At 48.0% G+C, this 57,671-nt stretch carries 54 protein-coding genes and 1 riboswitch (2 of these 55 only partly in view); of the genes, 29 read left to right on the forward strand and 25 right to left on the reverse strand.

All coding sequences use genetic code 11. The features are described 5' to 3' along the window. On the forward strand, positions 1–276 hold the 3' portion of the coding sequence (locus QL223_RS17820; RefSeq protein ID WP_002538855.1) for a GFA family protein. It extends 75 nt beyond the left edge of the window; the window shows 276 of its 351 coding nt (coding positions 76–351); its start codon lies beyond the left edge, outside the window; its stop codon occupies positions 274–276. Between the two features lie 64 nt (positions 277–340). Here QL223_RS17820 and ompV read toward each other — a convergent pair whose 3' ends face one another. The 9 genes from ompV to QL223_RS17865 all read right to left on the reverse strand — a co-directional run bounded on the left by ompV (position 341) and on the right by QL223_RS17865 (position 9,070). Then, a complete protein-coding gene (gene ompV / locus QL223_RS17825) occupies positions 341–1,117 on the reverse strand; it encodes an outer membrane protein OmpV (RefSeq protein WP_281545497.1) in 777 nt (258 codons plus the stop codon). A gap of 92 nt (positions 1,118–1,209) precedes the next feature. Beyond that, positions 1,210–2,505, reverse strand: coding sequence for an ATP-binding protein (locus QL223_RS17830; protein WP_002538857.1), 1,296 nt, complete (start codon positions 2,503–2,505; stop codon positions 1,210–1,212). Between the two features lie 16 nt (positions 2,506–2,521). Next, entirely contained in the window at positions 2,522–3,247 is a 726-nt protein-coding gene (locus QL223_RS17835) for a response regulator (RefSeq protein ID WP_002538858.1), read from the reverse strand. 109 nt (positions 3,248–3,356) lie between these two features. Next, positions 3,357–4,151, reverse strand: coding sequence for a phosphodiesterase (locus QL223_RS17840; RefSeq protein WP_039850016.1), 795 nt, complete (start codon positions 4,149–4,151; stop codon positions 3,357–3,359). 10 nt (positions 4,152–4,161) lie between these two features. Continuing rightward, positions 4,162–4,971 carry a carbohydrate ABC transporter permease gene (locus QL223_RS17845; RefSeq protein WP_002538860.1) on the reverse strand — a complete coding sequence of 270 codons (810 nt, stop codon included), beginning with the start codon at positions 4,969–4,971 and terminating at the stop codon, positions 4,162–4,164. After that, positions 4,968–5,861: a sugar ABC transporter permease gene (locus QL223_RS17850; protein WP_002538861.1), complete on the reverse strand. Its 894-nt coding sequence runs from the start codon at positions 5,859–5,861 to the stop codon at positions 4,968–4,970. The genes QL223_RS17845 and QL223_RS17850 overlap by 4 nt, the downstream gene beginning before the upstream one ends. Before the next feature lie 55 nt (positions 5,862–5,916). Then, positions 5,917–7,182 carry an ABC transporter substrate-binding protein gene (locus tag QL223_RS17855; protein WP_002538862.1) on the reverse strand — a complete coding sequence of 422 codons (1,266 nt, stop codon included), beginning with the start codon at positions 7,180–7,182 and terminating at the stop codon, positions 5,917–5,919. Positions 7,183–7,259: 77 nt separating this feature from the next. Then, complete coding sequence (locus QL223_RS17860; protein WP_002538863.1) at positions 7,260–8,276, reverse strand: ABC transporter ATP-binding protein; 1,017 nt, start codon at positions 8,274–8,276, stop codon at positions 7,260–7,262. Continuing rightward, the gene (locus QL223_RS17865) at positions 8,273–9,070 is read right to left on the reverse strand and encodes a DeoR/GlpR family DNA-binding transcription regulator (protein ID WP_002538865.1); all 798 of its coding nucleotides are present in this window, start codon (positions 9,068–9,070) and stop codon (positions 8,273–8,275) included. Before QL223_RS17865 ends, QL223_RS17860 begins: the two co-directional genes overlap by 4 nt. 210 nt (positions 9,071–9,280) lie before the next feature. On the opposite strand from QL223_RS17865, the gene QL223_RS17870 reads away from it, so the two are divergent. Both QL223_RS17870 and QL223_RS17875 read left to right on the forward strand, forming a co-directional pair. Next, on the forward strand, positions 9,281–10,984 hold the full coding sequence (locus QL223_RS17870) for a Na/Pi cotransporter family protein (RefSeq protein ID WP_281545498.1): 1,704 nt from the start codon (positions 9,281–9,283) through the stop codon (positions 10,982–10,984). Positions 10,985–11,015: 31 nt separating this feature from the next. Continuing rightward, positions 11,016–11,609 (forward strand): histidine phosphatase family protein, encoded by a 594-nt coding sequence (locus QL223_RS17875; protein WP_281545499.1) that lies wholly within the window; start codon positions 11,016–11,018, stop codon positions 11,607–11,609. Here the strand turns inward: QL223_RS17875 and QL223_RS17880 are convergent. From QL223_RS17880 to nrfB, 6 genes are all read right to left on the reverse strand, one after another. After that, positions 11,606–12,055: a cytochrome c-type biogenesis protein CcmH gene (locus QL223_RS17880; protein WP_281545500.1), complete on the reverse strand. Its 450-nt coding sequence runs from the start codon at positions 12,053–12,055 to the stop codon at positions 11,606–11,608. The two genes, QL223_RS17875 and QL223_RS17880, sit on opposite strands and share 4 nt — an antisense overlap. Continuing rightward, positions 12,056–12,601, reverse strand: coding sequence for a DsbE family thiol:disulfide interchange protein (locus QL223_RS17885; protein ID WP_281545501.1), 546 nt, complete (start codon positions 12,599–12,601; stop codon positions 12,056–12,058). It abuts the gene before it with no gap. Beyond that, positions 12,591–14,531 (reverse strand): heme lyase CcmF/NrfE family subunit, encoded by a 1,941-nt coding sequence (locus QL223_RS17890; RefSeq protein ID WP_281545502.1) that lies wholly within the window; start codon positions 14,529–14,531, stop codon positions 12,591–12,593. The genes QL223_RS17885 and QL223_RS17890 overlap by 11 nt, the downstream gene beginning before the upstream one ends. A gap of 72 nt (positions 14,532–14,603) precedes the next feature. Then, positions 14,604–15,569, reverse strand: coding sequence for a cytochrome c nitrite reductase subunit NrfD (gene nrfD, locus QL223_RS17895; RefSeq protein WP_281545503.1), 966 nt, complete (start codon positions 15,567–15,569; stop codon positions 14,604–14,606). Further along, the gene (gene nrfC, locus QL223_RS17900; RefSeq protein WP_046307114.1) at positions 15,566–16,255 is read right to left on the reverse strand and encodes a cytochrome c nitrite reductase Fe-S protein; all 690 of its coding nucleotides are present in this window, start codon (positions 16,253–16,255) and stop codon (positions 15,566–15,568) included. The genes nrfD and nrfC overlap by 4 nt, the downstream gene beginning before the upstream one ends. After that, entirely contained in the window at positions 16,252–16,854 is a 603-nt protein-coding gene (gene nrfB / locus QL223_RS17905) for a cytochrome c nitrite reductase pentaheme subunit (RefSeq protein ID WP_281545504.1), read from the reverse strand. The genes nrfC and nrfB overlap by 4 nt, the downstream gene beginning before the upstream one ends. 491 nt (positions 16,855–17,345) lie before the next feature. Between nrfB and nrfA the strand changes: the two genes are divergently transcribed. Further along, positions 17,346–18,749, forward strand: coding sequence for an ammonia-forming nitrite reductase cytochrome c552 subunit (nrfA, locus tag QL223_RS17910; RefSeq protein ID WP_348651397.1), 1,404 nt, complete (start codon positions 17,346–17,348; stop codon positions 18,747–18,749). A gap of 334 nt (positions 18,750–19,083) precedes the next feature. Next, on the forward strand, positions 19,084–20,013 hold the full coding sequence (gene rocF, locus QL223_RS17915) for an arginase (protein WP_281545506.1): 930 nt from the start codon (positions 19,084–19,086) through the stop codon (positions 20,011–20,013). On the opposite strand, the gene QL223_RS17920 is transcribed toward rocF, so the two are convergent. Both QL223_RS17920 and QL223_RS17925 read right to left on the reverse strand, forming a co-directional pair. Next, positions 20,006–20,557 (reverse strand): nitrite reductase, encoded by a 552-nt coding sequence (locus QL223_RS17920; RefSeq protein ID WP_281545507.1) that lies wholly within the window; start codon positions 20,555–20,557, stop codon positions 20,006–20,008. The two genes, rocF and QL223_RS17920, sit on opposite strands and share 8 nt — an antisense overlap. Before the next feature lie 111 nt (positions 20,558–20,668). Beyond that, on the reverse strand, positions 20,669–20,911 hold the full coding sequence (locus QL223_RS17925; RefSeq protein WP_160167790.1) for a hypothetical protein: 243 nt from the start codon (positions 20,909–20,911) through the stop codon (positions 20,669–20,671). 203 nt (positions 20,912–21,114) lie between these two features. On the opposite strand from QL223_RS17925, the gene QL223_RS17930 reads away from it, so the two are divergent. Further along, positions 21,115–21,732 carry an HAD family phosphatase gene (locus QL223_RS17930; protein ID WP_002538885.1) on the forward strand — a complete coding sequence of 206 codons (618 nt, stop codon included), beginning with the start codon at positions 21,115–21,117 and terminating at the stop codon, positions 21,730–21,732. Between the two features lie 67 nt (positions 21,733–21,799). On the opposite strand, the gene QL223_RS17935 is transcribed toward QL223_RS17930, so the two are convergent. Then, positions 21,800–22,321 carry a heme-binding protein gene (locus QL223_RS17935; RefSeq protein WP_281545508.1) on the reverse strand — a complete coding sequence of 174 codons (522 nt, stop codon included), beginning with the start codon at positions 22,319–22,321 and terminating at the stop codon, positions 21,800–21,802. 178 nt (positions 22,322–22,499) lie between these two features. On the opposite strand from QL223_RS17935, the gene QL223_RS17940 reads away from it, so the two are divergent. Together QL223_RS17940 and QL223_RS17945 are read left to right on the forward strand one after the other, a co-directional pair. Beyond that, on the forward strand, positions 22,500–23,039 hold the full coding sequence (locus tag QL223_RS17940) for an AAA family ATPase (RefSeq protein ID WP_281545509.1): 540 nt from the start codon (positions 22,500–22,502) through the stop codon (positions 23,037–23,039). Positions 23,040–23,820: 781 nt separating this feature from the next. Beyond that, a complete protein-coding gene (locus tag QL223_RS17945) occupies positions 23,821–24,630 on the forward strand; it encodes a DUF1796 family putative cysteine peptidase (protein ID WP_281545510.1) in 810 nt (269 codons plus the stop codon). 63 nt (positions 24,631–24,693) lie between these two features. Here the strand turns inward: QL223_RS17945 and QL223_RS17950 are convergent, their stop codons facing one another. Further along, entirely contained in the window at positions 24,694–25,827 is a 1,134-nt protein-coding gene (locus tag QL223_RS17950) for a DUF5666 domain-containing protein (RefSeq protein WP_281545511.1), read from the reverse strand. Positions 25,828–26,157: 330 nt separating this feature from the next. Between QL223_RS17950 and QL223_RS17955 the strand changes: the two genes are divergently transcribed. Further along, a complete protein-coding gene (locus QL223_RS17955; RefSeq protein ID WP_281545512.1) occupies positions 26,158–26,352 on the forward strand; it encodes a hypothetical protein in 195 nt (64 codons plus the stop codon). Between the two features lie 65 nt (positions 26,353–26,417). On the opposite strand, the gene QL223_RS17960 is transcribed toward QL223_RS17955, so the two are convergent. Continuing rightward, positions 26,418–27,467 (reverse strand): M20/M25/M40 family metallo-hydrolase, encoded by a 1,050-nt coding sequence (locus QL223_RS17960; protein WP_281545513.1) that lies wholly within the window; start codon positions 27,465–27,467, stop codon positions 26,418–26,420. 452 nt (positions 27,468–27,919) lie between these two features. Between QL223_RS17960 and yiaY the strand changes: the two genes are divergently transcribed. The 15 genes from yiaY (at position 27,920) to ykgO (ending at position 43,225) form a co-directional block, all read left to right on the forward strand. Next, complete coding sequence (gene yiaY / locus QL223_RS17965; RefSeq protein WP_002542476.1) at positions 27,920–29,068, forward strand: L-threonine dehydrogenase; 1,149 nt, start codon at positions 27,920–27,922, stop codon at positions 29,066–29,068. Between the two features lie 97 nt (positions 29,069–29,165). Next, a complete protein-coding gene (locus QL223_RS17970) occupies positions 29,166–29,471 on the forward strand; it encodes a DUF6482 family protein (protein WP_281545514.1) in 306 nt (101 codons plus the stop codon). A gap of 78 nt (positions 29,472–29,549) precedes the next feature. Further along, positions 29,550–30,854 (forward strand): mechanosensitive ion channel domain-containing protein, encoded by a 1,305-nt coding sequence (locus QL223_RS17975; RefSeq protein WP_281545515.1) that lies wholly within the window; start codon positions 29,550–29,552, stop codon positions 30,852–30,854. A gap of 66 nt (positions 30,855–30,920) precedes the next feature. After that, positions 30,921–31,337 (forward strand): GNAT family N-acetyltransferase, encoded by a 417-nt coding sequence (locus tag QL223_RS17980; protein WP_281545516.1) that lies wholly within the window; start codon positions 30,921–30,923, stop codon positions 31,335–31,337. A gap of 125 nt (positions 31,338–31,462) precedes the next feature. Further along, on the forward strand, positions 31,463–31,741 hold the full coding sequence (locus tag QL223_RS17985; protein WP_002542472.1) for a hypothetical protein: 279 nt from the start codon (positions 31,463–31,465) through the stop codon (positions 31,739–31,741). Positions 31,742–32,286: 545 nt separating this feature from the next. Continuing rightward, positions 32,287–32,412, forward strand: a riboswitch (guanidine-I (ykkC/yxkD leader). A gap of 56 nt (positions 32,413–32,468) precedes the next feature. Beyond that, positions 32,469–33,554 carry a putative urea ABC transporter substrate-binding protein gene (locus tag QL223_RS17990; protein WP_281545517.1) on the forward strand — a complete coding sequence of 362 codons (1,086 nt, stop codon included), beginning with the start codon at positions 32,469–32,471 and terminating at the stop codon, positions 33,552–33,554. Positions 33,555–33,563: 9 nt separating this feature from the next. Beyond that, on the forward strand, positions 33,564–34,388 hold the full coding sequence (locus tag QL223_RS17995; protein WP_002542470.1) for an ABC transporter permease subunit: 825 nt from the start codon (positions 33,564–33,566) through the stop codon (positions 34,386–34,388). 2 nt (positions 34,389–34,390) lie between these two features. Next, entirely contained in the window at positions 34,391–35,182 is a 792-nt protein-coding gene (locus QL223_RS18000) for an ABC transporter ATP-binding protein (protein WP_281545518.1), read from the forward strand. A gap of 38 nt (positions 35,183–35,220) precedes the next feature. Further along, on the forward strand, positions 35,221–35,946 hold the full coding sequence (locus tag QL223_RS18005) for an urea amidolyase associated protein UAAP1 (RefSeq protein WP_281545519.1): 726 nt from the start codon (positions 35,221–35,223) through the stop codon (positions 35,944–35,946). A 10-nt stretch (positions 35,947–35,956) separates the two neighbouring features. Then, positions 35,957–36,601, forward strand: a complete 645-nt coding sequence (locus tag QL223_RS18010; protein WP_281545520.1) for an urea amidolyase associated protein UAAP2 — start codon at positions 35,957–35,959, stop codon at positions 36,599–36,601. A gap of 124 nt (positions 36,602–36,725) precedes the next feature. Then, positions 36,726–40,358 (forward strand): urea carboxylase, encoded by a 3,633-nt coding sequence (gene uca, locus QL223_RS18015; RefSeq protein WP_281545521.1) that lies wholly within the window; start codon positions 36,726–36,728, stop codon positions 40,356–40,358. Beyond that, positions 40,359–42,113 carry an allophanate hydrolase gene (gene atzF / locus QL223_RS18020; protein WP_281545522.1) on the forward strand — a complete coding sequence of 585 codons (1,755 nt, stop codon included), beginning with the start codon at positions 40,359–40,361 and terminating at the stop codon, positions 42,111–42,113. Positions 42,114–42,209: 96 nt separating this feature from the next. Continuing rightward, positions 42,210–42,626: a DUF4156 domain-containing protein gene (locus QL223_RS18025; RefSeq protein WP_281545523.1), complete on the forward strand. Its 417-nt coding sequence runs from the start codon at positions 42,210–42,212 to the stop codon at positions 42,624–42,626. Between the two features lie 191 nt (positions 42,627–42,817). After that, the gene (locus QL223_RS18030; RefSeq protein WP_002542462.1) at positions 42,818–43,078 is read left to right on the forward strand and encodes a type B 50S ribosomal protein L31; all 261 of its coding nucleotides are present in this window, start codon (positions 42,818–42,820) and stop codon (positions 43,076–43,078) included. A 3-nt stretch (positions 43,079–43,081) separates the two neighbouring features. Then, positions 43,082–43,225, forward strand: a complete 144-nt coding sequence (gene ykgO / locus QL223_RS18035; RefSeq protein ID WP_002542461.1) for a type B 50S ribosomal protein L36 — start codon at positions 43,082–43,084, stop codon at positions 43,223–43,225. Positions 43,226–43,316: 91 nt separating this feature from the next. Here the strand turns inward: ykgO and QL223_RS18040 are convergent, their stop codons facing one another. Next, positions 43,317–44,468: a PLP-dependent aminotransferase family protein gene (locus QL223_RS18040; protein ID WP_281545524.1), complete on the reverse strand. Its 1,152-nt coding sequence runs from the start codon at positions 44,466–44,468 to the stop codon at positions 43,317–43,319. 125 nt (positions 44,469–44,593) lie between these two features. Here QL223_RS18040 and QL223_RS18045 point away from each other — a divergent pair, with 125 nt between their 5' ends. Continuing rightward, entirely contained in the window at positions 44,594–45,463 is an 870-nt protein-coding gene (locus tag QL223_RS18045) for a GyrI-like domain-containing protein (protein WP_002535718.1), read from the forward strand. 64 nt (positions 45,464–45,527) lie between these two features. Here the strand turns inward: QL223_RS18045 and QL223_RS18050 are convergent, their stop codons facing one another. Beyond that, positions 45,528–46,136 (reverse strand): YitT family protein, encoded by a 609-nt coding sequence (locus QL223_RS18050; protein ID WP_002535720.1) that lies wholly within the window; start codon positions 46,134–46,136, stop codon positions 45,528–45,530. A 407-nt stretch (positions 46,137–46,543) separates the two neighbouring features. Here QL223_RS18050 and QL223_RS18055 point away from each other — a divergent pair, with 407 nt between their 5' ends. After that, positions 46,544–48,631: an EAL domain-containing protein gene (locus tag QL223_RS18055; RefSeq protein WP_281545525.1), complete on the forward strand. Its 2,088-nt coding sequence runs from the start codon at positions 46,544–46,546 to the stop codon at positions 48,629–48,631. Between the two features lie 283 nt (positions 48,632–48,914). Here QL223_RS18055 and QL223_RS18060 read toward each other — a convergent pair whose 3' ends face one another. From QL223_RS18060 to QL223_RS18070, 3 genes are all read right to left on the reverse strand, one after another. After that, positions 48,915–52,568 (reverse strand): DUF4114 domain-containing protein, encoded by a 3,654-nt coding sequence (locus QL223_RS18060; protein WP_281545526.1) that lies wholly within the window; start codon positions 52,566–52,568, stop codon positions 48,915–48,917. Next, the gene (locus QL223_RS18065) at positions 52,511–53,350 is read right to left on the reverse strand and encodes a hypothetical protein (RefSeq protein WP_281545527.1); all 840 of its coding nucleotides are present in this window, start codon (positions 53,348–53,350) and stop codon (positions 52,511–52,513) included. The genes QL223_RS18060 and QL223_RS18065 overlap by 58 nt, the downstream gene beginning before the upstream one ends. A gap of 311 nt (positions 53,351–53,661) precedes the next feature. Continuing rightward, positions 53,662–54,372 (reverse strand): TetR/AcrR family transcriptional regulator, encoded by a 711-nt coding sequence (locus QL223_RS18070; RefSeq protein WP_281545528.1) that lies wholly within the window; start codon positions 54,370–54,372, stop codon positions 53,662–53,664. 171 nt (positions 54,373–54,543) lie between these two features. Here QL223_RS18070 and QL223_RS18075 point away from each other — a divergent pair, with 171 nt between their 5' ends. The 3 genes in view from QL223_RS18075 to QL223_RS18085 are tightly spaced (each overlapping or abutting the next) and all read left to right on the forward strand, a layout consistent with a single transcriptional unit that may run on beyond the window. Then, complete coding sequence (locus QL223_RS18075) at positions 54,544–55,605, forward strand: efflux RND transporter periplasmic adaptor subunit (protein ID WP_281545532.1); 1,062 nt, start codon at positions 54,544–54,546, stop codon at positions 55,603–55,605. Continuing rightward, positions 55,605–56,669 carry an efflux RND transporter periplasmic adaptor subunit gene (locus QL223_RS18080; protein ID WP_281545529.1) on the forward strand — a complete coding sequence of 355 codons (1,065 nt, stop codon included), beginning with the start codon at positions 55,605–55,607 and terminating at the stop codon, positions 56,667–56,669. The genes QL223_RS18075 and QL223_RS18080 overlap by 1 nt, the downstream gene beginning before the upstream one ends. Beyond that, positions 56,666–57,671, forward strand: the 5' portion of a protein-coding gene (locus QL223_RS18085) for an efflux RND transporter permease subunit (protein WP_281545530.1). The gene runs 2,078 nt beyond the window's last position; 1,006 of the gene's 3,084 nt are visible here — the first part of the coding sequence; its start codon is at positions 56,666–56,668; its stop codon lies off the right edge, out of view. Before QL223_RS18080 ends, QL223_RS18085 begins: the two co-directional genes overlap by 4 nt.

The raw sequence follows: 57,671 nt of genomic DNA on the forward strand, positions 1-57,671 counted from the left end.
CGCTGTAATTGTTCAATCTGCCAGAAGAAAGGGGCATTGATGAGCGCGTTTACCGTGCCACCGGAAGCCATGAATATCACAGCAGCAGAAGGTGTGCTGGCGACGTATTCGTTCGGTAGTGGTACGGCGAAACATCACTTCTGTAACCGTTGTGGGATTTATCCTTTCCATCAAACACTTAGAAAACCAGGACACTATCGGGTTAATCTCGGTTGCCTTGATGGTATCGATACAACCAAGTTGCCATTTGATGTGTTTGATGGTGCTTCGGTTTAGAGCCTAACCTTAAACAAAACAATGAAGAAAAGCCTGACGATGTTATGTCGTCAGGCTTTTTTGATCAGAAGTGATAAGCGACTGTCGCGCCAACCAGCCATTGGTGTTTGCTGTCAACAATAGGGGAGTCAGCAACTTCACTACCCAAACCTGTGTATTGGGTGGATTGAGTCAGGTTCCAGTTCTCGCTGATAGGATAAATCAGCTTATAACCTACTTCATAAGCGATTGAACTGCTGCCCGTGTACTCAGGTCGGTTGGCGCGTGCTTCTTTTGGCTGCACGCCAAAGTAGTAGTCCACAAAGTCTTTACTCTGGAACATCACCCCTGCGAAGGAAACCAAATTCGCATCGCCAATGGAAAAGATGTCGAAGTACCTCACACCCGCCAGATAGCCTTTGTAAGCGCCAGATATATCATGCTGGAAGTAGGTAGAAATCACGCCGGTACCAACTTGGAAGTCAGCATTTAATCCAAGATCGACACTGACGTCCCTGTCATCCATACCTTTCAGGAAGTCCGAGGTATCGTCATCGTAACCGATCCCCGCGCTGGTGAGATGAACACCTAGATTGACCAGATCACCGTCGGTTCCATAAAAGCGGTAGTTTGCACCACTGAAGTCGATGTTGAAGTCTTCGCCGTGGTAGCCAAAGTTAAGGAGTGGAACAACTGAGTGATCTTGCTCTTTGTAGAGGTCGCTGGTTGCAGCTACGCCCGCTTCAGCAATCCAGGTGCTTTGCTTGCTATAGATATTGCCGTTAAGAATATAAGTTTGATTCGCTGCCTGTACCGCAGGTGCAGCGGCGAGAATGGAAAAGAGTAATGCAGATTTATTCATGATTCTGTCCTTGTTTGTGCACTTAATGAACACCGTACAAAACTCGGCTAACTGACAATAGAATCAATTTGTCACGGGTTTGTCAGCGATTGTCAGGGTCTTTGGTTTGGAATGGTCACAATGAGTTTGGCTCCTCCCTTTGCGCTTTCTTCAAAAACGGCATGCCCGTCGTGTTTTTCAACGATAAGTTTAACGATAGCAAGACCCAATCCATGGCCCATATTGGCTTTGTTCCGGGAAGGGTCGACACTGAAAAACGGCTCAAAAACGGATTCGCGATATTCTTCGGGGATCCCGGGGCCATCGTCTTCAACAATTATCTGGGTAGTGTTTCCGTTTTGCTGGCAAATGACTGTGACGGTTGATTCCGCATACCGCACCGCATTCGTTAATATGTTTTCTATAGCGCGTTTCAACAAGGGTTTATCAGCCAGAAGTGAGATATCAGGCTCAATAATCACTTCTATTTCACGGTTTTGACGATTGGGCAGTCGTTCAACCAAATGCTGGATAAAGGGCGCAGCAGGAAGGGTTTCTTTCGTCAGTGACCTATCCTGACGCCCAATTTTGGCGAAGTAGAGCAACTCATCGACCAACTGCTCCATCTCTTCTGTGTCTTCTATAATGCTGGTGACTTTTTTTCGCAACTCCTCTGACTGAGCTTCCTCCTTGATGAGTTCTGCCTGCCATTGAATCCGGAAAATGGGCGTGCGGAGGTCATGAGCAACGGCCTGTGTCAATGAGCGGTTACTGGTTATCAATAGCGAAATCTTGTCAGCCATTTCGTTAAAGCTATCGTTTAGCTTTCCGACTTTACTCCCACTGTTTGTTGGTGCTCGGGCGTTTAAATTCCCCTTAGCAAAGTCGGCCGTTACCCTTTGTAACACCCTAACTCTGCGGCTGAGAAACCAAATGAGCCAAGTTGAATAAACAAGGAAACCACCCAAGATAAACACAAAGAAGAGGGAGTCGCTAAATTCTATTTTCTGTCTAACTAGGGTCTCTATGTCGGGGGCGAGGTGGTAGAAATTGGGCGAGTCAGAAAGTGTGAACCAAAGCCCTCTATTTTCATCAAGAAATGAGAAAGGGTGAGGGATGTTATTGCCAGAAAAATAGTCTTTCACTTCTGCCGGAATGTTATCAGCATGGACGAGATTTAGCGTATTTGCGGTCGATTGAGCATATTCTGCTAACAGTTGTTTTATCGCTTTATCATCGTGTTGCTCATGTAAAGTGTTAACTAAGTTTTGGAAAGCGGCTGCTTCCATGTCCTCAAGCACATAATCGTAATCAGTCGTGAGCTCATAAACGAATAAGTTAAAGGCAAAGCTACTCACAATGAAAAGGACAAAAAGCCCGATAAAGGATTCAATATAGATACGCCACATAGTTAACCTGGTCTTGTTATTCCTTCCATGCGTCCGGCACAAAGAGATAGCCTTTCCCTCTCACTGTCAGTATCCGATGGGGTGATGAGGGGTTATCTCCCAGTTTTTTTCGAAGGCTGACGACCTTGTTATCGACAGTACGATCCAGACCATCATATTCAATGCCACGAACAGCGAGAGTCAGTGTTTCTCTCGACAAAACTTCGTCTGCAGAGGCTGCAAGCAGCCACAAAAGGTCGAACTCACTGTCTGAAAGAGCAATGTGTTCACCAGACCATTCACACCATTTTCTTGCGTTGTTGAGAGACAAATTCCCAAACGTTAATACGCTGACAGATTCAGACTTTTCCGTTTCCGGCATTTCACTACTTGAGCTGTCCCTGCGCAGTAACGCACGCAATCTCGCGAGCAGTACGCGGGGTTTAATCGGTTTGGTGACAAAGTCATCAGCCCCAATTTCCAGTGCTGCGACGTGGTCGAAGTCGTCATCACTTGCCGTCAGCATTAACACCTTACCGGAGAACTGTGGGCGAATCTGTCGGCAAATTGTCAGGCCATCGATATCCGGCAGCATCAGGTCGAGCATAACGATGTTGGGCTGTTCTGAAAGGATCGCACCAATGGCACTTTCTCCGTGATCAAACTCCCTTACATCAAAATCCTGCTCACGGAAGTAGGAAGAAAGAAGTTGTCGAAGCTTGGTGTCATCTTCAACGATATAAAGCAGAGATTTGGGTGACATTGAAAATCCTCATACCCGAATGCAAGTTCTATCAACGAGATAGCACGCTAAAACTGATTTGTCACCGCTTTTTAGTGCGAGAACTGAGGACTTTCTGCTAATACATGGCTCAAAATGGATAAAGTGTGCCGGATGGGGGCAGCGGGAGGTAAGTGCTTCGGAAGCCTTTATTCCACTCATGCAGCATGTAGCCGCCGGGGTCTTGTGTAAAACCGACAGGCGCATCACTTCGGTGATCCGTTAAAAAGGAACTGGCTGTTGCGGGAGAGGACAAGACCGTTGCTCCACCTATTGTGCTAACAATGCTGTTATGGAGGTGACCGCAGATAATCCGCACTTCACGGGGCGATTTCTCCAGAATCTCTGCCATTTCATCTACGCCTTCCAGACCAATGGCATCCATAAACTGAATACCCGAAGCAAAGGGAGGATGATGCATGGCAATCAAGGCGGGTTTATCTGGGTGACGTGTCAATGCATGTTCGAGAAAAGCCAAAGCAGTGGGAGATAAACGACCACCGCCTTGACCCGGAATCACGGTATCCAGACCGATGATGTCGAGGTCTGGGAAGTGTTTCACCCAGTTGATTTCTTCACTGGTCGCAGGTGTCAGATTCTCAAAGCAGTGATGCATAGAAGAGCGAAGATCATGGTTACCGGGTATCACGAAATAGGGAATGCCCAAACGCCTTATTACAGCCTTGAAAGCGTCGTAGCTCTCGACGTCGCCGTGGTCGGTGATATCGCCAGTCACGATGATGGCATCGACGTGTCCAAGCTTCTCTAAATCCTGCTCAATCTTAGTGATGGCATCTTCAAACAAGGCCAGCGTGTCGAGCACGCCGGAAACCTTGTTGGGAGGGCAGACAACGTGCGTGTCTGTCAGCTGTATGATTCGTGTCATAGCGGCCTCCTTACTTGATACCTGCACGCAAGAACGCTTGCACGAACTGACGTTGGAAGATCAAGAACGCGATCAGCAGCGGGGCTATCGACATCATGGTGGCGGCGGATATCACGGAAATATCTACGCCGTTTTCCGGCGCACCAAATATCGACAAACCCACTGTGAGTGGTCGGGTATCGTCAGAGTTAGTCACAATCAAGGGCCACAGGAAGTTGTTCCAGTGGGTCGAGACAGAAACCAGTGCGTAAGCGAGATAAGTCGGCTTTGCGAGCGGCACATAGACTTTCATCAAAATGCCGAACAGCGAACACCCTTCGACGCTGGCTGCTTCATGTAACTCATAAGGCACCGATTTAAAGGATTGGCGCATCAGGAAAATACCGAATGCACTCGCCATATAAGGCATACCGACACCCAGAATAGTGTCGAACAGACCAAGTTTGGATGTCACTGCGTAGTTTTCGACGATCAGCACTTCCGGGAGGATGAACAGTTGCAGCAAGACCAGAATGAAGACGAAGTCTTTACCCGGAAATGACACTTGTGCAAACGCAAAGCCCGCCAGCGTGGTAATAATGAATTGCCCAATCAAAACCACGGTCACCAAACAGAAGGTGTTGATGAAGTACTGAATCCACGGCGCGCCTTCCCAAGCGACGCGGAAGTTATCGAGCGTCCAACCCGAGAGCAGGTTGAAATTCACCGCATCTGATGTGGTGTGGAATGCAGCCCAGAAGGCAAACACTAAGGGTGATATCCAAATGACGGCCAATAGGAGCGCACCAAAGGTATCGAGATACTTTTCGATAAATTTCATTGATAGTGCGTCCTTTTATCCAGATAAGTGAACTGAATCGCTGCTGCAATCCCAAGTACTATCAGCACCAGCACTGTCATGGCTGCAGCATGTGGTGCATCGAAGAAGGCAAACGCCATTTCCCAGATGTAGTAGAGGATCAGTTTGGACGCGTCGGACGGTCCACCTTTTGTCAGAATGAACAGGTGGTCAATTAACTTCACCGAGTTAATCATGGCGTTGACCACAATAAACAGGGTGGTTGGCATCAGTAGTGGCAACACAATGCGGCGCGTGTAGGTCCAGCGGCTGGTGCCTTCAATATCTGCGGCTTCTTTGTAATCAGCAGGAATGGTCTGCAAAGCAGCGAGATAGAAAATCATGAAGAATCCCGCTTCTTTCCAGATGGTGACGATAATCACGGCCCAAAGTGCGGTTTCAGGTCTGCCCAACCAATTGACTGATTCAAAGCCAAACAGCGCGCCGATTTGGTCAAGTACACCTAAATCTGGTGTGTAGAAGAACAACCAAAGGTTCGCAGCAGCAATCATGGGTAGCACAGTCGGCGTGAAATACGCGGTGCGGACAAAGCCCTTGGCTGATATTTTTGAGTTAGCCCAAAGCGCCATAATCAGTGCGATAGCGATCGACGCCGGAATGGTAATCGCGGCATAGAAAAGGTTGTTTTCGACGACGATCCAAAAGGTCGGATCGTTAAACAGATCCGAATAGTTTTCCAGCCCGGTAAATTCTGAAGGGCGACGACGCGTTCCTTTGGAAAATAGACTTTCCCACAGGGTAGCTACCGAAGGGTAGAACGCGAAAAGCGTAAGTAAAATGGCAGCGGGAGTCAGCAGAAGCCAGCCATACATGTGCTGTCTGCGGCGCTCCATTTCAGCGTAATGATTCATAGTACTGCTCAACTTCCAGAGAGCCCCCCACCTGAGTCAGGTGGGGGAGACGTGCTTATTGATAATCGCGCAGGAGACGTTTTGCGGATTTCTGAGCTTCTTCAAGCGCAGCTTCAGGCGTTTTCTGGTCGGTCAGGGCAAACTGAATTGCGTTATTCAAACCTTCACGGACACGCGCGGTTTCGTAAGTGGAGAACTCAGCAACCGCATGCTCAAGTTGGTTACGCGCAACCAATGCTGGTGGGAACGCTGCTGTGTATTCTTGAAGCGCTTCGGTTTCGTATGCGCCTTTTGACACACCCATGTAACCGGTCGCGATTGACCATCTTGCGGCTTGCTCTGGTGAAGTCATGAACTTGATGAGCTTCATGGCTGCGGCTTTTTCTTCGTCAGAAGTGTCTTTAAAGATGTAGAAGTTGCCGCCACCGGTTGGTGAGCCTAAACGGACATTACCTGGCAGCATCGCGACACCAAAGTCGAACTTCGCGGCCTTTTTGACTGCTGTCAGGTTACCGGTTGAATGCCACATCATTGCCGTATTTCCCTCAAGGAAAGCTTGGCGAAGTGTGCCCCATTCGACGGTGCCTGTTGGCATCACACCATGCTCCTGAGAAAGAGACTTCCAGAATTTCAGTGTGTCAATCACAGCTGGATCATCGAAGTAGGTGGTGAGGCCATCATCAGACATCAGCTTTTTGCCATTCTGAATCGCTAATGCCTGGAACATCCAATATGGGTAGCCAGTGGACGGGATCATGATGCCGTAAGTGTCGTCGTTAGTGAGTTTTTTGCTCACTTCGACCAACTCATTCCAGGTTGTCGGCGGCTTTTCCGGGTCAAGACCCGCGGCACGGAACATATCTTTGTTGTAATAAGCAACAATGGTCGAGCGCTGGAATGGAATACCCCAGGTTTTGCCTTCCGCCTGACCGTTTTCCATCAATGCAGGGTAGAAATCTGCCAACCAAGCTTTGTCAGCGTCACCTTGCATCAGGTCATCAAACGGTGAGATCAAATCTTGCTCAATCAAGTCGTACACATCGATAGAAAACATAACGGCCAACTGTGCAGGCTCGCCAGAGTTCAGTGCGGACAGTGCGCGCACGCGGGTGTCATCGTAGTTGCCAGAGTAGATGGCGTTAACCTTGATATCTGGGTTTTGCGCTTCAAAGTCATCAACAATGCCGTCAACCACTTTTGTTAGCGCGCCACCTACTGCGATTGGGTAGTACATGTTCAGTTCTGTTGCGGCCATCGCTGACTGCGAAGCGAGAGTAAACGCACCGGCAAAGGCACAACTCATTAACTTTGAGAACTTCATAGTTTCACCATTGGTTACGTATTTAATTTCGGAATCAGCTTTCTGTTTGGTGTTGAGAAAAGCCGTTCCACTCCTTGTTAATTGATTCTTTTTCCATCACCGTCAAAGAAGTGCAGAGCACTGTCCTCAAAGGTTATGTCTACGGTGCTTCCTTCCTCCAATGACGAGTAGCCATGAAGTTTAACCACCAAGCCTTTGGCTTTCGGGTGGTCAAGCAGCACATGGGTTTCATCACCCAGATATTCGCTTTCAGAAACGGTGCAACTGATTCGGCCTTGGCCCGCTTCGACTAACTCCACGTCTTCAGTGCGAAGACCAACTTTGTGCGCGTGCTCAGTGCCAGGGATAACGTCGCCGTCTATCAATGCCATCGGTGGGGCACCAATAAATTCAGCCGCAAAGGTATTTTGAGGAATGTTGTAGAGTTCCTGCGGCGTGCCTGCCTGCATGATGTGACCGTCTTTCATCAGAATGATCAGATCAGCCATACTCATGGCTTCCGTTTGGTCGTGGGTGACGTACACCACAGTCATACCCAGATCTTTCTGGAGTTTCTTGATGTCTTTTCGCACAGAGTGACGGAGCTTGGCATCCAGGTTGGAGAGGGGCTCATCCATCAGACAAAGAGGTTGGCCTGCAACAATTGCACGCGCGAGAGCGACACGCTGGCGCTGCCCACCGGAAAGTTCGCCAGGTTTGCGCTCTTCATAGCCAAGGAGACCCGTAATACGCAGTGCGTTCTCAAGTTTCTTTAATCGTTCATCTTTGGGGACTTTACGCACTTTCATGCCGAACATGACGTTCTCTGCGACAGACAGGTGCGGGAAGAGTGCATAAGACTGGAATACCATGGAGAGATTTCGCGCTGAAGGTGCCATTTCAGTCACGTCAGTGCCTTCGATTCGAATGGCTCCTTCATCGGGTATCTCCAAGCCTGCCAGCAATCGCAACGTGGTAGATTTGCCGCAGCCAGAAGGCCCCAGCAGGGCAACAAATGCGCCTTCTGGGATATCGATAGAAATGTTTTCAACACCAAGTTGTCCGTTCCATCTTTTTGCAATGTTGTCGAACGAAACAAAGGGTTCTGTGTTCATGAAGCGTCGCCTCCCACTAACTTCAAACGGTCTCCGACACGGTCACTCAGCGCTGAAAAGTCATCGCCGGGATGTTGGTCCATGATGATCAAATCCACGTCGAAAATACTCCCGCCAATGGCAGGGGCTGTTCGCGTCAACTTAGTACTGTCCATGACTAAAATGGACGTTTTGCAATGGGTGCGAATGGCTTCGCGAACCCTGACTTCAGAGGCATGGAAATCCAACATGCCTCCGTCTTCCGATACGCCAGCTACGCCAAAAATGCCGTACTCAGCGCGATAACTGTTAAAAAACTCAAGCACGCCGTCGCCAAGTACATCCCGGTCTGGCATGCGTACTTCTCCACCCGGAATGATGATACGGTTGCTTGGCTCATTGCTCAGCACCATGGCGGCATTGAGATTATTGGTCATCACCGTTAAGCCAGATTTTGCAGTCAGTGCTTCTGCCACAATGGCTGGCGTTGAACCGATAGAAATAAACACCGTGGCGCCATCAGGAATGACATCAGCCACCGCTTTAGCAATAGCGCGTTTCTCAGTTGGATTTGTTGCAGCGCGAAGATCATAAGGCGCGTTCAACTGCTCTTCGAAACACTCCACGCCCCCGTGACGACGGCGGAGTAAATTGTCGCTACACAACTGATTGAGATCCCGCCGCACGGTTTGGGACGACACACCCAACATTTCTGTGAGTAATTCGACAGATACATTGCCGCGCGCTTGTGTCAGTTCGATGATCTTTTCGCGTCGAATCTCTGTTTTCGATTTGAGTTTGGTTGCTACCGTCATAACTGCTCACATCTCCACTTTCATTTCAATCTAAGATCAAATTTAACAAAATGCCAACATAAAATGAGCATACGAACATAAAAATGTTCATTTGTTGATCAAATGCGCAATATTGATTACCTTATTAATAAGCGAATGCTCAAGATGTATGGGTATAGAGGTGAAAGCGAGAAGTGAGAACACGCGCGTCGTGCGCTAGGTGATATAAGAATGACAGGAACATCTGTATTAATTAATTTGTTGGGAGGCGTGGCACTGCTGCTGTTTGGTCTTGCGCTGGTCAAAGAGCATGTATTGAAAACCTTTGGCGGAAAAATTCGTCGGAGTTTAGGACGATCTGCGTTTAACCGCTGGCGTGGTTTTGGTGTCGGACTTGGTGTGACATGTCTACTGCAAAGCAGCACAGCCACGGCACTACTGGCCAGTTCGCTCGGTAGCCAAGGGTTAGCTACAGCAAGCGGTTTGGCGATTTTACTCGGCGCGGATGTCGGTACCACTTTTGTGGCTAAACTTCTGACATTCGATTTGAGTTGGCTTCAGCCTGTTCTGTTGTTTGTTGGTTTTATTGTCATGTCTTCAGGTAAGAAGGATAAAACCAAGCATATTGGCCGAATCATGATTGGCCTCGGCATCATGCTGCTTGCGTTGAAAATCATCGTTTCAACGTCTGTCCCTATGCGCGACTCTGTGGCCATTCAATCTTTGATGGGTGCGTTAAGTGATGAGCCTATGTTGGCTGTCATCGTCGGTATGTGTATTGCGTTTCTGGTGCATTCGAGTCTTGCAACAGTGCTGCTCATTGTGGCAATGGCAGGTTCTGGTGTGATTACCCTGCAAGGAGGAATGGCACTGATTTTGGGGGCAAACCTAGGTGCCGCTCTACCAGCGGTGATGAATACGGTCAATGCAACGCCGGAAATTCGACGGGTACCTCTGGGGAATCTCGGCTTTCGTGCTGTCGGTGTCGTGATTACGTTACCTTTGCTGGACGTCTTGAGTTCAACAGCCTTGTTTGCGTCTAATGAGCCCGCAGTGGTACTCGTCAACTTCCACCTTTTTTTCAACGTCATGTTGGCGATGACATTTTTACCCTTAGTGACGCCTTGCGCACGTTTACTTGAAAAATGGGTGCCTGCAAATACCTTGGATAAGGCTGACAACAAACCCCGTTATCTGGACAGAAAAGCTTTTCGCACGCCTTCTGTAGCACTGTCCAATACTGTGCGTGAAGTGCTGAGAATGGGGGATTTGCTGAGAGGTATGCTTGATGGTGCATTTGAGGCGTTGAATACCCGCAACTCTGCGCAGTTACAGCACATTAAGCGCTCGGATGACCTGGTTGATGAGTATTACGAGAAGATAAATCTCTATTTAACGGAGCTCAGCCGCCAGGATATTCCTAAGAAGTATCGCCGCCGTTGCTATCGCATTTCGTCTTACACAACGAACTTGGAACATGCCGGTGACATTCTTGAGTACAGCATGACAGAAGTTATCAATAAAATTATCCAACAAAATATTCTGTTGCCTGATTATGAGCGCAAAGCGATTGATGAACTGAAGAACTGCATTTACCGTAATATGGAACTCGCCTTCAGCGTGCTACTCACTGGTGATGTGAACAATGCGCGTGCGTTAATTGAACAGAAGAGCGTAGTAAAAAACATTGAGCGCGAGGCAATACTGGCTCATCAAAAAGGTCTACGTGATCAGACGATTACCGTTGTTGCTGGTAGCTCTTTGTATTTGGATTTATTGAGAGATTTAATCCGTATCAACTCTCACTTTACGTCTATTGCGTACCCTATTTTGGATCAAGCGGGCGAGTTAAGAGCCAGCAGATTGAAAAATACCCAAGCGGAACCGTCAAACAGTGCGGAACCAACGATTAATAGCAATGAATCTCCAACGTAAGGTTGCTTGAGTTTTCACTAAGGAAGGAAGAATGACCGTTTTCAAGAATACTTACCTCATCATGCGACATGGACAGAGTGAAGCAAATGTGGCTGATATCGTGGTCAGTGACCCAGAGATTGGTTGCTTAAATTACGGGTTATCACCACTTGGCCAAAGTCAGGCGAAGGAATCTGCAATAGGATACAGTGGCCAGCCGATAGATGTGATTATTTGTTCTGACTTCAAGCGCACGAAAGAAACGGCAGGTATTGTGGCGAGTGTTCTTTCACTTCCGGATCCGATCGAAGACATTAGACTTCGCGAACGCTTCTTTGGTGAGTGGGAGGGGCATTCGTCTTCTGCCTATGAAAATGTTTGGGCGAAAGATCTTCAGGACTCTAACCAGAGCTTTAATGGTGTTGAGAGCACAATGAGCGTGCGAAACCGCTCAGTAAGCTTAATAACAGATCTGGAAACCCAATATGAGAACAAGGTTATTCTTCTGGTCGCCCACGGTGACATTTTGCAGATCATGAAGTCTGCTTTTCATGGTATTGAACCTGGCCAACACCGCTCGTTGCCGCATCATGAAACAGGTGAGATGAAACTGTTGACCTCCAGGGGTGAGGAATGTTCTTTTTAAGGCTGACTGTCTTTCTGTAGCCATTTTGCTTTCCTGAAAATTACAAGTGAAAGTGCGGCCAAAATAAATAAAGGCCCTAGCCATAAAAGGGCTGTGTGGCTATTGAAAGGGGGCTGGTAATGCACCATGTCCCCAAAACGGTATGTCATATATTCCACAATCTGTCTCTCAGAGGCACCGGCTTCCACTTGTTCGTAAACCTTCAAAAGTAAGTCCTGTGCAACGGGGGAGTTGGACTCAATTAGATTTTGATTCTGACATTGAGGGCACCTCAGTTCTTTCCCTAGCTTTAATGCCAGACGCTGGTTTTCTAAGGAGGAAAACTGAAATGTTTCAGCATTCTGCTGGCGGGTTTGTGTTTCCACCATTGCTGATGAATGCGCGCTAAAGGATAAGAGAGCAAAGCCACTCAGAAGCCATAAGACAAAGAAGTATCCCTTTCGCATTTACGACCCTTCCTTTTTACTGGTGATGTCATCAATACGTGGCTGGAATTCACTTTGCCAGATGCCTTCATCCAAAATCCCAATGTGGCGAAACATCAGTGTACCTTCTCGGTCAATCAAATAGGTTTCCGGCGTAACGATGCTGCCAAGTTCAAGAGCCAGTGAGCCTTGGGGATCATAAATGACAGTTTGATAGGGGTCACCAGTCTCTTTGAGCACTGAGATAGCGGCATTTTTTTTATCGCGATAGTTGAGACCAACTATCGGAATGCCGGCTGATTTCAGGCTCATCAAATAGGTGTGTTCGGCCTTGCATGAAGAACACCAGGACGCCCATATATTCAAAAGTAGCCAATCATTTTGGAAAAGCGTTTGATCGACCGATTCACCAGAGCGCAATGTGGTGAGCAAGAATTGTGGTACGGGTTTCCCTTTCATCGCAAACGGCGGATTGTTGTTCGGGTCTTCACTGTGTTGAAGGCCCCAGAATAAGGCTGTGCTGAGCGCGAATCCGCCGATAAGAGGTAGTAAAAGCTTATACTTCATAGTGTTTGTATTGTTTAGCTGGATTGGTTCGATTAGCCGCGGGAGAGGTTGGCATAAGCTTTCTCAATGCCCCTAAAAATCCCGCCAGCATCATGATAAAACCACCTACCCAGAGCAAGTGGACAAAGGGCTTTATTTGAATCCTCACAGCGTAGGTGTTTGCATCAAACTTACTGCCAAGAGTGACATACACATCACTGAGTACATCGCGGAGCACACCAGCCTCAGACATATTCATGGTGCGCACCGTGTAATGGCGTTTTTCGGGTTTCACATGGCCAATGACCGAACCATTTTTTCTGACTTCCATAGTAATACGTTCAGCCGTGTAATTAGGCCCGATATGCCATGAACTTCCCTGATGGATTAATGAATATGTGCCAAGGATAACCGTTGAACCCCGTGTCATTTTCAGACTGGTTTCATTGTTGAATCCTGAGAGTAATGTTGCGCCTAAAAGGGTCACCGCTAAGCCTGTGTGCCCAAGAACCATAACCCATGTTCTTAGCGCTTTAGCCTGTGTCGTTATCGCGGTGGCACCTGAAATCAACAGGACGAAACCAGCCAGAATGGCGAAAAATACCAGCACAGAAAAAGGGATTTGGTGAAAACGTGATAAGGCATAGTTTGTGGCCAATGCTATCAGTGATGCAATGAGCAACAGTGCAATCTGTCTTGGTAAGGATAGGCGTTGTACTGTGCTATAAGCAGCGGAGAAAGCAACTATGATAGCCAAAGGTACGAAGAGAGAATTGAAGTAAGGGGCACCTACTGACAAGGTACCTAAACCCATCGCGGCGTACACCATTGGATAAAAAGTACCGAGCATAACTATCAGCATCATGGATGACAGCAATCCTGCAGAAATAGTCATCCATAAGGCTAAGGTGTTGCCACCCATATTTACTGAGCTATCTTTGGCAAGGTGAGCGCCTCTTAATGCGAACAGAAAGAGGGAAGGAATCAGCAGTATGGTCAAAATGAGCAATAGTCCACTACCACGCATTGGATCAGACGCAAAGGCGTGGACAGACGTCAACACACCGGAGCGCACAACGAAGGTACCCAAAATGCTCAGTGCAAATGTGATGATGGCAAGAAGCAGCGACCAACTGACCAGTTTGTTGTTTTGCTCTGTGGCAATAAGGCAGTGAATGAGCGCCGTAGCAGTCAGCCAGGGTAGAAGGGAGGCATTTTCAACGGGGTCCCAGAACCACCATCCTCCCCATCCTAGTTCGTGATAAGCCCACCAGGAACCGATACCGATACCCACAGTGAGAAACGCCCAGGTCATTAGTGTCCACTGGCGGCATTGACCTACCCATACTTTTGCAGGTGATCGAGTCAGTAAAGCAGCTATAGCGAAGGCAAAAGGCACGGCAAATCCGATATAACCCATATACAGTAACGGTGGATGCAGGATGAGGCCGATATCCTGGAGCATCGGGTTTAGGTCACGTCCTTCAAGCGGAGAAGGAATTTGGCGTAAAAACGGATTGGATAGCCATAGGCAATAAATGCCCAGCAACAAGACGGTGGTGCTCAATACAAAACGGGTTGCGTTGGCGTAGTCGGCGGGCAAGCGTTTGTCCTTTGAAACCAGTGATGACCAGCCAGATAACGCCAATACCATAAATAGGAATGAGCCTTCATGGCCTCCCCATACAGCAGCAATTTTGAAGGCTATGGGTAACGCGCTGTTCGAATGTTGCGCGACGTAACGCACAGAAAAATCGTCCAGATAAAAGCATGCAGCCAATATGAAGGTGGCCATTAAAATAGCGGAAAAGCCGATGCTAAGTAATTGGGGAACCAAATTTGAAAGGCTGGTCACCGGCGTTTTCAACATGCTGCAACCGGAAAGCAAACTGGCAACCATGGTGGAGGCGATGCCGAGAATAAGAAGAATGTGACCGATTTCAGCAAGCATAGGGAAATTTTCTTCATCGTTGGAACAAGAAATGCCTTACCCACCGAGAGGGAGTGGGTAAGGCGGTATCGACTACACGGTTGTCATTTGTCCCGCGTAGAGGATAAAGGTACGAAGCATTAATACACCTATCAGGCTCAAGGTGGTGACCATCGCCAGAAAACTGGTACGGTGTTTAACTTCGGCAGGGCTGACGGCATTTAGCGTCAGTGGAACAATCATGCCAAGGCCAATCACACCAAACCAGAACCAGTTAGACCAGAATCCTCCGCCAATAGCTGCAAGCACAGCCACTTCTTTCTGACCGCCGCCAAAGTAAAGGCCAGAGAAGAAGGCAAACAACACAAATAGTTCAAACAGCACGACCGGACGTTCAAAACGGTGGATCCAGCTGACAGAAGGACTACTCATTGGCTCCTTATAGCCGACCACGCCCACAAGTAAACATGCGGCAGCGCCCGAGGACAGGCTGGAAAATAGGAACAGAATCGGTAGCACGGGGTTGTTGAGTAGCGGATAGGTTTTCAGTGCAGAGAGCAAGAAGCCCGTATAAGCAGCGAGAATAACCGCCAGAATCGCCAGCGTGACTTCAAGTCCATTTTCAAAGCGTTTACACGCATTCAGAATGGCACTCGCGCCGGGGATTTTTTCTATCAGCGAACCCATGACACGTTGAATATCTTCGATGAAGATTCCTGCCAGCCATGCGAACAGCACCGCCATATAGATCTGGAACAAAATGACACCCATCGACATGACGGACGTTGGGTTGTAATAAATCATTATTTTCCAAAACTCGAGCGGTTTGGTCAGGTGAAAAACAAGGATCAACAGGCCGACAATAATCCCCATTGGGGCGAGAATAGCAGTGGCACGGATGATACCGTTTTTGGACGCATCGCCTTCTATGACGTTGCGTTTAAGGTACACCGAAATCATGGCCGCACCCGCTGACATACCAGCTAGGAATAGGTAAACCGCGATAATCCAATCCCAGACCAGAGAGTCAAAATAAAAGGCTTGTTCTATGGTACTCATCCTTTAATCTCCCCTGCGTTGTGCGGCACTTTGTAGAGCTGTGGTGCCGTGCCAAGGTGCGCTTTGTCACGATAGACAGTCTTTTGTTCCAGCAATTGTGAAACCTTGCTTTGAGGGTCGTTTAAATCGCCGAACGTCAGTGCTTTGGTCGGGCATGACTCGACACAAGCGGGTTCCTTGCCTTCAGCAAGGTTGGTGTGACGGCAGAAATCACACTTATCCGCCGCTTTCGTTTCCGGATGGAAAAAACGAACCTGATAAGGACATGCAGCAAGGCAGTAACCGCAGCCGACACATTTATCCGCGATGACATCAACAATGCCGGTTTCCGGATCTTTAACTGCAGCGCCAGTAGGACATACATACACGCATGGTGCGTTTTCGCAGTGCTGGCAGGAAACGCGGGTGAAACCATACTTTACGTTTGGATATTCACCGACGGGTTCGGTACGGATAATCTCAAGGCGGGATACACCTTCAGGAACCTTGTTCACGGTACGACATGCGTCGGTGCAGGCAGTACAGCCAATGCAAAGCCCTTCATCATGGACCATGCCATAACGTTTGTTTTGTACTTCTTCGCTTGCGGCTAAGACCGGGCGACTGATCACCTGAGTACCCGCTACACCGGTGGTGAAAATAACAGCGCCTGCGCTGGTAAGGAATTGGCGTCTTGAACAACTCATTCTTCTTCCTCCCGCGCTTTTGTCTGGTCGGAATGGCAATCCACGCAGGTTTGGATTTTGTCTTTGCGCGTAATGCCTTTCATAGGATCTTTCTGCGGATGGACGTCATGGCATGATGAACAGGTAAGGTCGCGAGCGTGAACGTCGTGCGTCCAGTTGGCTTCTCGCAAATCGGTGGGTTCATGGCACGTTTCACACTGCGCGTTTTGTTGAGTGATCCACTCAATGGAGGCAGCAGAAATATCGGTTCCCTTGACTGACTGGGAATGATCGAATTTCACCACATCTTCCGCGCCGTCTCGGTGTTTTTCCGTTACACCTGTGTGGCAGTCAATACAGGTCATATTGCGGTTGGTTTTAGGATTAATGGCCTCACCGTGTGCGCCGGAGAGTTTGTTTTTCTCGTCCTTATGGCATTGGGTACAGGCATAGTCTGGGTTTCTTTGAAACGTGGCCTGAAACTGCTGTTGGTAAGCCTTTTCACCGGATGGCGCGGGATTCCCTTCGCCTGCAGTGGCAACGTGCATCGATATGCCCCAAAGGCAAAGCGCAGCAATGATGGTTGCGCTCCAAAAAGGGCTGGCTTTGAGATTGCTCATTGTTCACCTTTAACAGCCATTTCGCTGAAGGTTCACACCTTTGGCCTGGCTGTATTGTCAGAATTACGCGATCTGTCAGGGGCTGGAAAAGCCTTCTAACATTCCCATTAAACTCTGAGAGCACCTTGCACACAGCCACAACGCCGAGTAGGGATATTAGATGATATTCATGGTGCTATTTAAAGAAACCGATCTCTCGGAAGTCACAAACTGTAAACTAAATGCAACTTTAATGACGCACGTCAATTTTGCGGTTTAAGCGAAAATCATTCTCATTTATCGGGTGGTTAAGTAGTCTGAATAAGTGTGACAGTAACCCAAATAATCGCCAATTAACCCATAATTTATATGGTTTTTAAGTAACATATATCTTGCTCCGATAGCATTATCTGCACACCCGAAATCACAACGCCGGTTGGACGATAATTCAAAATATTGGAGGCAATGCTGTGAGCATTCAGTCGGCAATTCGAACCTTTTCCGCCTGCTTTATGGGGGCGGCGCTAGGTATCTCTATTCTTGGGTATTCCCATACTGTGATGGCAGATACCACTTCTACAGACGTAAAACGCGTTGAGGCGCGCAATGACGTTTATCAATCCGTTTTTCCAGAACAATATGACTCTTGGAAAGCAACCAGTGAAAGCCAGCACCTGGAAGACGCACTTGCGGAAGACCCAAACATGGTGATCATGTGGGCGGGTTATGGCTTTGCCAAAGACTACAACAAAGCGCGTGGGCACTTTTATGCACTTGATGATGTGCGCAACACTTTACGAACCGGCGCACCGAAAGATGACCAATCAGGGCCTATGCCTATGGCATGTTGGAGCTGTAAAAGTCCGGACGTAGCCCGAGTTATCGATGAGCGTGGCGAAGATGGTTATTTCGATGGTAAATGGTCCCGTCTCGGTAGTGAAATCAGCAATACGATCGGATGCGCTGACTGTCATGACACCAAGAGTGAAGCGTTTGAGCGTGGTGAGCCTGCTTTGAAACTGTCCCGTCCTTATGCTGATCGTGCAATGAATGCCATTCATCAACCTTTCGAAGACCAGACCCGTTTCACTCAGCAGGCGCAGGTGTGCGGACAGTGCCACGTTGAATACTATTTCTCTGGTCCAACGAAAGCGGTGACATTCCCTTGGGCGCAAGGGACGAATGTTGACCAGATGGAAGCTTACTTTGATGCGTTGGGCTTTAAAGACTGGACTCACAAGCTTTCTAAAGCACCAATGCTGAAAGCCCAACACCCAGAGTATGAAACCTGGCGCGACGGTATTCATGGTAAAAACGATGTCGGTTGTATCGACTGTCACATGCCTAAGGTACAAACAGCGGAAGGGAAGGTGTATACAAGCCACAAAATTGGCAATCCATTTGACCAGTTTGAAAATACTTGTGCGCAGTGCCATACCCAAAGCAAAGAAACCATGCAGGAAATTGTTTCTACCCGTAAAGCCCAGGTTCTTAATATGAAGCTGACAGCGGAAAAGCACATTGTGGCAGCACATTTTGAAGCGGCCGCCGCTTGGGAAGCGGGAGCAACTGAAGCTGAAATGGCATCTATCCTTCAGGATATCCGACATGCTCAGTGGCGTTGGGATTACGCAATTGCTTCTCACGGAGTCCACATGCATGCACCGGAAGTGGCGCTAAAAGTATTGGGTACAGCCGTTGACCGTGCTGCTGATGCCCGTACCAAGCTGGCGCGTCTATTAGCGACCAAAGGTATGACTGAACCAGTTCAGGTCCCTGATATATCAACCAAAGAGAAGGCTCAAGCTGTATTGGGTATGGATATGGAAACCATGAATATTGAAAAAGCAGATTTCCTGAAAACTGTGATTCCGAAGTGGGAAGATGACGCGAAAAAACGTGAAGCATCATACTGACTAATACTCCACTGAAGAGGGGCCGGTTAATACTGGCCCCTTTATTCTTTTCACCGTAAACCCTCACGACTAAATAACCAAAACTGTTGATAGTTCAAGACGGTACGTCATGTGTCTGTAGCGAGAACATCGTATCACTATTGCTAGCAGTTATTTCTTCTTCGATTTCTTTCCTGTCTCCTACTTATACTCAAAATATTGTCGTGTTAAATAAATGTTATGCGCGGATGGTTGGCCACTAACAAGCCAATCTTTCATCGCAGGTAATCAATATTCTTCGAAGGAGTGATTTAACGCTCCTCATTTCAATACGATCGCTTCGAGGTTCTCCCTTATGAAAGAAAATGGACTATCAAAATCAATTCAAATCATCGGTGTTCCCGTCGATTTGGGGGCATCACGCAGGGGGACGGATGGTGGTGTTTCTGCCGTTCGCATCGCTGGCTTAGGTGAGAAACTAAAAAAATTAGGTTATGGCGTCGCAGAAGAGGTGGATGTTGCAGTCCCTTCCAAGGAATCAAGACCTTCTGAATCGCAGGGTAACATGCGTTTTCGAAGCGAAATCCTACAAGTGTGTCGTGATCTGGCTGTGGTCACGCGAAATACACTCGAAAACGGCAACATTCCAATGGTTGTTGGGGGAGATCACTCCTTGGCGATTGGCTCGATATCAGGCATTGCCGATTATTACCAACAGCAGAACCAAGATCTTGGATTAGTGTGGTTTGATGCCCATGCTGATATGAACATTCCAGGTATATCCCCATCGGGCAATATTCACGGTATGCCTCTCTCGCACTTGATGGGTTACGGTGATAAAGACTTCACTAGCATCCTGAGTGACAATCCAAAAATTAAGCCTGAAAACGTGGCGCTGGTGGGTGTTAGGGATATAGATGAAAAAGAACGCGAGTTGATCCGGCAGTCCGGTGTGAAGGTCTACAGCATGCGCGATATCGATGAGATGGGCATGAGCCGTGTCGCCGACGAAGTCATAGAAATCGTGACGAAAGGGACGGTTGGATTTCATGTCAGCTTCGATGTAGATGGCTGCGACCCAGAAGTGATGCCCGGTTCAGGCACCTTAGTTCCAGGCGGTGTGTCTTACCGGGAAGCCCACCTGCTATTGGAAAAATGCGCAGAGACCAGATTGATGACCTCTATGGATTTAGTTGAGCTCAATCCCTTCCTGGATAAAGGTAATATCTCTGCCGAACGCGCAGTGTCTTTGGTACTCAGTGCGTTTGGTCAAAGTGTTATTTGATCATTCGCTTCGCTTGATTTATTGACGCGATAACGGCGGCGCGATCGGTATCTGGGTGATTGGCATCGAGGATGATTGTCCAGTGCCTGATCGCCAATGCATATTGCGCCGACAGGAAGTACTCTGACGCCAAAAGCATGTTTGCGGCTGCGTTATCTGGCTGAATAGATATTGCATCATTCAGCCAGCGTTCAACACTTTGATCAAATCGCTGACCGTTGGCGTAGTACTTTGCGGTAGCCTGCGCGGCAAACACATCCGCAGAAGGTGATTCTGATAATCTTTCGGCATAGTGATAAACCAGCGCCGCGTTCTTGAACTCCCCGCGAGACATATATTCATTACCAAGCTCAAACCACAAATGCCCGTTTTGGGTATCCGCTTTAATCTGTGTCTGCAACCGTTCGAGCCTCGGCGTGATATCTGTGGTGGTACTAAGTTCAGTAGCGGTTTGTCCCTTCACAATCAAAAGTGAAGGTTCCCCCAGCTTTGTATAAACCAGCGTGGTGGTGGATAACACCAACAATCCAATTAAAGCTGGCACTATAGATGAAAGCTTCCCAAATAGTGTCATCAAGTTATCTTGTAATGCCCTGATCTTTCACTATCTTCGCTACATTCCAGCACAGGTTCAATGCGCTACCTCAAGTTCTGTTTAATCGCATCGTTGCCCAATCTGTGTAGACGGGCGCACTTTCAGTGATCTCTTGACCTTTGAAATCTGGGTAACTTTGAAGACCACAACGGTTTCGATGGTGCGATCGTTGGTCACCGCGCGCACAACTATCACTTCGAATTTACCCATCATCGGGGCGCTCAGGTGGGTAAAGCGCCAACCCAGAACAATTTGCTGGTGTTCTATTTCACGGATGATGAAGCATGGGAGAGTAATTGTCATAACATGCTGAAAGCGGGTTTTAAACAGGTGGCTTCTTACAACGATTACTGGGACGTTTCGGGCAGAACATTTGAAGACCTGGACGGATATCGTGTAGTGCTACAAAATCGAGAGTGGTCTGTGTAACAAGTGCCATTTTCGCCTGATACTCTTCTGAAAATACGCTATGTTGATGACTTAGAAGAAAAAAAGAGGAGTAGGGTATGGAGAACAGAAACGTTCGACATGTCGTGTTTGATGTAGGCAATGTAATTGTGCGTTGGTCACCATTGGAAATTGTCAGGCTGACTTTCGGGAATAAAATAGAACACGAATCTATCGCCAGAGAGATTTTTCAAAACGACATCTGGATGGACTTAAACAAAGGCTTGATGACGGAAGAGGAAGCCAAAAAACGCTACCAATCCGAAATGGGTTTCTCGCCAGACACCACAAACAAGCTCTTCTACTACGTGAAGCAATCCCTTATCCCTTTATATGGTTCATATGAGCTAATTAGACGCGTGAAACAGGCTGGCTATGGCGTATACGCTTTAACCGATAATGTGCACGAAATCGTTGCCTTCCTCAAAGAAACCCAGCACTTCTGGCCATTGTTTGACGGAGAAATTGTGTCAGCAGAAGTTGGCCTACTCAAACCCCAGCCTGAAATCTATCAGGCGCTTTTGACCCGCTATGATTTGAATGCAGCAGAGACCGTTTTCCTTGATGATATGCCTTATAACGTTATAGGCGCTCAAGACGTTGGTATCGCAGCAATTCAATTTGAAAACGCAGAGCAAGCTGAAACCGAGTTGAAGCAGTTGGGGTTGGTGTTTTAACGCGCTCTATTTGCTGGATGGAAGGGAGCTGAAAAAGCCAGCGTTATCGCTGGCTCATGAAATGGGTCTAACCTTTTAGCTCCTCCGAAATACTTTTAATACCGTATTCAGCACAGATATCGTCATATTCTATGCCTTCATCATTTTCCCCTGGTGCACCAGCGACACCAATGGCGCCGATGACCTGCTCTTTGTAGTAAATAGGAATGCCTCCACTTAGCGTAATTAATCCTATTTCGTTAAAGACAGCACCGAGCTGAGGCTCGTGTTCATTTTCCGCTTCGATGATGGATGTTGCCTCGCGGCGGGATGCGGCTGTGAGTGCCTTTCGGTAGCTGGTTTCCACAGCATGAGGGAAAGCGCCGTCGCTGTTTAGTTGAACTTTCATTTGACCACGTTGATCAACGACGGTGGTTGTCGGTTTAAAACCATCTTTCAAACAGCGGTCATTGGCGGCTTTAGCGGCTTTTAACGCCATGTCCAGAGAAATGGTTGGCTCGTTGACGACGTTAGCGATGGAACTTGTCGAGGCCATCGATAAAAGGGCGGTGAGAGATAGTACAGACAGAGTGAGATTACTTTTTGTCATTTTAAAGCTCCTTTCATTTTGTGGGCTGGCAGTAAATTTCTCTGGGGGACAAAAGTGTTTATGAACCCTTTCCTTGCTCAGGTTCTTAGTCATCATCTGCCGGATAATGTGAAAAAAATGTCGAGGTATGCTTGGTAAGGGCAAAGTGATCGTTGAACGACTAAGGAGACATCGCTACGTGAATAATCTGATTGTATTTACCGGAGGCCCCGGCTCGGGTAAGACCTCGGTGATTGAAAGCTTAAAAGGGCAAGGTCAACGTTGTGCGCCAGAAACTGGACGTAAAGTTATTCAACAACAGGTGAAGCGAAATGGCTTTGCCCTTCCTTGGATGAACAAAGTGGCTTTTCGAGACGAGATGGTTCGAGAAGAGTTAGCTAATTACGATGCATTTAGACAAGTGTCGGGACCAGTCTTCTTTGACCGCTGCATAGTTGATTGCTTGGGTTATAGCTTTTTAGAAGAGCTGCCAATACCAGAGAGCCTAAGCCAAACATGCCAAATGTTGGTGTACAGAAAGGAAGCATTCATATTTCCGCCATGGAGAGAAATCTTTGTTAACGATTCAGAGCGAAAACAAGATTTTGATAAAGCAGTAGAAACTTATGAAGTGATGGTCGATGTTTACCAAAGATTGGGCTATCAGTTGATTGAAGTGCCGCGCCTTTCTGTGGAGGAGCGGGTGCGGTTTGTTCTTGAACATATTCGTACTATTTAACGTAAGTTTCAGACATAATTTATGTGTATGGTGTTCGGTTAATAGATGATGAAACTAGGCTCTCCATAATTCCTCTCTAAGCCAAAATTCAAAAAATAACGTCTTATCAAGTTTTTGTTTTACCAAGTTTACTATCAGGTCGATGATGGTTTAGTTGCATATATCATTTTTGTGAAAGTTAATGATTAACCAAGTGTACTCATAAACTGTGACGGTCATTTAATACACAAGGTGATAAAAATATGGATAATTCATGCCCAAGCTCTAACTTATCAAAATGCTGGTGGTAATCCTCATCGACTTCGGCTTTATTTTTACGTAAAAAAACGGCGGCTTTAGACGCTGGCTTTATACCCAAACGACCTGAAGATGCTTGAGTTCAGAGGTCATCAATGCGTTCAATTCGAGGCAAATTTCGCGAGGAATAGTCGTTCTATTTCCGTGGAATTTAACGAAGAAGTGGGCGCATTGAGGCCCTCCCTTCGGGCGAGTTGACTGACGTCGTGCTCTTTGTTGTTCCTTTTTGATGGAGGTGACTACACCTGCAAAGGAACGCCGCGATCACAACGCCAGTCAATCTCGCTGAATCCTGAATCTTCAGGTTGTTTGGGTATAATCCTCTCGTTACGAAAAAGCACTAAGATATATCTAGGGTCACGATAGATGACCTTTTCGAAAGTGCTCTATACCCAAACAATCTGAAGATGCTCGAATTCAGGTTGTTTGGATATATTAGAGGTTTCAATAATAAAACAAAGGTTATTCTATTCAGGAGAGATAAGTGCTCAGTAAAATTAAGAGCCAACTGGCAAATCTCATCCATGGCGACGACAGCGACAGAGATTTCACCTCGGCACGGTCTAGCCAGGAGGTCTATCAGACGATTCATCAAGCAGGAAAAGCGAAGGCAGAATTGTCTGAGTTTATAGGAAACCCTACTGGAGAAACAAAGTTCGTATCACTGGGAGAAAATTGCAGCTCCGCATGGTATCTCAAGCAAGTAGGACTCAAAGATGCTTCTTATCCATTTGACTGGGTATTCAGTTCCCCAGATATCATATTGGATTGCTTAGAAGATAGTTTCAGTAAGTATTTGGACCGGGATTTGATCGTTCCAAAACGAAGGAAGGGTTCTGCGGGACACGCTCAGTATCATGATGACTTATTTAATCACCGCAATCCTTTGGCCAGTGAAGCCAATTATGATTACCTCAAAAGGTGTTGTGAGAGGCTCAGTACCTTGGTGGCGTCTCAACAGCCAAGCTGCTATCTCATCACCTTGATTAACGAGCCTGAAAAAAGGGTCAATTGGGCAAAAGGCTTTGATAAGCAATTTGCTATGCCAAGGAATCAAGGCTTGGAGTCGGTCGCTAAGCTGAAAGACTACCTAAAAGCAAAAAACCAGAATACTAAGTTTGTCGTTGTTGACCATTACACGGAGCGTGAAAATTCAGTTGAATATGAAAAAGTTGATGATGATGTTTTCTTTATTCGATTTGATGCACAAGGCAAAAGTACCGGCGTTCTTTATGAAAATGCGTTTGATGACTTTTGCTTTAAGCTGATCATGACAGGCTTATACGGGAAATAACGCCAAAATAAAATTGGGTATAAACGAAAAGGGTTGGCGCTAGCCAACCCTTTCTGTTGATGTTCAGTCTTCTCGTTCAATTTCGCGGGCGACGTACTTGTTGCCAACGATAATACCTTCGACTTCCACTTTCTCTCCGAGGAGTGAATCAAAGGTCAAGTCGTCTTCGTATTCGGTGTTGGCATCAGTAGAAACCGTTTTTCCATTGATGGTGAAAGCTTCTGCTTCCGCATCGATGTCAGTGACGTAGCCTTCTACTTCAAATTCAAAATCTTTCCAGTCGACATCAAAGTCAAAATCATCATCAAACTCAATTTCTTTTGCGATAGTGCGGTGCGCCTGATTGACGTATTCCACCTCGATTTCAACGCCAGGGCGCAGGTCGTTCTTGGTGCCATCCTCAAACTTGGTCGACGGGTGAATGTCGAAAATACCGCGGTAGTTCAACTCAAAACGGCTTTTGTCGTTGGCAACCCAAGTGACCACGCCTTCTACCTCTCCACGGCCTAAGACACCGTTGAATGCTTTGATATTGATCTTTTCAGCAGACAGGGTGCTGTCTGATTCATTGAAGCGACCAAACACTTCAACCCAAGCGCCATCACGAAGTTTGTGTGATGGATTGATCAGGTTTTGGTCAAACCATACTTTCAACGATGGGCCAATTTGGAAAGAGTTATTGTTGAAATCAACGTTTGAGATTCGGCCTTCCGCTTCAACCATTCCGTTTGCATCGTATTCAAACTGAATAACGCTCAGCACTTTATAACCGGCATTTGCAGTAGGTAAAGTCGATACCATCACCCAATCGCCTTCCTTGATGCGGTTTGATAAGCGATCAAACTGCAGTGCTACGCCATTAACTTTGAAGGTACTGCCACTGATATCTGTGATTTTTCCGGTGAACGTCGGGTCAAGTTCCACGTTTGCACTGTCTTGCGCGCGGGTCGAAGTATTCAGCGCAACCATCATTTCAGGTGCAAGCACGTCGGTTTCGAGAGTGTGTCCCTGATAGTTCAGCGCTGAGACCTGATACTGTCGCCCATTCACACTGATGGTAGATTGAGTGTGGTTAACAGCGTCTATTTTACCTTCTACCGATGTGGGTGAAGTCGACGTGTCATTACTGCTGGAACTTCCACCGCCACAAGCCGTCAAAGCTAGAGTAAGTAAAGGAAATAGTGCTAAACGTTTCATTAAAATGCCTTTGATAAACGAGATAGTGTTTGCCGGCGGGGAATCTAGCACCGTTTATGTCCGAGGATTTGCGGGGTATTTGTCAGGGTTTTGACAAGAAATTCAGGATGTATTTGATTTATCTACCCCGTGTTTTTAGTCGGTTACCGTTAATAGCTTGGGTCACTGACTCTGACAGAATTGATAAGATTTGGGTATGACACTTGAGACATGCGTTCTCAATTGAGAAATGAAATAACAGAAGACGGATCTTGGTTGAAATCTGGTCGGTCTGTTTGAAAAATAAATATGTTAGTAGATTGGTCTTTTAAACCACATTGAGCGATACACATGAAAATTTTGCCATACGAAGAACTTGAAGAGGCGACTCTTGTGGCGGACACCAAGCTGGTCAATGGCGTTTATGTCATGGACAGGCGAGATAGAAGTGAGCGACGCAAGAATCGAGGAAAATTCCAAGGTTATGACCGACGGGTATCTGCCGATCGCCGAGCGGGAACCGGTGGTATTGACGAGATCATTTAACTTGTCTTCATGCCTTAAACAAAAACAGCGACGCCAAAGCATCGCTGTTTTTGTTTTGCTATGGGTTACATCCAGTTATTGGCTTGCATAGCGAAGTTGGTCAGCACCTGAATGTTTTGGTCCAGCTGTGTTTTCAATCGGTTTTCAAAGCGAGGGTTTAGTTCATCCAACCGGTCAAAACGTGTGTGCCAGATTTTTCCCCAGTCTTCTTCTTTTTCTCTGTCACAAGTAGCTAGCTCTGCCTCATTAAAGCAGGTCCAGAGATCACCGTGCGTTGTTTGAGAGTAGCCATCATTTCCATCTTCACCGTTAATCGCAAAGTTTGTGGCTTCCAAATAAGCGATAGGTACGCCAATGCAAGCGAAGGGAGCGTGATCAGACCAACCGCCTGTTTCACCTTCAGGGTAGCCTTCAAATGTAGGATGAAGTTGATGTGCATTATCGCCAAATAACTTATCGGAAACAGTTTTCAGGGCTGTGCGAATCTCCGAACTCCCGTTGTAGTTAACCGCAGGAACGTAATCGCACTTGTAAGGTTCAGAATGCGCACTGTGAACGTAGAGCTTATCTCCTCCGATAATCGTATCGAGGTTAATCATACCAATCATGTTTTCGGTGGCATTTTTATCCTGAACGTAAGCCTTAGAGCCATTTAATCCGTATTCCTCAGCCCCAAAAGCAACAAGCTTTAGGGTATAGGGGAGAGTTTTACCCTCCAGTGCTTTTGAAACAGCCAATAGAGCAACCACACCAGAACCGTTGTCGGTTGCGCCCAGAGAGCCTTTTTCTTCTCCCTTGGTGTCATAATGTGCGCCAATCAGCAGTTCTTTGTCAGATTCGCCCTTGATGGTGATCTGCACGTTTTGAGACTGAAGCTTTTGGTTATCAAGTTCGAAATCGAACGTCAGCATTTCTGGCTGGTAGCCTTGCTTCGTCCATTCCGAAGCAATCCAGTCTGCAGTTTTCTTTTCCTCTACCGAACCGGCTTTTCTTGCGCCAATCCCTTTTGCTGGGTCAGTCATGATAGTGAGTTGTTCCCACGCATAATCGTTGGCGAAGGTGGGGTGGCTGAGCAGCATGCTACCCATGAGGGTGAGTGTGATCGTAGCTTTCATCGTGTCTTCCGTTTCTTATTGGTTTGTTTGATTTGTTGGGCTTAATGCCCGGCATTCAGACTATCGACTAAACCAGCGTAGTCCCATCGGTTTTCGACACGATAACCCGCTAACTCGTCGCGCGTTTTATGAAATATACGTGCTATCAGATAGGAGAACGGCTGTGTGAAAAGGAATTAGGTGTTATTCGAATGAAGGAAAACTGTCACGCCTTTCAGAAAAACTGTGATGAACAAGATGATCTAGTGTGCGTAACAGAGCTTATCAAAAATGGTGATTACGAGACCTGTCGCAAATTACAGCATGCTATGTATTAAAAATAGGACAATGAATTGTTCTAGATCAAAGTCTTGCACGCAATCGAGGTGTTACAAAAATTAGGCACGCACAAGGTTAATACATCTGTATTCGTGCACCCTACATATTCAAATAACAACTCCAGGAGAATCGCAATGACGAGCGCATTTTTTATCCCTACCGTTAACCTGATGGGCGCAGGTTGCCTTGTAGATGCCGCTGATGCCATTAAGTCTCACGGCTTCAAAAATGGTCTTATCGTGACCGACAAGGTGCTGAACGAAATCGGCGTTGTAGAAAAAGTTGCGGCTCTTCTGGCTGAGCGCGATGTGCAAACTGCGGTGTTTGATGGTACACAGCCAAACCCGACCATTGGTAACGTTGAAGCGGGTCTAGCAATTCTGAAAGAAAACGGCTGTGACTTTGTGATTTCTCTTGGTGGCGGCTCTCCGCATGACTGTGCAAAAGGTATTGCGCTGGTAGCAACCAACGGCGGTAACATTGGCGACTACGAAGGTGTCGACCAATCTGCGAAAGCCCAGTTGCCTTTGATTGCGATTAACACTACGGCGGGTACGGCATCTGAAATGACCCGCTTCTGCATCATTACTGATGAAGCGCGCCACATTAAAATGGCGATTGTGGACAAGAACACCACGCCGTTGATTTCTGTTAATGACCCAGAGCTGATGCTGGCAAAACCTGCATCACTCACTGCTGCGACCGGTATGGATGCACTGACTCATGCGGTAGAAGCGTATGTTTCAACGGCAGCATCTCCAATTACTGATGCGGTTGCGATTAAAGCGATTGAACTTATTCAGGCAAACCTACGCACCGCTGTAAATGATGGTCAGAATCTGGTTGCGCGCGAGCAAATGGCGTATGCACAATTTATGGCGGGCATGGCGTTTAACAACGCATCTCTGGGTTATGTGCATGCCATGGCGCACCAGTTGGGTGGTTTCTACGACCTTCCACACGGGGTATGTAACGCCATTCTGCTGCCGCATGTGCAGCGCTACAATGCGCAGGTTTGTCCAAGCCGTCTGCGTGACGTAGCAAAAGCGATGGGTGTGAACGTTGAAGCATTGTCACCAGAAGAAGGTGCAGAAGCAGCACTTAACGCCATTCAAGAACTGTCAAAAGATGTAGGTATTCCAGCAGGACTGGAAGTGTTGGGTGCGAAAGCAGATGACATCCCAGTATTGGCGGATAATGCCCTGAAAGATGCCTGTGGTTTCACTAACCCGAAACAAGCTACGCACGAAGAGATTTGCGAGATTTTCCGCAACGCAATGTAATCTCATCAGCACGACTAAAAAGCCGCTTTGCGAAGCGGCTTTTTTGAACCATAAAGCAAAGCCTCCCGTAACGTTTTGTTGATCACAGGAGGCCGCCATGAAAACACCACTCACTAAACTCGAAAAATACTTCGTTATCGACAAGCTCATTATCCACTCTCTGGACCTCTGCCTCTATCAGGCCTCTGTCATCATTGATGGGGAAGAGCACTTTGTGTGTTATGACGACAGTAACTTCCTACGAACCCATTCGCTTATCGAAATTCAAAAGTGCTGCAAAAATCTGAAAGCGAAAGAAACGGTTCTCCGTCAGGAAAGCGCGTATGACGAAATGGTTGGGGCGCCAGCCAAAGGCGAAACAAACGCGCTGGAAGTGCCTTTGAAGGACTGCGGACTTTACTGAGCCCTGTATCAAAATTGCCTCACCGGACAGGAAACCTGACTGATACGCTCAATCAAGTCAGAGAAGGGAGTTCGGTAGATGTTAGATCATGGTGTTCGCAAGTATGTAAACGACAAACTGACACAAATGGGGTTCGATACGGACCCTTACGGCGCCGAACCTACCTTGGTATTTATCTTGGCTGCCATTGGTATTGCGGGCATCAGCTACCTTCTTGTCCATCGTGTTATCGTCAAATTCGTCAATCACGCCATCAGCAAAAACAAGCAATCTTGGGCAAACAGCCTAACCAAGCATGAAGTATTGGAAAAACTCGCTGCGCTTGTGCCAGTAATGATTCTTGATGTCTTGGTTCCACCTATTCTGACCCATCATCCTTTGCTTGCGACCATGTCAGACCGATGCCTTGGCATCGCTGTTATCGTGATGTTTATCTGGATGATGTTTGCGCTTCTTGATGCACTTCATGATATTGCCTACCTAAAAGGCATCAGTCGCCGGATGCCAATCAAAAGCTTTGTTCAGCTCATCAAGCTATTCACTTTCTTTGTCGGCATCGTGATCTGTATTTCTATTTTGTCGAACGAATCACCCATCATTTTCCTCAGTGGATTAGGCGTGGCGACAGGCCTTGTCATGTTGGTGTTCAAAGACACCATCTTGGGCTTTGTGGCGGGTATTCAGCTTTCCGCCAATCGTATGGTTAGCCTGAATGACTGGATTCAAATGGATGAATACGGAGCAAGTGGCACGGTAGAGGAGATCTCTCTGACAACGGTGAAAGTGCGGAACTTTGATAACACCATCAGCATGTTGCCCGCCTACGCGTTGGTACAGAGCGCATTTATCAACTGGCAGGGAATGTCCGACTCAGGCGGTCGTCGAATAAAACGCTCTGTACATATCGACTTAACTTCCATTCGTTTTCTCACCGAGGAAGAGATCGAATCGTTGAAAGAAATACGAATCTTGCGCGAGTTTCTGTTTGAGCGGGTGAAAGAGATCAAAGAATTCAACGAGAGTTTTGAAGATGTCCACCACGCCGCGAACCTTCGTCAAATGACTAACGTTGGAGTATTTCGCGCCTATCTTGCCGTTTACCTTCGCGCACACAAGGACATTCACAACTACATGACGTGTATGGTGCGCCAATTGGAACCCACTGCGGAAGGTTTGCCGCTTCAGATTTATGCTTTTGTGAACAACACAGACTGGGTTTTCTATGAAGGGGTGCAGGCAGACATCTTCGACCATATCTACGCCATCATGCCCATGTTTGGCTTACGACCCTTCCAGTCATTTGGTGGCCATGATGCAGTCAATATCGGATTGGGCAGCCAGCAGAGCAATGCCGCGCCGATTGGTGACCAGATAGGACAGTAGCTTTCCACTCATAAGATCTGCTTTGACATGGTAATGTGTTACCAGACTTTGATACGGAAAACCGAAATGGAAATTCGACACATCAGTTGGCAGGAAACCATCGACATTCGTCACAGAGTGTTGTGGCCCAACAAACCACCTGAGTTTTGTAAAGCGGAAGGGGACAATGAAGCCCTTCATCTGGGAGCATACGTCAATGATGAGTTGATTTGCGTGGCCTCGTTATTCTTCGACGGTGATGTGGTGCGCTTGCGAAAATTTGCAGCATTACCGGAGTATCAAGGTCAAGGTGTTGGGTCTTCGGTACTGAATGCAGCGTTTAAAGAAATGAAGGCACGTGGTGTATCGATGTTTTGGTGTGATGCACGTGAAGCTGCCATGGGGATATACCGAAAATTTGGGATGAAACCATCAGGAGAGCGCTTTTATAAAGGCGACATTCCTTACTTTAAAATGTCGATAAACTTCGCAGATTTTCCCTAACTATGTGCCATGTCCCACGCCTAGAGAATGAGCGTTTGAATCTAATTCCGTACGGTATATTCTTTAATCTCAGCGTTTGAAACATACAAATCTTCAGTCGTTTAGTTGAAGGATAGCCAAATACGATGGGTACATTTTGGGGTAAAGTGAATGACTCTCTCGCCGACACACTCAATGACTTTTTTGAGTATCGCGGGCGAGTGTGGATTGTGAGCATTCGCGAGAATCAATTGTTGAATGACTCTTTGATTGTTTCCGAAGATTCTTTCCGTGAACCTATGGACTGGATGGTAGACCAAGGCTATCCCGATGATGTCCTCGAAGAGCTGGAATACCTCAAATTGTCTCAATCGATCAGTGTCAAAGTGGGTGATATCGAACACTGCATCATGCGCGTGAAATAACGCGACGAAACTACGAAAATCCCTCCAAAATCAAAGTGCAAAGTCGGTGCATCTTCTGCACCGACGATGATCATATCTCTTCACCATACAAACCCATTTCAATACTAATTATTTATAAATCATGTAGTTAAAAAGTTGGCAAGATGGTTGCTATTAAGGGTATGGCGTGCGCATGCAGAACTTCTGCAGACGTTACGTTTACTCCTTGCTGTCGTTGTTGGTTTCTCTGTCCTATCGATCCTCCGTTGATTGGACAGGGAAACACTTTTTTATCGGCATCCTAAAACCTCAGATTTTCACCTACCGCGAGTTTCATCCGAATATGTGGTTTGCTTATCCTGCGATTTCCGAAGGTCGACAGACCCTTGCGTGGATCAAAACAGTGCAATTCTGCACCCAATCTGTTCGGTTTCTTCAGGCAGAAAATTGAAAAAGAAAGTAAATTCCAGTAAATACAAAGACATAAAAAATTGGCAAGCCCATTGCTTATAACATCATCAGTAACGCACCAAAGATGTATCGTTCGAAAGCGTTCTGACAATTTGAAAATAGACAACTAGGGTTCCGATGCTAACAAGGAAAAGCATGCCTGGTCCGAGAGTTGTCAACCTCACCTGAATCAGCACTTCGCTGAAGACGAGGTCACACGGAGGGACAAAAGCCCGGGAGATTCGCTTTATATCTCTTTGGTGCCGTCGATTCGTGAAAACTCAAGGTAGAGGTAATTATGAAGTTGTATTCTTCCATTCTTCGCAAAATTTCCACCCGTCTGGCGCTTGCCGCCACATTATGTCTCACTCTGATCTCAGGGCAAGCTCTCGCTGAAGATAAGCCGACGTTTCGTTTGGCTTGGTCGATCTACGTCGGTTGGGTGCCGTGGGATTACGGTAACAGTGAAGGCATTATCAAGAAATGGGCTGACAAGTACGGCATAGAAATCGAAGTTGTTCAGGTCAATGACTACATCGAGTCGATCAACCAATACACCGCGGGTGCATTTGATGCGACAGTGATGACCAACATGGATGCACTGACCATTCCTGCCGCGAGCGGCGTTGATTCAACGGCACTTATCGTCGGTGACTTCTCAAACGGTAACGACGGCATCGTGCTGAAAGATGCCGCTAAACTGGCCGATATCAAAGGCCAACGCGTCAATCTGGTTGAACTGAGTGTCTCGCACTACTTGCTGGCGCGAGCGCTTGAAAGTGTCGGTATGTCTGAGCGTGACGTGACTGTGGTAAACACCGCAGACGCGGACTTGGTATCTGCGTTTGCGACTAAAGATGTGACCTCCGTAACCACGTGGAACCCGCTGCTGGCAGAGATTGTTTCCATGCCAAACGCATCAAAAGTCTTCGACTCTTCTCAAATCCCCGGTGAAATCATCGACCTTCTGGTGGTAAACAGCGACACCCTGGCACAGAACCCAGAACTGGGTAAAGCCTTGACGGGTGCTTGGTATGAAATCATGAGCCAGATGCAGATGGACGACGAAGTTGGCACCAAAGCGCTGGAGTTTATGGCGGCATCTTCTGGTACTGATTTGGCCGGTTACAAAGCTCAGTTGGATTCAACCAAAATGTTCTACCAGCCAGCAGATGCAGTGACCTTTACTGAGTCTGAAACCTTGAAAGACACCATGGGTAAAGTGGCTGAGTTCTCATTCAAGCATGGCTTGCTGGGTGAAGGTGCGCCTGATGCGGGCTTTATCGGTATTGAAACCCCTGCGGGTGTGTTCGGCGACAGCAGCAATGTTCTGCTTCGATTCAATCCAACCTTTATGGATATGGCAGCGAAAGGCGAGCTGTAAGGCGGGCTTATGACGCGAATTATTAACCTAAAGCCGTCGCCATTTGGTCGCTCGGTTCTAGCTTGCCTGCCGTTTGTGCTTCTGATCGCCGCCTATTTGGTGGCATCAGATGCCCGCTTAGCAGAAAACCCTAACGATAAACTGCTCCCGTCATTTGCCAGCATTGCCGATGGTATTGAGCGTATGGCGTTTGAACCCAGTCGTCGAACCGGAGAGTTTCTACTATGGGTCGACACCTGGGCGAGCTTGGAACGCCTATGCCTCGGTGTGGGTATCAGTGCGCTGTTGGCGCTGGTGGTGGGTGTGGCGAACGGCATGATCCCCTATGTGCGGGCGCCATTGTCTCCGATGGTAAGAGCAATGTCTCTGATCCCTCCGATGGCAATTCTTCCCATTCTGTTTATTGCTTTGGGCTTGGGAGAGCTATCTAAAGTCGTGCTGATTGTCATTGGTATTACTCCAATGATGATCCGCGATTTGCAGCTTCGAACAGAAAGCCTTCCGAGCGAACAAATCATCAAGGCGCAAACACTGGGGGCAAATTCTTGGACACTGCTGGTTAGGGTCGTGTTGCCTCAGGTAATGCCTCGCCTTATCGAAGCGGTGCGGTTGACGCTTGGCAGTGCGTGGCTCTTCCTGATCGCCGCAGAGGCGATTGCTTCCACCGAAGGTCTTGGCTATCGCATCTTCCTCATCCGCCGCTATCTGGCGATGGATGTGATTCTGCCTTACGTCGTCTGGATAACCATTCTTGCCTTCCTGATGGATTGGCTGCTGCAAAAACTCTCCGCTAAATGCTACCCGTGGTTCCACGCGACTCAGGGAGGGAAATGATTATGGAAAACTCAAATACACCCATTATCGAAGCCAAAAATGTCTGGAAAGAATATGGCGACCACGTAGTACTTGAACGTTTGAACCTGAAAGTGATGCAGGGGGATTTCATCAGCATCCTTGGTACTTCGGGTTGTGGTAAATCCACCTTTCTGAACATGTTGCTCGGCACTCAGGCCCCTTCACGCGGTGAGCTGCTTTTGGATGGAAAGCCTCTGAGTTCGGAACCTGGCCCTGAACGCGGCATCGTGTTCCAGAAATACTCAGTGTTTCCACATATGACGGCTCTGCAAAACGTCATGGTGGCTGACGAATTCGAAATGTCGAAAGTACTCGGAAAAGTGTGGGGAAGCAGCAAGGGCGAGCTGAAAGATCGCGCCATGGCACAACTGGAAAGGCTCGGCCTCACACACGCTGCCAACAAGTATCCCGCAGAAATGTCAGGCGGGATGCAACAGCGTTTGGCCATTGCGCAAGCGTTGATGAAAAAGCCGCGCATTCTGCTACTTGATGAACCTTTCGGGGCGCTGGATCCGGGGATTCGGAAAGATATGCATGTGCTGATCAACGACATTTGGCAGGAGCAAAACCTGACCATCTTTATGATCACCCACGACCTTCATGAAGGCTTCAAGCTGGGTTCGCGTCTTTGGGTATTCGATAAGCCAAGGTTCGACCCACAAGAACCAGACCGCTATGGGTCTCAGGTGACGTTTGATATTCCGCTGAATGACTCAGGTCAGGAAGAGATCATCGCCTCTCTACAGGCGAAAGAACAAAAGGAAGTGGCATAAGCCACCGGAAACCAGCTTCGACAGCAAAGGAGAAAGCAATGACACTGAATAGCTTGTTTAAGCACAGTTACCAAGGCGGGCAACATGGCTCGCTGGAAGTACCTGCTGGTTACAGCTTGAGGTTTACCGCGAAAGACAGCGGCGCAAACCTAAGTTTACTGATGTACAACCCGCGTAATACGTCAGAGCGCATCAACCTGCCGGACACGTTGAAATGCCAGCACACGTTTAAGCTCACCGCAGGCAACTGCGTGTATTCCGACATGGGGCGTATTTTCTGCTCCATTGTTCGTGATGACACAGGGTGGATCGATAGCATTGGCGGCCTCAGCAACAGCCAGCACGTCACCACAAAGTGGGGCGAGCGCGATTATCAGCATCACCGTAACCTGTGGATGCAAAACGGCCACGATGCCATGTTGGTTGAAATGGCGAAGTTTGGATTGGGGTTACGTGATGTCGCCGCACCGATGAACCTCTTCAGCAAAGTCTCCACGACCGATGACGGTGTGCTGGCATTTGATAGCGAAAACACTGGTGCAGGTGATGTGATTGAGCTTCGTTTTGAAATGGACACTGTTGTGCTGTTGAGCACCTGCCCACATCCGATGAATCCATCTTCTACTTATCCGAGAACGGGCGTGGACGTCGAAATGGTGCGTGCTGAACCAATCACAGAAGATGACGCTTGTTTGAATCACTGTGATGAAAACCGCCGTGGATTCGTCAACACCCGCCAATATCAACCGCAACTGATGGGATAAGGAGCCAGTCATGATTGTTGAAAGCCAACTTTGCACCCAGGAAGCCAAATTGAAAGAGGTTGTGGATGCTGGAGATTACTACTTCAAAGTCATGAAGCAGGGAGAGCGCATGCGCATTACCGATCTTGAAGGTAATCAGGCCGCGGACACCTTGTTTTATAACGCTAGCAACACCGAAGAACGCTATTCGGCGATGGATACACTTCGCGAGCAAGGCAACGCCTACCTGACAGCAGGCTCGGTGTTGTTATCAAACCTGAACAACCCGATGCTGGAAATTGTCGCGGATACCTGTGGTCGCCACGACACCTTGGGCGGCGCTTGTTCAACCGAGAGCAACACTGTGCGTTACGCGCATGAAAAGCGCTGCATGCATGCTTGTCGCGATTCCTGGTTGCTGGCCGTCACAGAAAACCCAGAGTATGGCCTGACCAAAAGAGATATCAGCCACAACGTGAATTTCTTTATGAATGTGCCAGTGACAGCGGAAGGCGGACTGACCTTTGCGGATGGCATCAGCGCGCCGGGTAAATATGTGGAGCTGGAAGCCAAAATGGAAGTGATCGTGCTGATCTCTAACTGTCCACAGCTCAACAACCCGTGCAATGCTTATAACCCAACGCCAATTGAAGTGGCAGTGTGGGATGCAGCTTAATGGCGAGCACTGAGTAATACGCGCGACAACAAGGTTACCAAGGAGAGGTAAGGGACGACCCTTCACGCAGGAAATGCACCTCAGGTCTTTGTCCGGGACGACCCGGATAGATGAAGACAACGCTATGTTCAAAAAAATTCTTATCGCCAATCGTGGCGCCATCGCTTGCAGAATAATTCGAACGCTTGATGCCATGGGCATCGCAAGTGTGGCGGTTTACCACGAAGACGACGCAGGCAGCCTGCATACTCTCAATGCAACAGAGTCCTACAGCTTAGGCGAGGGCAGTGCAGCCGAAACCTATCTCGATATCGACAAAATTCTTACCATCGCCAAACAAACGGGTGCCGAAGCGATTCATCCCGGCTATGGCTTTTTAAGTGAAAACCCAGAATTTGTGGCGGCTTGTGAACGTGAAAATATCGCGTTTCTTGGCCCAACCAGCGAGCAAATCAATCTCTTTGGTTTGAAACACACTGCCCGCGAATTAGCAGAAGGCGCCTATGTTCCTTTGCTACCGGGTACGGGGTTGCTCGAAAGCGTGGAAGAAGCGCTTACCAAAGCAGAAGAAATGGGTTATCCGGTCATGCTCAAAAGCACCGCTGGTGGCGGTGGTATCGGCATGCGTCTTTGTGAAAACGCCGAACAGCTTCAGGATGCCTTTGAGGCAGTAAAACGTCTGGGTGAAGCTAACTTCAGCCATAGTGGTTTGTTCATGGAGAAGTTCATTACTTCAGCCCGCCACATCGAAGTTCAGGTGATTGGCGATGGTGAAGGGAACGTGATTGCGTTGGGAGAGCGGGATTGTTCTGCTCAGCGTCGCAACCAGAAAGTGATGGAAGAGACGCCGGCTCCTAATCTGAATGAAGAGACCCGCCAAGAGTTACAGCAGACAGCTATTCGTCTTGCTGCATCGGTGAATTACCGAAATGCGGGTACAGTTGAATTTATCCTCGACCAATCTACCCAACAGTTTTACTTCCTGGAGGTTAATACACGCCTTCAGGTTGAGCACGGTGTCACTGAGCTGATCTTTGGCGTGGACATTGTTCGTCTGATGGTAGAAATCGGCTGTGGCGAACATGCTGATCATTGGCAAGAGGCTCTGGACGCCAAACCAGCAGGACATGCTATTCAATTCCGTCTTTATGCCGAAGATCCAAACAAACAGTTTCTGCCATCTACCGGTTTAATCACTCAGTTAGATTTCCCAGAAGGTGTTCAGGGTAATGCGGTGAGTCAGGGCGAGAATGGGGGCACGGTACGCATTGATACTTGGGTGGAAGCGGGCGTGGAAGTCAGCCCATTTTTCGACCCGATGATTGCCAAAGTCATGGTGCATGAACCTTCAAGAGAACAAGCACTCGATAGCATCGCCAGCTTGCTGGAAAACACCGCTCTTTATGGTATCGAAACCAACCTTGATTACCTTGCACAACTTTCCCGCGAGCCTATGGTGAAGCAGGGAGAAGTGCTGACATCGAGTCTGGCATCATTTGATTATCAGCCTCATTCTATCGATGTATTAAACAGCGGCACCCAAACCACCATTCAGGATTACCCCGGCCGCAGTGGCTATTGGCATGTTGGTATCCCGCCATCTGGCCCCATGGATAACCTGAGTTTCCGTTTAGGTAATCAGTTATTGGGCAACGATGAAACCGCTTCAGGTTTGGAGGTCATTGCTAACGGACCCACCCTCAAGTTCAACACTGACACCCAGCTAGTGGTGACGGGTGCTGAATTGACCGTCACGATTAATGGCGTTGAAGCGCCGATGTTTACCGTGCTGGCAATATCGAAAGGCGATGCCGTCGCGCTTGGGGCGATCCAAAACAAAGGGGCGAGGGCGTATTTATCAATCAAAGGTGGATTTGACTGCCCTGAATACCTTGGCAGTCGCTCAACGTTTACTTTGGGCAAATTTGGCGGACATGCAGGCCGTGCACTGATGGCAGGAGACGTACTGCACCTCAATAACACTCACCTGGATAAAAAGCGCGTTGGTGAAACTTTGCCAGCACCGGACCTTTCCATGACGCATACCTTGCGCGTGATCTATGGCCCGCACGGTGCGCCTGATTTCTTCACTAATGACGATATCCAATCGTTTTTCGATGCCGAATGGGAAGTTCACTTCAACTCAAGCCGCACGGGAGTGCGTTTAATTGGACCAAAACCCGAATGGGCAAGACCAGACGGTGGTGAAGCCGGGCTCCATCCTTCTAACATTCACGACAATGCTTACGCCGTCGGCACAGTGGACTTTACCGGTGATATGCCAGTGATTCTGGGGCCAGATGGCCCGAGTCTGGGCGGCTTTGTTTGTCCTGCCACAGTGATAAAAGCCGATCTTTGGAAGCTCGGACAATTGAAGGCGGGAGATAAAATCCGTTTTCAGGCGGTGTCTTTGGAGCATGCCGAGCGTGCGGAGCGTCATCAGTTAGCAGCCATTGGCATGTTGTCTTCGAAGGAGTTGGCATTGCCAAGTGCTTCAACCCGAATTTCTCCAGTGCTGAAAGAAATTCCAGCGGATAAATATGGCGAGCAGGTGGTGTATCGCCCAAGTGGAGAAGATTTTCTGCTCGTGGAATATGGCCCACAAATGCTCGACGTGAAACTGCGTTTTCGCGTTCATGCGTTAATGTTGGCGCTGGAAAAAATGGCGATTCCCGCCATTAAAGAGCTGACCCCTGGTATTCGCTCGCTTCAGGTGCACTTCGATAATCTGCAAATCAGCAGTGAAGCCATGCTTTCGCTGCTCGAAAAAGCAGAGGCGACGCTCGGCGACATCAGCACATTGGAAGTGTCTTCCAGGGTGGTTCACTTGCCGCTTTCCTGGGATGACCCTTCCATTCAGTTAGCAATGAAAAAGTACGATGAAGTGGTGCGTAAAGACGCACCATGGAGCCCGGACAATATTGAGTTCATCCGTCGAATCAACGGACTGGAAAGCAGAGATGCGGTGCAGGATATCGTGTTTGATGCGAGTTATCTCGTAATGGGCTTGGGTGATGTTTACCTTGGCGCACCTGTCGCGACACCTATGGATCCTCGCCACCGACTGGTGACAACGAAATACAACCCAGCGCGCACCTGGACGCCTGAAAATGCGGTGGGTATTGGTGGTGCTTACATGTGTGTATATGGCATGGAAGGGCCGGGCGGTTACCAGTTGATGGGGCGTACACTCCAGATGTGGAACCGATACAACCAGACAGAGGCATTTACTCAGCCTTGGCTATTAAGGTTTTTCGACCAGATTCGCTTCTATCCTGTCTCGCCTGAAGAGCTCACTCAAATCCGCCGTGATTTTCCACGTGGCAAGTTTGATGTTCGCATTGAAGAAACCCGTTTCAGTCTCGCTGAATACGAAGCCATGTTGGTGGAAGAAAGTGAGTCTATCAGCGCGTTTAAAACTCAACAGCAAGCTGCGTTTGACGCAGAACGTCAGCGTTGGGAAGAGACAGGACAGGCGAACTTTGTTGCCGAAGTCGTGGACAGCGCAGAGACAAACCTCGAAGTGCTCGAAACAGGTCAGTTCCCAGTGACCGCTCAGTTGGCAGGGAATGTTTGGCAACTGTTGGCCAAGCCCGGCGATACCATCGAAGTGGGGCAGCCGTTGCTTATCGTTGAATCAATGAAAATGGAAATTGAAGTGACAGCGTCACAATCAGGGCGCGTGGTCCGAATGTCTAAAAGCGAAGGTGAGCAAATTCGCGCCGGACAAACACTGTTAATCATGGAGCAAATCTAAATGGAATTTACGTCAATTCAACAACTGTTGGCGGCTTATCAGTCAGGTGACATCACGCCGGCAGATTATCTCTATTCCCAGTGGAAAAAAGCGCAAAACGATCAGCATAACTGCTGGATTAGCCTGATCAGTGAAGCGCAATTGGATGGCTACGTCAAAGCGCTGAGAAACCACAAGCCAGAAAACAAGCCGCTTTATGGTGTGCCGTTTGCCATTAAAGACAACATCGATCTGGCGGGATTGCAAACGACAGCAGCCTGCAAAGAATTTGCATACACACCGGGTCAATCCGCGTTTGTGGTACAGGCCTTAATCGAAGCAGGCGCGGTGCCACTGGGTAAAACTAACCTCGACCAATTCGCGACAGGGTTAAACGGCACACGCAGTCCATTTGGGGCTTGTAAAAACAGCATCGACCCAGCGTACGTTTCCGGTGGTTCAAGCTCAGGCAGCGCAGTTTCCGTTGCTCTGGGTCAGGTCATGTTTTCTTTGGGTACGGACACCGCAGGTTCAGGCAGGATACCTGCTGCTTTTAATCGTTTGGTAGGCATGAAAGCGAGTATTGGACGGATCAGCTGCCGTGGTGTGGTTCCAGCATGCAGAACGCTTGATTGCGTGACTTTGTTTGCACACAGCGTTGAAGATATTGAATACCTGCTGCCTATCGCTGGGCAGTATGATGCGGGTGACGCTTACGCCCGTGACTTTTCTGAGTCTGATGCTGACATCGTTTATCTTTCTGATGCAGTCAGGATTGGTGTACCTAAGAAAGAGAATTTGGAGTTCTTTGGTAATGCTGACTTCCAGCGCCGGTTTGAGTTGAGTAAAGAAAAGTTAGCGGCAAATGGTGCCGAGCTGGTGGAGATGGACATTCAGGATTTCCTGGACGCCGCGACCTTGCTTTATCAGGGGCCTTGGGTAGCAGAACGTTATGCCGCCATAGAAGGCTTTTTTGATGAACATGAAACGCAGTGTGAACCGACGATCCAGGCGATCCTTGGCAGCGCAGCCAAGTTCTCGGCGGTGGATGCGTTCAATGCTCAGTATCAATTGAAAGCCCTGAAAAAGCGCTGTGATGCCAAGTTGAAAACCGTTGATGCGGTTATCGTTCCGACGTCGGGGACGATTTACACCATCGAAGAAATGCTTGATGACCCCATCCAGAAAAATACGGACTTTGGTTATTACACCAACTTCATGAACCTTCTGGATTATGCCGCGATTGCGATTCCCGCGGATGACGAAACGGAGCAGATGCCGTTTGGTATTACGCTGTTTTCTGACCAAGGCAGTGAATCCAAGTTGTTGGATCTTGCCAAAGCTTATACCGCCAACCAATCCGTTTCTATGGGCGAATCGATTGATGAAACCATGGTTATTGCCGTTTGCGGCGCCCACATGGAAGGTTTGCCGCTAAACCATCAACTCAAGGATCGTCACGCGAGCTTTATCGATAAACGCCGGAGTGCGCCGAGTTACCGTTTCTATGCGCTGGCAGGGGAAGGTCCCAAACGCCCCGGGATGGTTCGCGTGAACGAAGCTGGCGTCAGCATTGAAATGGAACTTTGGGAAGTGCCGACCTCCCGTGTGGGTGATTTTCTTGCAGGCATTCCAAGCCCGTTGGGGTTGGGCAAAGTTGAGTTGGATGACGGTACCTGGGTGACGGGATTTACCTGTGAAGCATCGGGTATTGAAGGTGCAAAAGACATTTCATCCTATGGCAGTTGGCGTTTGTATCTGACTAACAATAGCTAGCTAGAAAAGCAGGCTGTAAAGTCTGCTTTTTTTGTTTGCTTTTCGCTCGCTGGGAGATACACTCCGCGCCCTTGAACTTTGAGAGATTCATTCTGAATGAAAAAGGTAATGCTGAGTGTGGCGCTGGTGTCAGCGACACTGCTTTCAGGTTGTGTGACGTTTCCAACGCAACAATCTGAACAAGTTAAAGTCATCTGGGACGATGTAAATGCCATTCAGGGATGCGAACACAAAGGCACAGTGATCGGCTCTGAAGGCCATTTTTATGATTATTGGCTGCATGCTGACAAAGACATGGTTTGGGGAACCTTGAACCAAATGCGTATTAAAGCGGCAGACAAAGGCGCGAACGTCTTGTACTTGTATCAGCCATTTGGTTTTTCTTCTTCAGTGACTATGTTCGGCAATGCCTACGCATGTGAAAATGCCGCAGATATCGAGGAAAAGATGGCTGATTTAGACGCCATTGAAATCGAAGTAAACAGCGAAGTCGAAGCGTCTGAAACGCCGTAATTCGGTTTATCTTCAGAAGAACTTTTAAAGGCCACAGATGCTCAGCGTGGCCTTTTTTGTATCCACGATTTCGCATACCTCTCTGAAAACATTCGCACCAATCCTTTTGCAAATGATAATGATTAGTATTTGACTCGATGAATTTAAATGTTATGTTATAACGTAGCAATCATGAGTTGGAGGGCATTATCATGAAACCAGGTATCCATCCGGAATACAGAACTGTGGCATTCCACGACACAGGCGCAAACGAATACATCCTTGTCGGTTCGACAGTGCAAACCAAACGTACGGTGGAGTTGGATGGCAAGACCTATCCCTATGTGACGTTGGATGTTTCATCGCATTCGCATCCGTTCTATACCGGTAAACAAAAAATGGCGAAGCAAGATGGTCGCGTGGCGCGATTCAATCAACGCTTTGGTGGCAAAAACCTGAAGGCAGGGAAGTAAACGATGCAAGTATTGAGTTCACTGAAAAGTGCAAAGAACCGAAGCAAAGATTGTCAGGTGGTGAAACGTCGTGGACGTCTCTATGTGATTTGCAAATCCAATCCGCGCTTCAAAGCGGTTCAGGGAAAAGTGAAGAAGAAAAAATAGTGCAATCAAACGTACGTTGGTTGGCTCAAAAAAGCCTGAACCTTAAAAAGGTTCAGGCTTTTCTATTTTATGTGCAGCTACATTATGAGGATCAAATCGCTTTGGTTAGCCCGCTCGCTAAGCGACTTACCGCTTCAGCTAATTCTGTTGGTGTTGCGTTAGTGAAGTTCAGGCGAAGTGCCGCTTTTGCTGCTTCAGGTTGCGGATAGAATACCGGGCTTGGAACCACAGCTACCCCGTCTTTTAATAGCTCTTTTGCCAACTCGAAGGTGTCACAGCTTGGCAGGGTGACCCAAACAAACATACCACCATCGACAGGCTTAATTTCACAACCTTCCGGCAACTTATCTTGCAATTCTGAATACAATGTTTCGTAGCGCGATTTGTAAAGCGTACGAATCGTATCAATGTGGTAGTCAAAGTTGTCGTGCTTCAGTAGACCCAGCAAAAGCGCCTGCATTGGCACGCTTGAGTGCAGATCTGCACCTTGTTTGATTTTGATAAGCGGCTCCAGGTAGCTGCGTTTGCCGCTCACAATACCTACACGAAGACCAGGAGAAGCAATTTTAGAGAATGAACGCAGCACGATTGAGTGCTGCGGACAGAAATCAGAAACCAGAGGAATCGCTTCACCTGAAAAACGCAATTCGCGGTATGGCGCATCTTCAATCAGGGCCACATTGTATTGCTCGCAGAGCGCTGCAACCTGTTTACGGGTTTCCAGTGACCAACACACACCCGTTGGGTTGTGGAAATCTGGTACCGCGTAAAACATTTTGGGTGACTGTTCATAGAAAACAGTGCGCAAGGCTTCGATATCCGGGCCGAACTCGGTTTGCGGAACCGTCACGATGTCTGCCTGAACCAGTCCGAATACCTGCATTGCACCCAGATAGCTAGGTGCTTCCATTACAACTTTATCGCCAGGGTTCACGTAAGCACGGGCAATCAGGTCGAGTCCTTGCTGTGAACCGGTGCAAGCCATCGCAATGTGTGTATCAGGCAGTTGGAAGTAATCAGTCAGGAAATTCAACAGCGGCGTATAACCTGCGGTGGCACCGTATTGAAAGACTTCTGGCATCTCAGAAAGGGTTTCGAGTGATGGCTTCATCAGATCAATGGGAAATGTCTTTTCATCAGGCAAACCACCTGCCAGTGAAATAACATTCTTATCTGATGCTGCAGCAAGAATTTCACGAATGTACGAAGACGGGGTCTGTTGAAGAGACTTAGCGATTTCCATGTTTGCACCTGATTGAGTTTTTATTATTGGCCCAATTAAGGGGATTGAATCATATTACTCCTCGTTGATTGTTTTCGTATGTCTGTTTATGCTCTTAAACATGTCCATTTATGCTATTTCCATTAATGAGCCAACAGCATATTTCGCGCATCAATGATGTGCTCTATTACATTCACAAAGATATCAGCCGTGACTTACCTGCAAAGGAGCTGGCTGATGTAGCCGCGTATTCAGAGCAACACTTTCACCGTATTTTTAAGAGTGTGGTAGGTGAGTCTATTCATCAGTACATCCGAAGAACGCGTATGGAGTATGCAGCGAATCAGTTGATGTTCGATGCAGGATCATCCGTACTAGAGATTGCCAATAAATGTGGCTTTAATTCGGTGTCCTCTTTTAGCCGCGCGTTCAAAGCGACTTTTCATGTCGCGCCGGGAGAGTGGCGTAAACATGAACTGGAAGGGGATGAGAAGCCTTATTTACGCGATCCTGAAGTGGCGGCGGGTTATCACAGAGTATCAACCCGACAACTACCGGAACCCAAAATTGTCGAAGTGCCGGAGCGTTTCGCAGCATATGTGCGCCATGTTGGTTACAACCGCTCGATTAAGAACGCTTGGCGTGTAATGAAAGCTTGGGCGAACGCAGAAGGACGGGATGACAGTATTCAGTTTGGTTTGCATCACTCCAATCCAGCTTGGGTTGAACTGGATAAATGCCGCTATGTTGCCTGCATTGCCATTGATAAGCCCATCAAAGTGCGTGGGGTGGTGAATCAACTGGTGATTCCCGGAGGATTGCACGCGGTATTCAGGCTAACGGGCGTTTACGGAGAATTGCTGCCACAAATCAGTAAGGTGTTGGAACAATGGCTTCCAGCTTCTGGGTTCAAACTGAACTCGACACCAGCATACGTTCATTATCATAAGAATCATTTTCTTAATGAAGATGAACGGTTCGAACTCGATTTCTATCTTCCTATCAGTTTCTATTAGTTACGCAAAAAACAGAAACAAGAAAGCCGCCAAGTTTGGCGGCTTTCTGATTTTATTCTCTGGTTCACGCAGTTTGAGGTTTAGGCTGATAACGGCCTGGTTTGTGGTTCATTGCCAGTATCAGATTGGTGGAAATAGCGCCAACGACAGACAAGGCGATTAACCAGAAATCAACAATAAACAGCGACATCACCACAATAGTGCAGTCCAGCGCCATTTGTACCTTTCCAGCGCGGATGCCGAAACGTTCCTGCAAATAAAGGGCGAGAATGTTGAATCCACCCAGACTCATCTTATGTCGGAAGATCACCAACATACCGATACCAATTAACCCGCCGCCCAGAATCGCAGCATAGAAAGGGTCGATGCGCGCAATTTCAATGACGTGGTGAAGATGATCGACAGCGACAGAAACAATGGTCACTGCGATAAAGGTGTTGAGAGTGAATCGCCAACCCATTCGCATGACAGAAAGAATGTAAAACGGCAGGTTCAGAACGAAGAATATTTGCCCGAAACTGAAAGTGCTGACTTTGGTCAGGAAGATGGCGAGTCCTGCTGTACCACCAGTCAGTAGCCCGACCTTATTAAAAAAGATGACGCCAAGAGAAACGAGCGCACTGCCGAGCAACAATGCCAACAGGTTTTCTCTCAGACTATGTTCCTTATCCATGATGTAGATTCCTTCCTTGGGTCGCCGCCAAAAAGAAAAGAGCAGCGAAAAACAGGGCACAAGATGCGGAAATCAGGTCTGAAAGTCGAGATTGAACAGTAGATTGGGTCGTTTGATAGTGTGGAGCAAGATTTACACTTCCTGTACACGTGCCATGAGAATTGGGCGAGATAGGAACCACAAAAACTTGTACAAGGCTTAATTTTTGTATCACTTATGCGAGGGGGAGGCAGTCTCTATGAATATATAGTCTTGCCTATTTTTCTTTTTATGCATTGTCGTATAGCTTTACCACCGGACTCGTAAAAATGTTGCACATGACGTTGTTGTGCATGAAATCATTTTAGGAATCCGGGAGATGGTTCTTTTTCCATCAAGTTCGTTCTAAAAAAGTTGGTGTGTGCTGGATGAACAACAATAACGCTACAAGACATCTATTCACCAAGTTTATATCTCTATCCGTTGAAGGCGTCTGGAGCCCATTACGCGCGTTACGCGATGGCATGTTGTGGTTGGTGCCTTGCCTGATCCTTTCCAACACATTGGTGTTCATTTCCAGTCTGCTCGATTTCTTCGGGTTCTATGCGCCAACACTGCAAGCGAACCTGACTGAACTCTCCGCGATGCTCGTTGAGCTCTATCCCTATTTTTTTGCAGCATCGATTAGCTCGATGTATGCGATTTACTGGCGATTGGCGAGGCCGCCGGTGGTCATACTGAACATGGCTTACGTTGCTGTGACTGCGCAAGTCATGGGCGGTGACGACAAAGCCGTGGATACCTTGTTGCTCTTCGTCGGTTTAACTTTGCCGCTCTACGCTGTGCCTCTGCTTTCAAAGACTAAACGCTTCCGGTGGACTCGCATCCTCAACAGCGAAATAGCCGGAAAACCTGTAAAAGACTCGATGAATTTGATGCTTCCCGGTGTCATCGTTGCGGGCTTTGTTGCCTTGGTGGCGATGGGGTTGTCTTGGGTTTACCACCTGTTCGATGTCGAAATCATGCTGCAAACGTTACACAACACAGATTTCGAAAATGAACCCATTGAATCAGGTGCGATTTTCACCACTTTGAACTCCGTGTTTTGGTTTCTGGGCATCCACGGATACTATGCATTGACACCACTTGTTGAGCCTCTGGTTCATGCGTTGGAAGTCAACCGCAGCACGGTGATGGCAGGGGGTGAAGCACCCAACGTGATGAACCTTTCGACCATGGCATTGTTTGTCTTTGTTGGCGGAGCAGGCTCCACGCTCGGGCTTGCCATTGCGGTGCTGATCTTCTCTAAGAACACCAAAATGCGCCTGATCGCGCTGACAAGCATTCCGCTTGGACTGTTCAATATCAACGAACTGCTGTTGTTTGGCTTGCCCATCATATTTAACCTACGTCTGTTTTTACCTTTCTTACTCACACCTCTGATTAACATGTGGGTGGCGGTTTTGGTATTGCAGACTGGCTTGGTCACGGTGCCTTACACCTTGGCGCCGCTCACCAGTCCGGTCGTGATCAACGCGTACATTGCAACTGGCGGAGATTTAGCGGCAGTGGCTTTTCAGATCGCCATTGTGGTGATGAATATCTTTGTCTATCTGCCGTTTTTAAAAATGCAGGAGAAAGAGGCGAGCAAACAGAATGTCTATCTGCCTTCTCTTGATACGACGTATACCCGTAAGGAAGAAGAGGCCTATGTCCTCTCTTTTGATCCGGTCAGAGAATCTTTGCTTCGTCTCAGAGAGATTGAAGTGACACAACTGCACATGGAATCTTTCTCTCACCGCGAATTCTTCTTGGAGTTTCAGCCTCAAATCAGCTGCGAAACCCGCAGGGTAGTGGGAGTAGAAGCACTTATCCGGGTCAAAGATGAGGATGGCAACGTCGAGCTGCCCGGTGAGTTTCTTCCGTTCTTTGAAAAGGCCAAGATGCTGAGTGATATCGACATGTGGGTCGTGGATAAATGTGTCGATCAATGCCATATCTGGATGGGGCAGGGATTGGAAATACCGATCAGCGTGAACATCACAGCGGATACGCTGACAAACAAAAGCCGGATAGACAGGATAGTGAACCGGATAAGCAGTGTGCCAGGCTTAATCCACTTTGAAATTACAGAAGACGCCTTGCTGGGCAATGAAAAAATGGTGGGAGAGTCCATTCGTCGTCTGCATAAAGTGGGGGCGTCCGTCCATATTGATGACTTTGGCACTGGATACAGCTCGTTGAGCTATCTCAACCGCTTTGATATCGATGCGCTGAAAATTGACCGGAGCTTCGTTCTCGCTTTGACAAATGACAGAGGCCAAAAAGTCTTTAATGGATTAATCGCCATTGCCAACGAGCTTGGCATGAAAATCATTGTGGAAGGTGTGGAAACCGAAGAGCAGTACAGCTACGTCGCCCGAAAACACGATATTAAGGTTCAAGGTTGGTACTTTTCGCGTTCACTGGCAGCGAATGACTTTCTCGAGTTTTCATCAAATCGCAGACTAGCTTGAAAAAAATTGCCCCTTTAGAGGGGCAGGATAGAAGACATTGATTTGGGCTAGAAGGCCATCGTATTGAAGAAACAGCCCAGTCAATATCGAAGGGCTTATTTTAAACCCCGAGACAATACTGGTATAGGCGTTAGGGGAAATATCGGCGGAAATTGAATGGTATATCAAACAGTTCTGGGCGAAAAGTGTGAGAGGACGGTATAGGCTTTCTGAACTAATACTTTACTTTTTTAGAAAAAGAAAACCCGGCCACTGGCCGGGTTTGTTGGTTTAACTCGTTGACTTAAGACAGTGAACCAAATCCTAACAAGTCATTACCGTTTAATGCCACGTCTTCAGCGTCCGTCCAGATGGTGATCGTCGAACCAGTCGAGCTCTCAAAGACATACGCATCCAGTTCGTCAGCTTGGGCGTCGGTGAGTCCCATGAAGTTAATCATCTCAGCAGATAGTTCCGCTGTTGGTGCGGAAGCAGAGTCGTAAACCCAGCCTTTCGCATCCAGATTGAACGCATCATCACCTTCACCAAGGTAAGCAACGAAACCATTCCAATCGCCAGGGTTAACCAAAGACGCTGACTGGAACGGGTCTGACTGTGCTTGAATGGCGAAAGCATTGGCAGTGACTGTTTGATTGCCTTCATCAGCTACCACAGCTTCTACCTGTGCAATCGGCTTGAGGCCTGAGGTCAAACCGTACGTCACACCAGTGAAATCAACATTGGCGTCGCCTTCCACAATCAATTTGTCGAAGCCACGGTCACCGATGTAGATGTTGCCGTTCTCTTTCAGGAAGTTCAGGTCAGAGAAGTCTTCCTGGTCGAAGTAAAGGGTGTCATTACCTTCACTGCCCACGTAGATATCCATGCCTGTGCCACCATCCAGTGCGAAGTCATCTTCGTAACCCGCCTGAAGGTAGTCGTTACCCGCGCCGCCATAAAGGCTGTCGCTGCCAAGGCCGCCTTGGAGGATATCGTCGCCGTCACCGCCGTAAATGAAATCGTCCCCCGCGCCGCCAAACAGCACGTCGTTACCTGCGCCACCGAAAATGATGTCATCACCGCCTTCGCCGTAGATGGTGTCGTCACCGTCACCACCGTCGATGGCATCGTTACCGCTTGCCAGAGAAGGATCAACATCGACCTTGACGGTTTCAACGGTCGAAACGTTGAGGTTGTAGACGGTATCGTCAAAGTCATGATCACCAAGGTTTTTCAAATCTTCCCAGTAGAAGCGGTTGCCGCCTTCCAGATGATGGTCCTTACCATCCTGATTCAGGGAAGCTTCCGAGAAGTACACCCAGTTAGTGTGCACAGTACCTTGAGAAACGATCGGATTGGAAATATCGGAAAGGTTCAGCGCAACTTCACCCACATCAAAACCTTTCCAAGCACCATCAACGATCAGGAAGGTGCTCAGACTTGCTGCGCCTTCGGTCTCAATTTGAATCACGCGGTTTTCACCGTGATCTTTCTCGTGCATTTGCTTAACGTTTGCGATGACCACATAGGCTCCGATCACGTTGCCATCAGCGTCATGCAGCATGTAGCCCACGCTGCTCTGGTAGCCTGTGCCATGGCTGAAATCGCTGAAATCGAGCTCAATGGTGTCTTGGTTAGCAATGTCATACGAGCCGTTTTCGGTGGTGATACGCGTTTTCTGCAATACAGTGGTGTGTAGGTCATCGCTTTGAATACCTGTGTCACCATAAATCAGGTCATCACCGCTTTCGCCGCGGATAACATCATCACCCAGACCACCCTGAATGGTGTCATTGTCTGCACCGCCGTAGATATTGTCGTTGTAGGTGACTGAAGAAACACCGCCATTTAGGCCGTTCGACTCAGAGCCTTTCACGACATCCAGCGTGTACGCGGTGTCGTTCATGTCTTTGTCGCCAAGGTTCCACAAGTCTTCCCAGGCTTCCTGGTTGCCCACATTGACTTTGTGATCTTTACCGTCTGCGTTTTCCTCTGTTTCAGAGAAATAGACCCAGTCAGTTTTCACTGTGCCAGTTTCCGTGGTTTGGGAAACGATTGGCTTGTAGGCATCAAGGTCGAAGTTCACTTCACCAGCTTCAAAGCCTTTGTGGTGGCCATCGACGATGATGAAAGTGCCGAGTTCAACACCGCCTTCCGTGTCTACATCCACAATCAGTGAATCCACGTCTTTGACATTTGGGGCAACGATAACCGCTTTGATGACGTTGCCGTCTTCATCGCGGATGTAATAACCGATACTGCTCTTGTAGCCAGTACTGTGAGCAAACTCTGAGAAGTTCAGGGTAACAGTTGATTCGCCACTGATGTCGTACATGCCGTCTGGCGTGTCAGCAAACTCCGGTGCTGATGAGTTATCGAACACGTTCAGGTTGTAAACTGTGTCATCAAAATCATGATCGCCCAGGTTGTTCAGGTCTTCCCAGTAGAAGCGGTTACCGCCCTCAGCCAGATGGTCTTTTCCATCTTTGTTCAGCGATTCGTCTGAGAAGTAAATCCAGTCCGTGTGAACATTACCTTGAGCAACAGAAGGGACTGCGGCGTCGGAGATTTCGATAGACACTTCACCAATGTCGAAGCCTTTCCATGCACCATCAACGATGATGAAAGTGCTCAGTGATGCCGCGCCTTCGGTATCGATATCCAGTACATAGCTGTCGCCCATGTGCTTAACGTTAGCGATAGCAATATAAGCATTGATGATGTTTCCATCGGCGTCTTTCAGCATGTAACCAATACTGTTTTGGTATCCGGTGCCATGTGAAAAATCACTGAAATCAAGCGTGACACTGCTTGAACCAGAGACATCATAGCTACCTTCATCTCCCTTCAAACGGGTAGCTGGTGCAGGCTCAACGGCTTGCACTTCTTTTCCGCCTTGGTTGTCACCAAAAATACGGTCTTCGCCAGCGCCGCCGTAAATGGTGTCGTTGCCCAATCCACCGTAGATGGTGTCATTGCCATCACCGCCAGAAATCAAATCGTCGTAGCTGTATGAGGTGTTGTTAGTACTATCAGGGCTTTGAACGGATGGTGTTTGTGAGCCTTTCTGAATATCCAGCGTGTAGGCGGTGTCATTCTTGTCATCATCGCCCAGATTGTGCCAGTCTTCCCATGCTTCACGGTTGCCGACAATCGCCTTGTGCTCTTTACCGTCTGCGTTTTCACTGCTGTCAGAGAAATACAGCCAGTTAGAATCAGCATGGACAGTGCCGGTCTCAGTGGTTTGCGTCACGACGGGTTTGTCACCATCAAAACTCAGGTCTACAGTGCCTGCTTCAAAGCCTTTTTTGTGACCGTCAACGATCAGGAAAGTCCCCAGCTCTACGCCGCCTTCGGTTTCCACATCAACAATCAGTGATTCAACGTTTTTAACGTCCGGCGCAACAACAACGGCTTTAACCACATTCCCGTCTTCATCAAGGATGTAGTAACCAACGCTATTGTGGAAGCCTGTGCTGTGAGTGAACTCAGAGAAGTTCAGGGTAATTTCAGTTTCACCGGCAATGTCATACAAGCCAGAGGATTTATCCACAAACTCAGGAGGTGTGGTGTTTTCAAAGACATCCAGGTTGTAAACCGTGTCTCCAAAATCGTGGTCACCGAGATTGTTGAGGTCTTCCCAGTAAAAACGGTTACCGCCTTCCAGCATGTGGTCATGACCATCTTTGTTCAGCGATTGGTTGGAGAAGTAAATCCAGTCTGTTTGATGTTTACCTTGCGACACGGTTGGGATGCTGCCCGAGAGGTCGATATCAACAGCGCCGATATCAAAGCCTTTGCTTGCGCCGTCAACGATCAGGAAAGTACTGAGTGAAACCGCACCTTCCGTATCGATGTCGAGTTTCAGGCTCTCACCCAAGTCGTGCTCATGCATTTGCTTTACATTCGAAATGGCAACGTAAGAACCAATGATATTGCCGTCCGCGTCTTGCAACATGTAACCGATACTGCTGTGGAAACCCGTGCTGTGAGAAAAGTCGCTGAAATCCAGACACTCGATTTACCATACACATCATAGGTGCCATCAGTGGTCGTAATACGGCCATCGGTTGCGACAGTCTTGGTGAGCGATAGGTTGTATGCGGTGTCGTTTTTGTCGTTATCGCCGAGGTTGTACATGTCTTCCCATGACTCGCGATTACCGACAATAGCTTTGTGATCTTTACTGTCCTGATTCACATCTTGCTGTGAAAAGTAAACCCAGTCAGTGGAAACCGTGCCCGTGGCTGTTGTTTGTGAAACGACAGGCTTGCTGCCGTCGAAGTTGAAATCGACGTCACCGGCTTCAAAACCTTTTGAGCTGCCATCGACGATAATGAATGTGCCGAGATTCGCGCCGCCGAGGGTGTCAATGTTCACTTCAAGCGATTCAAGATCTTTCACGTTTGGTGCGATAACAACAGACTTAATGACATTACCTTCCGCGTCGGTAATGTAGTAACCGATGCTCGTGTTGTAGCCTGTGCTGTGAGTGAAATCTGAAAGGTTGAGTGTGACTTGCGTGGTGTCACTGATGTCATATAGGCCATCGTTGTCAGCGAAGGTGATATCGCTGCCTTCGCTTTGCTGTGAGCCATCAGTGACTTCACCGTCACCGTAAATCACATCATCGCCACCTTGTCCTAAAAGAATATCGTTACCGGCATAGCCAGTAATACGATCCGCTTCGTTCGTCCCTGAAATAAAATCTTGTCCTGTTGCGCCAATAATATCAGCCATTGAAGCCTCTCCTTAATGAGGTCAAATCATCCAATGTCAGTCGGGCACAAGTTCGTATTTTTTTGCTTGTTGTTGCCCAACCTCAGTCAATCGAGTGCTTTTTAACATCAGGGCAAACACTGGAATATGGTTGGACTTAAAAATGAGAGAAAATTGGACCTAATGATAGGCTGGAATTGGGCGCAAAGTATGAGTAAAGACTAGGCTGATTTTGAAGAGGGTGTGCTTTCTAACTATTTGAAAAAATATCAAAAAATCTAGGCGCGCTTGACGGTTTATTTCCCGGCCAGCGATGTGTGGTGACTGTATTTCTAGACGTGGCAGGGTACGTCAAAAATCAGAGTGCTTAACGACTCTACATTGATCATTTCATCAGCAGAAATGGCCAATTGCATAGCAATAATGCGGTTATAAAGCGACCAATGCTTAAGTAGCAGCTTGTCTTGGTCATTACCGCACTCAGGCCAGGTTTCTTCCATCATTGGGCGCAGGCTGGTAGCGGCATGAACGGTTTGCAGCATCTGCCATTTCATTTCCCACATATCGACGGGCTTTTCTGGATTATCGCGGTTGTATTCATCAAACAGCGAAGAGAAAGCGGCGGAAAACTCATCTTTTGAGCGCAGGAAGTAACGCAACAATGCGTCGTCGTCCTGTCGGACTGCGTCTGCAATAAACTGGATTGGGCGAGGGTGAACCAGCGTAAATGCACTCATGTAAGACAGAAAGTGATAGACGCGTTGGGCGCTGGTGTATGACTCGGGAAGATAGTTGATGATGGCGGTAATGTAACGTTGCATGAAGTCATCCATACCGTCACTTACTGCTTGCCAGATCTGCTCTTTGCTACCGAAGTGATGGCGGATCAGACTGTGTGAAACACCTGCTTTTTCGCTGATATTTCTAAGTGATACGCGCTCAAAACCCTGCTCGGCAAACATGTCTGCTGCTGCATGGAGAATGTCGCATTTCGTCTGTTCTGCTGCTTCCGCACTACGACGGCCTTGCTTTCGTTCTTGCATATCTGTCTGCAGTTTCCCCTAAAACACTGTGCATATTTACCAGATCCCAGAAAAGGACTCCAATATTTTTATTATACACGTGGAAAATATATTGATCTGTTCGTATTCAGTCTTATACTGCACAGGTGTGTAATATAAACCTATGGAGTGAGTGTTGTGCGATATCAACGAATGAAACGCACCCTCGGAAATGTCCTTGCCCTGTTTGTCATGGTGGGATTGTTGTCAGGATGCAATGAAGCTGTGTCTGAAACGCCGGAACCTATGCCAGTGAAGCCTGTAAAGCTTTTGGCAGTGGAAGATTATGTGCTCTCCAGTTCGGATAACTTCCTGGCTGAAATTGATGCGACAAACCGTGCACAGCTTTCTTTTCAGGTGGGTGGTGAAGTCCAGCAACTGAATGTGCGAATGGGACAGCGCGTTGCTAAAGGCGATGTGCTTGCAACGCTGGATGACAGTGATCTGGCTTTATCTCTGGATTCAGCGAAAGCCAGCTATTCACTGGCGCGCACTCAATGGGAACGCTCTCAGCGCCTTTACGCGAAAAAGTTGGTGAGCACTGATGTGTATGAGCAGGCGGAAACCAACTACAAAGCGGAGCGCGCCCGTTATGAGCAAGCCAGAACTGAGCTGGGGTACACCCAGTTGGTAGCGCCGTTTGATGGTGTCGTTTCCTACACCTTCGTCAAACCGAGTCAAGTAGTTGCCGCGAAACAGCAAATCCTGAACATCATCGACAATGCGAAGCTGGATGTGTCTTTCACTATGCCAGTCAGCTTTGTGGAGAGAATGGGGATTGCCAACCTGTCAGCCCAAACCATGTGGCTTTCTCTGGATAGCGAACCCAACGTAAAAATCCCAGGCGTATTCAAAGAAATCTCGACCCAGCCAAATACCGATACCAATACCTATCAAGCGACCATGACTGTCGTTCGTCCTGAACACCGTAACTTATTGAGCGGCATGACAGGGCAAGTACACATCGCGCGTGCAGAAGCAGGTCTACAACTCTCTTTGCCTGACACTGCGTGGGTCAGTCGCAATGGCAATGAGGGGACAGTTTGGGTGATGAACCCATCTACCCATCGCGTTGCAAAAGCGGAAGTATCCCTGACGCCACAAGGCAAGATTCTCTCTGGTCTGGATGAAAAAGATCTGGTGGTTGTCGCCGGTGTAGAAACGCTTCATGAAGGTCAGGAAGTAAAAGCATGGGAACGTGAGGAAGGGATTTGATGAAAGTAAAGACACTCACTGCCGCCATGATTGGCGCGCTTATGCTGACGGGTTGTCAGACTGAAGAACAGAACGTGAAGGCGTCACCTCTATATGTGTCGACCGTGCAGGTTGATGCCCCCGTGAAGAACCAATTTCGTACCTTTAAAGGGGAAGTAGTGCCTGCGGAAAAAACGCCTATCGCGTTTCGAAGCACAGGCGAACTTCGCGAAGTTTATGTGAAAGCCGGAGACCATGTAGAAGCGGGTCAGTTGATTGCACGTCTCGACGACAACGCCGTCCGGCAAACTTACAACGATGCGAAAGCGCGATACACTCTGGCTTCCCGACAGCTTGAACGTGGACGCGGTCTACGTTCAAACGAAATGATTTCCGAAGCCGAACTCGATGAGCTACAAGCCAATGCGCAATTAGCCCGAGCCCAGTTTGCTTTAGCGCAAAATCAGTTGAAATACACCGAGCTCAAAGCGCCATTCACAGGCACGGTTTCTGATGTGCCAAAAGAGCGCTTTGAGCGCGTTCAGGCGGGTGAACCAGTGGTGAACCTGTATCAGGACGACAAGGTCTATGTGCAGATTGAGCTTTCTGACAACCTGCTGTCGATGATCAACCCAACCGGCGAACGCATTCCTTACACACCGCAGGTGACCTTCTCCGGCATCGATGGTGCTTACCAAATGCGTTATCTCGAACACACCAGCGAACCGAACGAACAAACGGGTAGCTACGAAATGTGGCTTTCCATGGCACAGGTTTCACCTGAAATTTTACCGGGTACGACGGCAACTGTATCTGTCGATATGGTGCAGGCCGGTATCTTGGCGGTTGATGGCTACAAAGTGCCGATGACGGTACTTCAAGCCGGAGACGAGAAGGGTCGCTTCTATGTGTGGAAACTCAAAGACGATCAGGTCAATCGCATTGAAGTGGCCGTTTCAGAAGTGACAGGTGACGGGGCCATTGTGGCGTCTGGCATTTCTGAGGGAGACATTCTGGTGAACTCAAACCTGCGCAAACTGCGTGAGGGTAAAAAGGTTGAGGCGACGGAGAAAAGTAACGGATGAACATCGCTGAATATTCAATAAAAAATAAAGTCATCAGCTGGCTTTTCATCGTCATCCTCGCGGTTGGTGGTGTGTTCTCTTTCCTTGATTTGGGACGACTCGAAGACCCTGCGTTTACGATTAAAGATGCCATGATAGTCGCGACTTATCCGGGGGCGACACCAAAAGAAGTCGAAGAAGAACTGACGTATCCGCTGGAAAAAGAGATCCGTCGATTGCCTTACATCGACAAAATTACGTCCACATCCTCAAGCGGTATGTCGCAGTTAATGGTGTCGATGAAGATGGATTACGGCCCGGATGAACTCCCGCAAATTTGGGATGAAATGCGCCGTAAGATTAACGATCTTCAACCCTCTCTTCCGAGCGGCGTGAGTTCACTTTCTATCATCGATGACTTTGGTGACGTGTTCGGCGTGATGCTGATGCTCACCGGCGATGGCTACGACTATGTTGAGCTAAAGCGCTATGCCGATTACCTAGCCCGAGACCTAGAACTGGTCGAAGGTGTGGGCAAGGTGTCGATCGCGGGAGACCAGCAAGAGATGCTGTTTGTTGAGATTTCCCTCGACCGACTTGCTGCTCTGGATTTGGATATGACCACGGTTTCGTCTCTGCTCAATCGCCAGAACAATGTCGTCTCTTCCGGTGAAGTCATGGTGAGTGGTGAAAGTCTGGTGATTCGACCAAGTGGTACTTTGACCTCAGTAGAAGCGCTGGAAAATCTGATCATTCACGGCCGTGACACCGGCAATTTGATTCGCCTGAAAGATGTGGCGACAGTATCTCGAGGTATTCAGGAAAAGCCGGGCAATGTCATCAGCTTCAACGGTAAGCCAGCGATCAACATTGGTATCTCGTTTGCCTCTGGTGTGAACGTGGTGGAAGTAGGGCAAAGACTGGATGCTGAACTTGAACGTCTGGAGTCGCTCAAACCTGTTGGTATCGAATTGAACCACTTCTATAACCAAGCGGCAGAAGTTGATGCCTCGGTTCAGGACT

Origin of the sequence: Grimontia sp. SpTr1, assembly GCF_947387585.1 — a bacterium.
Classification (GTDB): domain Bacteria; phylum Pseudomonadota; class Gammaproteobacteria; order Enterobacterales; family Vibrionaceae; genus Enterovibrio; species Enterovibrio indicus.

What these genes read in the sequence shown, in the direction of transcription:
- QL223_RS17875 (WP_281545499.1), top strand. Translation starts at nt 11,016, where the DNA reads ATGACCGTTTTCAAGAATACTTACCTCATCATGCGACATGGACAGAGT.
- QL223_RS18080 (WP_281545529.1), top strand. Translation starts at nt 55,605, where the DNA reads ATGAAAGTAAAGACACTCACTGCCGCCATGATTGGCGCGCTTATGCTG.
- QL223_RS17865 (WP_002538865.1), bottom strand. Translation starts at nt 9,070, where the DNA reads ATGACGGTAGCAACCAAACTCAAATCGAAAACAGAGATTCGACGCGAA.
- QL223_RS17925 (WP_160167790.1), bottom strand. Translation starts at nt 20,911, where the DNA reads ATGACAATTACTCTCCCATGCTTCATCATCCGTGAAATAGAACACCAG.
- QL223_RS17990 (WP_281545517.1), top strand. Translation starts at nt 32,469, where the DNA reads ATGAAGTTGTATTCTTCCATTCTTCGCAAAATTTCCACCCGTCTGGCG.
- QL223_RS17890 (WP_281545502.1), bottom strand. Translation starts at nt 14,531, where the DNA reads ATGCTTGCTGAAATCGGTCACATTCTTCTTATTCTCGGCATCGCCTCC.
- QL223_RS18050 (WP_002535720.1), bottom strand. Translation starts at nt 46,136, where the DNA reads ATGGATAAGGAACATAGTCTGAGAGAAAACCTGTTGGCATTGTTGCTC.
- ykgO (WP_002542461.1), top strand. Translation starts at nt 43,082, where the DNA reads ATGCAAGTATTGAGTTCACTGAAAAGTGCAAAGAACCGAAGCAAAGAT.
- QL223_RS18040 (WP_281545524.1), bottom strand. Translation starts at nt 44,468, where the DNA reads ATGGAAATCGCTAAGTCTCTTCAACAGACCCCGTCTTCGTACATTCGT.
- QL223_RS18055 (WP_281545525.1), top strand. Translation starts at nt 46,544, where the DNA reads ATGAACAACAATAACGCTACAAGACATCTATTCACCAAGTTTATATCT.
- QL223_RS17995 (WP_002542470.1), top strand. Translation starts at nt 33,564, where the DNA reads ATGACGCGAATTATTAACCTAAAGCCGTCGCCATTTGGTCGCTCGGTT.
- QL223_RS17975 (WP_281545515.1), top strand. Translation starts at nt 29,550, where the DNA reads ATGTTAGATCATGGTGTTCGCAAGTATGTAAACGACAAACTGACACAA.
- QL223_RS18075 (WP_281545532.1), top strand. Translation starts at nt 54,544, where the DNA reads ATGAAACGCACCCTCGGAAATGTCCTTGCCCTGTTTGTCATGGTGGGA.
- QL223_RS17970 (WP_281545514.1), top strand. Translation starts at nt 29,166, where the DNA reads ATGAAAACACCACTCACTAAACTCGAAAAATACTTCGTTATCGACAAG.
- nrfA (WP_348651397.1), top strand. Translation starts at nt 17,346, where the DNA reads ATGGGGGCGGCGCTAGGTATCTCTATTCTTGGGTATTCCCATACTGTG.
- QL223_RS18065 (WP_281545527.1), bottom strand. Translation starts at nt 53,350, where the DNA reads ATGGCTGATATTATTGGCGCAACAGGACAAGATTTTATTTCAGGGACG.
- QL223_RS17845 (WP_002538860.1), bottom strand. Translation starts at nt 4,971, where the DNA reads ATGAAATTTATCGAAAAGTATCTCGATACCTTTGGTGCGCTCCTATTG.
- QL223_RS17835 (WP_002538858.1), bottom strand. Translation starts at nt 3,247, where the DNA reads ATGTCACCCAAATCTCTGCTTTATATCGTTGAAGATGACACCAAGCTT.
- QL223_RS17860 (WP_002538863.1), bottom strand. Translation starts at nt 8,276, where the DNA reads ATGAACACAGAACCCTTTGTTTCGTTCGACAACATTGCAAAAAGATGG.
- QL223_RS17960 (WP_281545513.1), bottom strand. Translation starts at nt 27,467, where the DNA reads ATGAAAGCTACGATCACACTCACCCTCATGGGTAGCATGCTGCTCAGC.
- rocF (WP_281545506.1), top strand. Translation starts at nt 19,084, where the DNA reads ATGAAAGAAAATGGACTATCAAAATCAATTCAAATCATCGGTGTTCCC.
- QL223_RS18000 (WP_281545518.1), top strand. Translation starts at nt 34,391, where the DNA reads ATGGAAAACTCAAATACACCCATTATCGAAGCCAAAAATGTCTGGAAA.
- QL223_RS17955 (WP_281545512.1), top strand. Translation starts at nt 26,158, where the DNA reads ATGAAAATTTTGCCATACGAAGAACTTGAAGAGGCGACTCTTGTGGCG.
- nrfB (WP_281545504.1), bottom strand. Translation starts at nt 16,854, where the DNA reads ATGAGCAATCTCAAAGCCAGCCCTTTTTGGAGCGCAACCATCATTGCT.
- QL223_RS18060 (WP_281545526.1), bottom strand. Translation starts at nt 52,568, where the DNA reads ATGTTGCAAGACGCGGACGGCAATATCATTGGTTCTTACGTTGCCATT.
- QL223_RS18005 (WP_281545519.1), top strand. Translation starts at nt 35,221, where the DNA reads ATGACACTGAATAGCTTGTTTAAGCACAGTTACCAAGGCGGGCAACAT.
- QL223_RS17885 (WP_281545501.1), bottom strand. Translation starts at nt 12,601, where the DNA reads ATGAAGTATAAGCTTTTACTACCTCTTATCGGCGGATTCGCGCTCAGC.
- QL223_RS17985 (WP_002542472.1), top strand. Translation starts at nt 31,463, where the DNA reads ATGGGTACATTTTGGGGTAAAGTGAATGACTCTCTCGCCGACACACTC.
- QL223_RS17850 (WP_002538861.1), bottom strand. Translation starts at nt 5,861, where the DNA reads ATGAATCATTACGCTGAAATGGAGCGCCGCAGACAGCACATGTATGGC.
- QL223_RS17840 (WP_039850016.1), bottom strand. Translation starts at nt 4,151, where the DNA reads ATGACACGAATCATACAGCTGACAGACACGCACGTTGTCTGCCCTCCC.
- nrfC (WP_046307114.1), bottom strand. Translation starts at nt 16,255, where the DNA reads ATGAGTTGTTCAAGACGCCAATTCCTTACCAGCGCAGGCGCTGTTATT.
- QL223_RS18030 (WP_002542462.1), top strand. Translation starts at nt 42,818, where the DNA reads ATGAAACCAGGTATCCATCCGGAATACAGAACTGTGGCATTCCACGAC.
- QL223_RS17880 (WP_281545500.1), bottom strand. Translation starts at nt 12,055, where the DNA reads ATGCGAAAGGGATACTTCTTTGTCTTATGGCTTCTGAGTGGCTTTGCT.
- QL223_RS18070 (WP_281545528.1), bottom strand. Translation starts at nt 54,372, where the DNA reads ATGCAAGAACGAAAGCAAGGCCGTCGTAGTGCGGAAGCAGCAGAACAG.
- QL223_RS18010 (WP_281545520.1), top strand. Translation starts at nt 35,957, where the DNA reads ATGATTGTTGAAAGCCAACTTTGCACCCAGGAAGCCAAATTGAAAGAG.
- QL223_RS18045 (WP_002535718.1), top strand. Translation starts at nt 44,594, where the DNA reads ATGAGCCAACAGCATATTTCGCGCATCAATGATGTGCTCTATTACATT.
- uca (WP_281545521.1), top strand. Translation starts at nt 36,726, where the DNA reads ATGTTCAAAAAAATTCTTATCGCCAATCGTGGCGCCATCGCTTGCAGA.
- nrfD (WP_281545503.1), bottom strand. Translation starts at nt 15,569, where the DNA reads ATGAGTACCATAGAACAAGCCTTTTATTTTGACTCTCTGGTCTGGGAT.
- QL223_RS17950 (WP_281545511.1), bottom strand. Translation starts at nt 25,827, where the DNA reads ATGAAACGTTTAGCACTATTTCCTTTACTTACTCTAGCTTTGACGGCT.
- QL223_RS17980 (WP_281545516.1), top strand. Translation starts at nt 30,921, where the DNA reads ATGGAAATTCGACACATCAGTTGGCAGGAAACCATCGACATTCGTCAC.
- atzF (WP_281545522.1), top strand. Translation starts at nt 40,359, where the DNA reads ATGGAATTTACGTCAATTCAACAACTGTTGGCGGCTTATCAGTCAGGT.
- ompV (WP_281545497.1), bottom strand. Translation starts at nt 1,117, where the DNA reads ATGAATAAATCTGCATTACTCTTTTCCATTCTCGCCGCTGCACCTGCG.
- QL223_RS17930 (WP_002538885.1), top strand. Translation starts at nt 21,115, where the DNA reads ATGGAGAACAGAAACGTTCGACATGTCGTGTTTGATGTAGGCAATGTA.
- QL223_RS17870 (WP_281545498.1), top strand. Translation starts at nt 9,281, where the DNA reads ATGACAGGAACATCTGTATTAATTAATTTGTTGGGAGGCGTGGCACTG.
- QL223_RS18025 (WP_281545523.1), top strand. Translation starts at nt 42,210, where the DNA reads ATGAAAAAGGTAATGCTGAGTGTGGCGCTGGTGTCAGCGACACTGCTT.
- yiaY (WP_002542476.1), top strand. Translation starts at nt 27,920, where the DNA reads ATGACGAGCGCATTTTTTATCCCTACCGTTAACCTGATGGGCGCAGGT.
- QL223_RS17935 (WP_281545508.1), bottom strand. Translation starts at nt 22,321, where the DNA reads ATGACAAAAAGTAATCTCACTCTGTCTGTACTATCTCTCACCGCCCTT.
- QL223_RS17855 (WP_002538862.1), bottom strand. Translation starts at nt 7,182, where the DNA reads ATGAAGTTCTCAAAGTTAATGAGTTGTGCCTTTGCCGGTGCGTTTACT.
- QL223_RS17830 (WP_002538857.1), bottom strand. Translation starts at nt 2,505, where the DNA reads ATGTGGCGTATCTATATTGAATCCTTTATCGGGCTTTTTGTCCTTTTC.